Source organism: Aliihoeflea sp., from assembly GCF_052435475.1.
Classification (GTDB): domain Bacteria; phylum Pseudomonadota; class Alphaproteobacteria; order Rhizobiales; family Rhizobiaceae; genus Aliihoeflea.
In genome coordinates this window covers 441,005-496,423 of record NZ_JBQVMV010000002.1, presented here as the reverse complement: position 1 = coordinate 496,423, position 55,419 = coordinate 441,005, and the positions used below count along the sequence as shown (strand labels likewise).

The 55,419-nt window shown below is 64.2% G+C and carries 54 protein-coding genes and 1 tRNA gene (2 of these 55 only partly in view); 32 read left to right on the top strand and 23 right to left on the bottom strand.

Going from position 1 to position 55,419, the window contains the following annotated elements; translation table 11 throughout:
* From ACT6QU_RS05480 to ACT6QU_RS05430, 11 genes are all read left to right on the top strand, one after another.
* Positions 1-227 carry the 3' portion of a peptidylprolyl isomerase gene (locus ACT6QU_RS05480; protein ID WP_024585558.1) on the top strand. 283 nt of this gene lie to the left of the window's left edge, so only the last 227 of its 510 coding nucleotides appear in the window; the start codon falls outside the window, past its left edge; the stop codon is at positions 225-227.
* 23 nt (positions 228-250) lie between these two features.
* Entirely contained in the window at positions 251-613 is a 363-nt protein-coding gene (locus tag ACT6QU_RS05475) for a hypothetical protein (protein ID WP_444562998.1), read from the top strand.
* 5 nt (positions 614-618) lie between these two features.
* Positions 619-1,692: a tRNA preQ1(34) S-adenosylmethionine ribosyltransferase-isomerase QueA gene (queA, locus tag ACT6QU_RS05470; protein WP_444562997.1), complete on the top strand. Its 1,074-nt coding sequence runs from the start codon at positions 619-621 to the stop codon at positions 1,690-1,692.
* Positions 1,692-2,822, top strand: coding sequence for a tRNA guanosine(34) transglycosylase Tgt (gene tgt, locus ACT6QU_RS05465; protein ID WP_444562996.1), 1,131 nt, complete (start codon positions 1,692-1,694; stop codon positions 2,820-2,822). Before queA ends, tgt begins: the two co-directional genes overlap by 1 nt.
* 39 nt (positions 2,823-2,861) lie before the next feature.
* Positions 2,862-3,272, top strand: a complete 411-nt coding sequence (locus tag ACT6QU_RS05460; protein ID WP_444562995.1) for a DUF2177 family protein — start codon at positions 2,862-2,864, stop codon at positions 3,270-3,272.
* A gap of 129 nt (positions 3,273-3,401) precedes the next feature.
* Positions 3,402-4,514, top strand: coding sequence for a D-alanyl-D-alanine carboxypeptidase family protein (locus ACT6QU_RS05455; protein WP_444563020.1), 1,113 nt, complete (start codon positions 3,402-3,404; stop codon positions 4,512-4,514).
* An 80-nt stretch (positions 4,515-4,594) separates the two neighbouring features.
* On the top strand, positions 4,595-5,263 hold the full coding sequence (tmk, locus tag ACT6QU_RS05450; protein ID WP_444562994.1) for a dTMP kinase: 669 nt from the start codon (positions 4,595-4,597) through the stop codon (positions 5,261-5,263).
* Complete coding sequence (locus ACT6QU_RS05445; protein ID WP_444562993.1) at positions 5,253-6,293, top strand: DNA polymerase III subunit delta'; 1,041 nt, start codon at positions 5,253-5,255, stop codon at positions 6,291-6,293. Before tmk ends, ACT6QU_RS05445 begins: the two co-directional genes overlap by 11 nt.
* Before the next feature lie 91 nt (positions 6,294-6,384).
* Complete coding sequence (gene metG, locus ACT6QU_RS05440; RefSeq protein WP_444562992.1) at positions 6,385-7,935, top strand: methionine--tRNA ligase; 1,551 nt, start codon at positions 6,385-6,387, stop codon at positions 7,933-7,935.
* 2 nt (positions 7,936-7,937) lie between these two features.
* Complete coding sequence (locus ACT6QU_RS05435; RefSeq protein WP_444562991.1) at positions 7,938-8,717, top strand: TatD family hydrolase; 780 nt, start codon at positions 7,938-7,940, stop codon at positions 8,715-8,717.
* Positions 8,717-9,523, top strand: coding sequence for an MBL fold metallo-hydrolase (locus ACT6QU_RS05430; RefSeq protein ID WP_444562990.1), 807 nt, complete (start codon positions 8,717-8,719; stop codon positions 9,521-9,523). Before ACT6QU_RS05435 ends, ACT6QU_RS05430 begins: the two co-directional genes overlap by 1 nt.
* Positions 9,524-9,615: 92 nt before the next feature.
* Here ACT6QU_RS05430 and fosX read toward each other — a convergent pair whose 3' ends face one another.
* Entirely contained in the window at positions 9,616-10,035 is a 420-nt protein-coding gene (gene fosX, locus ACT6QU_RS05425; RefSeq protein ID WP_444562989.1) for a FosX/FosE/FosI family fosfomycin resistance hydrolase, read from the bottom strand.
* 82 nt (positions 10,036-10,117) lie between these two features.
* A tRNA-Leu gene (locus ACT6QU_RS05420) sits at positions 10,118-10,202 on the bottom strand.
* A gap of 162 nt (positions 10,203-10,364) precedes the next feature.
* Here ACT6QU_RS05420 and lipB point away from each other — a divergent pair.
* The 3 genes from lipB (at position 10,365) to ACT6QU_RS05405 (ending at position 13,638) form a co-directional block, all read left to right on the top strand.
* Complete coding sequence (gene lipB, locus ACT6QU_RS05415; RefSeq protein ID WP_444563019.1) at positions 10,365-11,075, top strand: lipoyl(octanoyl) transferase LipB; 711 nt, start codon at positions 10,365-10,367, stop codon at positions 11,073-11,075.
* A 22-nt stretch (positions 11,076-11,097) separates the two neighbouring features.
* Positions 11,098-12,861: a gamma-glutamyltransferase gene (ggt, locus tag ACT6QU_RS05410; protein ID WP_444562988.1), complete on the top strand. Its 1,764-nt coding sequence runs from the start codon at positions 11,098-11,100 to the stop codon at positions 12,859-12,861.
* Between the two features lie 372 nt (positions 12,862-13,233).
* Entirely contained in the window at positions 13,234-13,638 is a 405-nt protein-coding gene (locus ACT6QU_RS05405) for a hypothetical protein (RefSeq protein WP_444562987.1), read from the top strand.
* A gap of 7 nt (positions 13,639-13,645) precedes the next feature.
* Here ACT6QU_RS05405 and ACT6QU_RS05400 read toward each other — a convergent pair whose 3' ends face one another.
* Positions 13,646-14,086: a MucR family transcriptional regulator gene (locus tag ACT6QU_RS05400; protein WP_444562986.1), complete on the bottom strand. Its 441-nt coding sequence runs from the start codon at positions 14,084-14,086 to the stop codon at positions 13,646-13,648.
* A 179-nt stretch (positions 14,087-14,265) separates the two neighbouring features.
* The gene (gene tpiA / locus ACT6QU_RS05395; protein ID WP_444562985.1) at positions 14,266-15,015 is read right to left on the bottom strand and encodes a triose-phosphate isomerase; all 750 of its coding nucleotides are present in this window, start codon (positions 15,013-15,015) and stop codon (positions 14,266-14,268) included.
* Positions 15,016-15,151: 136 nt separating this feature from the next.
* Between tpiA and ACT6QU_RS05390 the strand changes: the two genes are divergently transcribed.
* From ACT6QU_RS05390 to ACT6QU_RS05365, 6 genes are all read left to right on the top strand, one after another.
* Positions 15,152-17,041 (top strand): SurA N-terminal domain-containing protein, encoded by a 1,890-nt coding sequence (locus tag ACT6QU_RS05390; protein ID WP_444562984.1) that lies wholly within the window; start codon positions 15,152-15,154, stop codon positions 17,039-17,041.
* A gap of 3 nt (positions 17,042-17,044) precedes the next feature.
* Entirely contained in the window at positions 17,045-18,067 is a 1,023-nt protein-coding gene (gene trpD, locus ACT6QU_RS05385) for an anthranilate phosphoribosyltransferase (RefSeq protein ID WP_444562983.1), read from the top strand.
* On the top strand, positions 18,067-18,861 hold the full coding sequence (gene trpC / locus ACT6QU_RS05380) for an indole-3-glycerol phosphate synthase TrpC (protein WP_444562982.1): 795 nt from the start codon (positions 18,067-18,069) through the stop codon (positions 18,859-18,861). Before trpD ends, trpC begins: the two co-directional genes overlap by 1 nt.
* A complete protein-coding gene (gene moaC / locus ACT6QU_RS05375; RefSeq protein WP_444562981.1) occupies positions 18,858-19,346 on the top strand; it encodes a cyclic pyranopterin monophosphate synthase MoaC in 489 nt (162 codons plus the stop codon). The genes trpC and moaC overlap by 4 nt, the downstream gene beginning before the upstream one ends.
* Positions 19,343-20,551: a molybdopterin molybdotransferase MoeA gene (locus ACT6QU_RS05370; RefSeq protein ID WP_444562980.1), complete on the top strand. Its 1,209-nt coding sequence runs from the start codon at positions 19,343-19,345 to the stop codon at positions 20,549-20,551. The genes moaC and ACT6QU_RS05370 overlap by 4 nt, the downstream gene beginning before the upstream one ends.
* Positions 20,552-20,664: 113 nt before the next feature.
* Positions 20,665-21,222 (top strand): BA14K family protein, encoded by a 558-nt coding sequence (locus tag ACT6QU_RS05365; protein ID WP_444562979.1) that lies wholly within the window; start codon positions 20,665-20,667, stop codon positions 21,220-21,222.
* 51 nt (positions 21,223-21,273) lie between these two features.
* Here ACT6QU_RS05365 and ACT6QU_RS05360 read toward each other — a convergent pair whose 3' ends face one another.
* The 6 genes from ACT6QU_RS05360 to ACT6QU_RS05335 all read right to left on the bottom strand — a co-directional run bounded on the left by ACT6QU_RS05360 (position 21,274) and on the right by ACT6QU_RS05335 (position 27,184).
* Positions 21,274-22,002 carry a peptidase gene (locus tag ACT6QU_RS05360; RefSeq protein WP_444562978.1) on the bottom strand — a complete coding sequence of 243 codons (729 nt, stop codon included), beginning with the start codon at positions 22,000-22,002 and terminating at the stop codon, positions 21,274-21,276.
* 33 nt (positions 22,003-22,035) lie between these two features.
* Positions 22,036-22,830, bottom strand: coding sequence for a transglutaminase family protein (locus ACT6QU_RS05355; RefSeq protein WP_444562977.1), 795 nt, complete (start codon positions 22,828-22,830; stop codon positions 22,036-22,038).
* A 1-nt stretch (position 22,831) separates the two neighbouring features.
* Positions 22,832-23,773, bottom strand: coding sequence for an alpha-E domain-containing protein (locus tag ACT6QU_RS05350; RefSeq protein WP_444562976.1), 942 nt, complete (start codon positions 23,771-23,773; stop codon positions 22,832-22,834).
* 12 nt (positions 23,774-23,785) lie between these two features.
* On the bottom strand, positions 23,786-25,198 hold the full coding sequence (locus tag ACT6QU_RS05345; RefSeq protein WP_024585584.1) for a circularly permuted type 2 ATP-grasp protein: 1,413 nt from the start codon (positions 25,196-25,198) through the stop codon (positions 23,786-23,788).
* A gap of 193 nt (positions 25,199-25,391) precedes the next feature.
* Positions 25,392-26,597: a septal ring lytic transglycosylase RlpA family protein gene (locus tag ACT6QU_RS05340; RefSeq protein ID WP_444562975.1), complete on the bottom strand. Its 1,206-nt coding sequence runs from the start codon at positions 26,595-26,597 to the stop codon at positions 25,392-25,394.
* Positions 26,598-26,803: 206 nt separating this feature from the next.
* Positions 26,804-27,184, bottom strand: a complete 381-nt coding sequence (locus ACT6QU_RS05335) for a hypothetical protein (protein ID WP_444562974.1) — start codon at positions 27,182-27,184, stop codon at positions 26,804-26,806.
* Between the two features lie 131 nt (positions 27,185-27,315).
* Here ACT6QU_RS05335 and ACT6QU_RS05330 point away from each other — a divergent pair, with 131 nt between their 5' ends.
* Positions 27,316-27,804 (top strand): hypothetical protein, encoded by a 489-nt coding sequence (locus ACT6QU_RS05330; protein ID WP_444562973.1) that lies wholly within the window; start codon positions 27,316-27,318, stop codon positions 27,802-27,804.
* A gap of 84 nt (positions 27,805-27,888) precedes the next feature.
* Entirely contained in the window at positions 27,889-29,202 is a 1,314-nt protein-coding gene (gene rimO, locus ACT6QU_RS05325) for a 30S ribosomal protein S12 methylthiotransferase RimO (RefSeq protein WP_444562972.1), read from the top strand.
* On the opposite strand, the gene ACT6QU_RS05320 is transcribed toward rimO, so the two are convergent.
* The 6 genes from ACT6QU_RS05320 to pcsA form a co-directional block, all read right to left on the bottom strand.
* A complete protein-coding gene (locus tag ACT6QU_RS05320; RefSeq protein ID WP_444562971.1) occupies positions 29,203-29,847 on the bottom strand; it encodes a glutathione S-transferase family protein in 645 nt (214 codons plus the stop codon).
* A 130-nt stretch (positions 29,848-29,977) separates the two neighbouring features.
* Positions 29,978-31,051 carry a BMP family ABC transporter substrate-binding protein gene (locus ACT6QU_RS05315; protein WP_024585590.1) on the bottom strand — a complete coding sequence of 358 codons (1,074 nt, stop codon included), beginning with the start codon at positions 31,049-31,051 and terminating at the stop codon, positions 29,978-29,980.
* Between the two features lie 52 nt (positions 31,052-31,103).
* Positions 31,104-32,018, bottom strand: coding sequence for an ABC transporter permease (locus ACT6QU_RS05310; RefSeq protein ID WP_444562970.1), 915 nt, complete (start codon positions 32,016-32,018; stop codon positions 31,104-31,106).
* A complete protein-coding gene (locus tag ACT6QU_RS05305) occupies positions 32,011-33,102 on the bottom strand; it encodes an ABC transporter permease (protein WP_444562969.1) in 1,092 nt (363 codons plus the stop codon). The genes ACT6QU_RS05310 and ACT6QU_RS05305 overlap by 8 nt, the downstream gene beginning before the upstream one ends.
* The gene (locus tag ACT6QU_RS05300; RefSeq protein ID WP_444562968.1) at positions 33,102-34,679 is read right to left on the bottom strand and encodes an ABC transporter ATP-binding protein; all 1,578 of its coding nucleotides are present in this window, start codon (positions 34,677-34,679) and stop codon (positions 33,102-33,104) included. The genes ACT6QU_RS05305 and ACT6QU_RS05300 overlap by 1 nt, the downstream gene beginning before the upstream one ends.
* Before the next feature lie 138 nt (positions 34,680-34,817).
* A complete protein-coding gene (gene pcsA / locus ACT6QU_RS05295) occupies positions 34,818-35,585 on the bottom strand; it encodes a phosphatidylcholine synthase (protein WP_024585593.1) in 768 nt (255 codons plus the stop codon).
* Between the two features lie 143 nt (positions 35,586-35,728).
* On the opposite strand from pcsA, the gene ACT6QU_RS05290 reads away from it, so the two are divergent.
* Positions 35,729-36,949: a UbiH/UbiF family hydroxylase gene (locus ACT6QU_RS05290; protein ID WP_444562967.1), complete on the top strand. Its 1,221-nt coding sequence runs from the start codon at positions 35,729-35,731 to the stop codon at positions 36,947-36,949.
* Here the strand turns inward: ACT6QU_RS05290 and ACT6QU_RS05285 are convergent.
* A complete protein-coding gene (locus ACT6QU_RS05285; RefSeq protein WP_444562966.1) occupies positions 36,912-37,871 on the bottom strand; it encodes an AEC family transporter in 960 nt (319 codons plus the stop codon). The genes ACT6QU_RS05290 and ACT6QU_RS05285 overlap by 38 nt on opposite strands.
* A 115-nt stretch (positions 37,872-37,986) precedes the next feature.
* Between ACT6QU_RS05285 and hspQ the strand changes: the two genes are divergently transcribed.
* Complete coding sequence (gene hspQ / locus ACT6QU_RS05280; protein ID WP_024585596.1) at positions 37,987-38,319, top strand: heat shock protein HspQ; 333 nt, start codon at positions 37,987-37,989, stop codon at positions 38,317-38,319.
* 59 nt (positions 38,320-38,378) lie between these two features.
* Here hspQ and ACT6QU_RS05275 read toward each other — a convergent pair whose 3' ends face one another.
* Entirely contained in the window at positions 38,379-39,041 is a 663-nt protein-coding gene (locus ACT6QU_RS05275) for an invasion associated locus B family protein (RefSeq protein WP_444562965.1), read from the bottom strand.
* Positions 39,042-39,296: 255 nt separating this feature from the next.
* Here ACT6QU_RS05275 and ACT6QU_RS05270 point away from each other — a divergent pair, with 255 nt between their 5' ends.
* Positions 39,297-41,093: an extracellular solute-binding protein gene (locus ACT6QU_RS05270; RefSeq protein ID WP_444562964.1), complete on the top strand. Its 1,797-nt coding sequence runs from the start codon at positions 39,297-39,299 to the stop codon at positions 41,091-41,093.
* Positions 41,094-41,103: 10 nt separating this feature from the next.
* Positions 41,104-41,784, top strand: coding sequence for a DsbA family oxidoreductase (locus ACT6QU_RS05265; protein WP_444562963.1), 681 nt, complete (start codon positions 41,104-41,106; stop codon positions 41,782-41,784).
* Here ACT6QU_RS05265 and mfd read toward each other — a convergent pair.
* Positions 41,781-45,275 carry a transcription-repair coupling factor gene (gene mfd, locus ACT6QU_RS05260; protein WP_444562962.1) on the bottom strand — a complete coding sequence of 1,165 codons (3,495 nt, stop codon included), beginning with the start codon at positions 45,273-45,275 and terminating at the stop codon, positions 41,781-41,783. The two genes, ACT6QU_RS05265 and mfd, sit on opposite strands and share 4 nt — an antisense overlap.
* Position 45,276: 1 nt before the next feature.
* On the bottom strand, positions 45,277-45,558 hold the full coding sequence (locus ACT6QU_RS05255; RefSeq protein ID WP_444562961.1) for a succinate dehydrogenase assembly factor 2: 282 nt from the start codon (positions 45,556-45,558) through the stop codon (positions 45,277-45,279).
* A gap of 93 nt (positions 45,559-45,651) precedes the next feature.
* Here ACT6QU_RS05255 and recG point away from each other — a divergent pair, with 93 nt between their 5' ends.
* Positions 45,652-47,760: an ATP-dependent DNA helicase RecG gene (gene recG / locus ACT6QU_RS05250; protein ID WP_444562960.1), complete on the top strand. Its 2,109-nt coding sequence runs from the start codon at positions 45,652-45,654 to the stop codon at positions 47,758-47,760.
* Here recG and ACT6QU_RS05245 read toward each other — a convergent pair.
* Complete coding sequence (locus tag ACT6QU_RS05245; protein WP_444562959.1) at positions 47,738-48,094, bottom strand: DUF423 domain-containing protein; 357 nt, start codon at positions 48,092-48,094, stop codon at positions 47,738-47,740. The two genes, recG and ACT6QU_RS05245, sit on opposite strands and share 23 nt — an antisense overlap.
* Positions 48,095-48,201: 107 nt before the next feature.
* On the opposite strand from ACT6QU_RS05245, the gene lexA reads away from it, so the two are divergent.
* Positions 48,202-48,906 carry a transcriptional repressor LexA gene (lexA, locus tag ACT6QU_RS05240; RefSeq protein WP_444562958.1) on the top strand — a complete coding sequence of 235 codons (705 nt, stop codon included), beginning with the start codon at positions 48,202-48,204 and terminating at the stop codon, positions 48,904-48,906.
* 12 nt (positions 48,907-48,918) lie between these two features.
* Here lexA and ACT6QU_RS05235 read toward each other — a convergent pair whose 3' ends face one another.
* Entirely contained in the window at positions 48,919-51,252 is a 2,334-nt protein-coding gene (locus tag ACT6QU_RS05235; protein ID WP_444562957.1) for a ComEC/Rec2 family competence protein, read from the bottom strand.
* A 118-nt stretch (positions 51,253-51,370) separates the two neighbouring features.
* Between ACT6QU_RS05235 and gltX the strand changes: the two genes are divergently transcribed.
* On the top strand, positions 51,371-52,795 hold the full coding sequence (gltX, locus tag ACT6QU_RS05230) for a glutamate--tRNA ligase (RefSeq protein WP_444562956.1): 1,425 nt from the start codon (positions 51,371-51,373) through the stop codon (positions 52,793-52,795).
* Positions 52,796-52,946: 151 nt separating this feature from the next.
* On the top strand, positions 52,947-54,236 hold the full coding sequence (gene gltA, locus ACT6QU_RS05225) for a citrate synthase (protein ID WP_024585605.1): 1,290 nt from the start codon (positions 52,947-52,949) through the stop codon (positions 54,234-54,236).
* Between the two features lie 45 nt (positions 54,237-54,281).
* On the opposite strand, the gene ACT6QU_RS05220 is transcribed toward gltA, so the two are convergent.
* Positions 54,282-54,932, bottom strand: coding sequence for a hypothetical protein (locus ACT6QU_RS05220; protein WP_444562955.1), 651 nt, complete (start codon positions 54,930-54,932; stop codon positions 54,282-54,284).
* 156 nt (positions 54,933-55,088) lie between these two features.
* Between ACT6QU_RS05220 and ACT6QU_RS05215 the strand changes: the two genes are divergently transcribed.
* Both ACT6QU_RS05215 and ACT6QU_RS05210 read left to right on the top strand, forming a co-directional pair.
* Positions 55,089-55,361, top strand: coding sequence for a DUF4212 domain-containing protein (locus tag ACT6QU_RS05215; protein WP_024585607.1), 273 nt, complete (start codon positions 55,089-55,091; stop codon positions 55,359-55,361).
* Between the two features lie 15 nt (positions 55,362-55,376).
* On the top strand, positions 55,377-55,419 hold the start of the coding sequence (locus ACT6QU_RS05210; RefSeq protein WP_024585608.1) for a sodium:solute symporter family protein. Its footprint extends 1,757 nt past the window's final position; only the first 43 of its 1,800 coding nucleotides appear in the window; its start codon is at positions 55,377-55,379; its stop codon lies beyond the right edge, outside the window.

The window sequence follows — 55,419 nt, the reverse complement described above, 5'->3', positions numbered from 1 at the left end:
ACGCCAATCACGGCCGCGGCGCCTGCTCGATGGCGCGTTCGCAAAATCCGAACTCGGCCAACTCGCAGTTTTTCATCTGCTTCGGCGATGCCGGCTTTCTCAACCGCCAGTATACGGTCTGGGGTCAGGTCATCGAAGGCATGGACAATGTCGACAAGATCAAGCGTGGCGAGCCGGTGCAGGACCCCGATACCATCGTGTCGATGAAGGTCGTCGCCGACGCGTGATGCGACGCGCGGCCATAACATTGATGATGGCCCTTAGTGCCGGGAGCGCCTACGCTTCCGGCACGATTTCTTGCGCCTCCGATGATGGTGCTTCGGTCGAACTGACGCTCGGCAGCCTGCCGGTGCTTTCCGTCGTGGGGGTCGAGATCGCGGCCGGAGAACAACGCTGGACGACGATCGACGGCCGGGACGCCCTGCCCGTCGTCGTCGGGCAGGCGGCGCGATATGGCGATCTCGTCGTCGTCGACGTCACCGATCCGAACATCGAGCGGATCGTCGCCGAGTTGCGGCTGCTGTCGGCGACCGAAGAACGCGATCACGTGATGGCCGGGACACTGCGGATCGTCGGGCAGGGAGCCTATGCGCTGACCTGCGTGGGGCCCTGATTTCGATGCGTGTCGACCTCTTCGACTTTGACCTGCCGGAAGACCGGATCGCGCTGCGGCCGGCCGAGCCCCGTGACGCGGCGAAAATGCTGGTGGTAGCGTCGGACGGTCTTGCCGACCGCTCGGTGCGCGACCTGCCGTCGTTCCTGCGGCCGGGGGACATGCTGGTCTTCAACGACACCAAGGTCATTCCGGCACAACTGACGGGCTTGCGCGGGCGTGGCGAGGCGGTCAGTGAGATCGGCCTTACGCTGCACATGCGCGTTGCGCCCGATAGCTGGAAGGCGTTCGCGCGGCCGGCCAAGCGGCTCAAGGTCGGCGACCGGATCGAATTCGGCCATGGCGGGTCGATGTGCCTTGCCGGGCGCCTGACTGCCGAGGTCTGCGAGAAAGGCGACGCCGGCGAGGTGACACTGGCCTTCGATCTGTCGGGCGCGTTTCTCGACGAGGCGCTGCACGCCGTCGGCCACATTCCGTTGCCGCCCTACATTGCGTCGAAGCGCCCGGAAGACGCGCGCGACCGCGCGGACTACCAGACCGTCTATGCGCGCGAGGAGGGGGCCGTCGCCGCGCCGACGGCGGGGCTGCACTTCACGCCGGGCCTGCTGGCCGCGGTGAGTGCGGCCGGCGCGCAGACTGCCTTCGTCACGCTCCATGTCGGCGCGGGCACGTTCCTGCCGGTCAAGGCCGACGACACTGACGACCACAAGATGCACGCCGAGATCGGGACGATCGACGTCGCGACAGCCGACAGATTGAACGCCGTTCGTGCCGCGGGCGGGCGCATCGTCGCGGTCGGCACGACGTCGCTGCGGCTCCTCGAAAGCGCGGCACGCGAGGACGGTACGATCGCGCCGTGGTCCGGTCCGACCGATATCTTCATCACGCCCGGCTACCGCTTCAAAGCGGTCGATGTGCTGATGACGAATTTCCACCTGCCGCGCTCGACCCTTTTCATGCTCGTCTCGGCATTTGCCGGGACGGAGCGGATGCGTTTGGCCTATGCCCACGCGATCGAGAATCGCTACCGGTTCTACTCCTACGGCGATTCGAGCCTGCTCTTCAGATCGGACGATTGATGACCGAGAATTTCGAATTCCGCGTCCTCGCGACGGACGGCGCGGCGCGGCGCGGCGAGATCACCATGCCGCGCGGCACGATCCGCACGCCGGCCTTCATGCCGGTGGGCACCGGCGGGACAGTCAAGGCGATGTATCTCGACCAGGTGCGCGATCTCGGCTCGGATATCATCCTGGGCAACACATACCACCTGATGCTGCGACCGGGCGCTGAGCGTGTCGCGCGGTTGGGGGGGCTGCATGAATTCGCGCGTTGGCCGCACCCGATCCTGACGGATTCGGGCGGGTTCCAGGTCATGTCGCTGGCGCAGTTGCGCAAGATCACGGAACAGGGCGTCAAATTCCGCTCGCATATCGACGGCACGGTCTACGAGATGTCGCCGGAGCGCTCGATCGAGATCCAGGGCCTGCTCGACAGCGATATCCAGATGCAGCTCGACGAATGCACGGCGCTGCCGGCGGAGCACAAGGCGATCGAGAAGGCGATGGAGCTTTCGCTGCGCTGGGCCGAGCGCTGCAAGACGGCGTTCGGCACGCAGCCCGGCAGGGCGATGTTCGGCATCGTGCAGGGCGGCGACGTGCCGGCGCTTCGTGAGCGCTCGGCGCTGGCGCTGCGCGACCTCGATCTGAAGGGCTATGCGGTCGGCGGCCTTGCGGTCGGCGAACCCCAGCAGGTGATGCTCGACATGCTGGAGGTGACCAATCCGCTTCTGCCCGAGATGAAGCCGCGCTACCTAATGGGCGTCGGGACGCCGGACGACATCGTGAAATCGGTCGCCCGCGGCATCTACATGTTCGACTGCGTGATGCCGACGCGCGCCGGCCGGCATGGGCTTGCCTATACGCGGCGCGGCAAGATCAACCTCAAGAACGCGCGGCACGCCGAGGACCATCGTCCGCTCGATGAGGAAAGCGATTGCCCGGCCGCGCGCGAGTATAGCCGCGCCTATCTGCATCATCTCGTCAAGTCCGGCGAGTCGTTGGCGGGAATGCTGCTGACATGGAACAATCTCGCTTATTATCAGTCGCTTATGGCCGATATCCGAAGCGCGATCGAGGCGGGGCGGTTTGCGGACAGGGCAGGCGAGATCACGGAAAACTGGGCGCGCGGCGATCTGCCGGCGCTCTGACGGCGTAGACGGTTCAGTCGCAGCAATCGGGATCGTCAGATGACCAAGTATCTTTCCGCCTACGGGATCGCCCTCGTCCTCTTCCTGATCCTCGATGCGCTCTGGCTCGGCGTCATCGCCCGCAATTTCTATGCAACCCGGATGGGTGACCTTCTGCTCGACCAGCCGCGCTGGGGCGTCGCAGCGGTGTTCTATGCGGTCTACATCGTCGGGCTCGTCTATTTCGGCGTAGCCGCAGGCATGGCGGCGGGGGCATGGCAGGCGGCCGCGCTCAACGGCGCGCTGTTCGGCTTCTTCGCCTATCTCACCTACAATTTCACCAATCTCTCGGTCCTGCGCGGCTATGACGGCATCGTCGCGATGGTCGACACCGGCTGGGGCACGTTCATGGGCGCGGTCGTTGCGGGCGGCACCGTTGCAATCCTGCAATGGCTCGGTCAGATCGACTGATCGCGCGAGGTTGAGTTGCGAGATTGCCGACCCCGGTGCTAGCCTTCGTCGAAGGGCACATATGGGGTAGGTAGGGCAATGTATGATCGGCGAATTCCGGGCGTGGCGATAGCCGCGTTCCTGTGCGTCATGGGACTTGTGACGAGCGCGTCCGCCCAGCTCTTCGAGACGCGCGCGCAGCAGGCCTTCATGATCGATGCCGACACCGGCACGGTCCTCTTCTCCAAGGACCCCGATGCACTGATCCAGCCGGCCTCGCTCGCCAAGCTGATGACGATGGAGGTCGTCTTCAACGCATTGAAGACCGGCCGGCTGACGCTGCAGGACGAGTTCTTCGTCAGCGAGAACGCCTGGCGTACCGGCGGCGCGATGTCGGGCGGATCGACCATGTTTGCCGAAGTGCGCTCGTCGATCAGTCTCGAAAATCTGATCCAGGGCGTGATCGTGCAGTCTGCGAATGACGGGTGCATCATCATCGCCGAGGGTATGGCGGGCTCGGAAGAAAATTTCGCGCAATTGATGACCGAGCGTGCCCGTGAGATCGGCATGACGCGATCGGTGTTCAAGAATTCCACCGGACTGCCCGCCGAAGGGCAGGTGGTGACCGTGCGCGAACTCGCCATGCTCGCGCATCACATCTGGACCGAATATCCGGACCAGTATGACTATTACGCGCAGCCAGAATTCACCTGGAACAACATCACCCAGCGCAATCGCAACCCGCTCTTGCGCATGAATATCGGCGCCGACGGGATGAAGACGGGCTTCACACAGGAATCGGGCTACGGCATCGTCGGGTCAGTCGCGCGCGACGACCGGCGCCTCTTCGTCGCGCTGAGCGGCATGGAGAGCGACGCGGTGCGCGCCGAGGAAGCGCGCAAGATCCTCGACTGGGGCATGCGCGCCTTCGACAAGTATCAGATATTCGCGGAGAACGAGGTCGTCGGCGAGGCCAAAGTCTATGGCGGAGAGAAGGGCGGCGTCGGTCTGCGGTCCAACGGGCCGATCTCGCTCTTCGTGCCGTTGACCAACCGCGACCGCCTCGTCGCGCGCATCGTCTATGACGGGCCGGTCATCGCGCCGGTGGAGGAGGGCGCGCGGGTCGGCACGCTCAGGGTCTGGATCGGCGATGCGATGAGCCAGGAAACGCCCCTCTATGCTGCCGAATCGGTCGATACCGGCAAGCTCCACCAGCGCGCGCTCGACGCGATCGAGGAACTCGCCGTCGGCTGGATGCGCTGATCCACCGGTCGCATTTGGCGCGCGCCCGCATTATCTGCTAGGCGCTGGGGCGAGTTCAGCGGCCGGCGAAAGGATGCGCATTGCCACGAGGACATTTCATCACCTTCGAAGGCGGCGAGGGGGCCGGAAAGTCGACCCAGATCCGGCTTCTTGCCGACCGTCTGGAGGCCGAGGGCCATGAGGTCGTCGTCTCGCGCGAGCCCGGCGGTTCGGCGGGCGGGGAGGCGGTGCGGCACGTGCTGCTTTCGGGCGCGGCCGAGCCTTTCGGGCCGGCGATGGAGGCTATGCTGTTCGCGGCCGCCCGATCCGACCATGTCGAGCAGATCATTCGGCCGGCAATCGAGGCCGGCAAGATCGTGCTGTGCGATCGCTTTCTCGATTCCTCACGCGTCTATCAGGGCATTTCAGGGCGGCTCGACAAGGCGTTCATGACGGCACTGGAGAGCGTCGCGATCAACGGCATGATGCCCGATCTGACGATCATCCTCGACCTTGACCCGGTGGAAGGCATGCGGCGCGCGGCAAGCCGGCGCGGCACCGACGATGCAGACCGCTACGAGAAGGAAGACCTGTCGCTGCACGAGGAGCGCCGCGAGGCCTATATAGACATCGCCCGCGCCGAGCCCGCGCGCTGCGTCATCATCGACGCGTCGAAGGAGCGGGATGCGGTCGCAGATGCCGTGTGGAGCCGGGTCGAGAAGGTAATCGCGCCTGCGGGGAGCTTGCTGCAGGTCGCTGATGAGCTTTGAACGCATCGCGCCCGAGCAGTATGACAGCATTCCCGAAGTGCCCGAACCGGTGGAACATGCCGAGTTGTTCGGGCATGTCGGGGAAGCAGACGAACTGGCGCGCGCCTACCGGACGGGCAAGTTCCACCACGCGCTGATCCTTTCGGGAACGCGCGGGATCGGAAAGGCGACGCTCGCCTTTCGGCTGGCCCATCATCTGCTCGCCAATCCGCGCCCGGCCGAAGCGCCGTCGACGCTCGCGCGGCCGGACACGGCGTCTACGCTGTTCAGGCTGATGGCGCAGGGGGCGCATCCGTCGCTTCTGCACCTGACGCGGCCTGCCGCCGATCGCGGAGCCGGTTTCAAGTCGGCCGTGACCGTCGACGAAATCCGCCGCGTCGGACGGTTCCTATCGATGACCTCGCATGATGGCGGCTACCGGGTCGTGATCGTCGACGCCGCCGACGACATGAACCGAAACGCCGCCAATGCGCTTTTGAAGAGCCTGGAAGAACCGCCGCCGCGTACGCTCTTCCTGCTCGTCGTTCATTCCATCGGCCGAATGCTGCCGACGATCCGCTCGCGCTGCCAACTCCTGAAGCTGAAGCCGCTGGCCAGCGATGATCTCCTCGCCGCATTGCGGGCGGTTTCGCCGGGGTCGGAAGAGGTGCCGGACGATCTCGCGGCAAAGGCCTCGGGCAGCGTGCGCGAGGCGCTTTTGATGACGCAGTTCGGCGGGCTCGATATCGCCAATGCGGTCGACGTCGTGGTCTCCGGCGGCAGGTTCGATGTCGCCGCGGCCTACCGGATTGCCGACGCCGTCGGCGGACGCGATTCCACGGTCCAGTTCCGACTGTTCAACGAGCATGTCGCTGGCATCGCCGAGGCGCGGGCGCAGGCGGCCGGTCGGGCCGGCGACGCGGAGTTGGCGGCGCGGCTCGCCGATCAATGGTTTGGCGTGCGCCAGCGCATCGTCGATACCGACACCTACAATCTTGACAAGCGCCAGCACGTTGTCGGGCTGCTCGGCCAGCTTTGCGCCGCGCGCTGATTGCGCGACTGGCCAAATGGCGGTGCGTGGTCTATGTGACCGCGACCAGATCCGAGAGCATCGGCCGATGCTCCAATGACCGAGCGAGCGCATGGCAGCCGAGAAGTTCTACATTACCACCGCGATTTCCTATCCGAACGGCAAGCCACATATCGGCCATGCCTACGAGCTGATCGCGACGGACGCGCTGGCGCGCTTCCAGCGCCTCGACGGCAAGGACGTGCACTTCCTGACAGGCACCGACGAGCACGGCATCAAGATGCTGCAGACCGCGCGCAAGGAAGGCATATCGCCGAAGGAGCTTGCCGACCGGAATTCTTCTGAATTCAAAAAGATGGCGACGCTTCTCAATGCGTCGAACGATGATTTCATCCGCACCAGCGAAGAGCGCCACAAACGCGCCTCGCAGGCGATCTGGAAGGCGATGGAAGCCAGCGGCGACATCTACAAGGGTGGATATGCCGGGTGGTATTCGGTGCGCGACGAAGCCTACTTCGGTGAGGACGAAACGGAAGTCCGCGACGATGGTGTCCGGTATGGTCCACAAGGGGCGCCCGTCGAATGGGTCGAGGAGGAGAGCTATTTCTTCCGTCTGTCGGCCTATCAGGACCGGCTGCTCGATCTCTACGAGCGTCAGCCGGACTTCGTCGGGCCTGTCGAACGCCGCAACGAGGTTGCGAGCTTCGTGCGCTCCGGCCTCAAGGATCTCTCGATCTCGCGGACGACATTCGACTGGGGCATTCCGGTGCCCGGCGACGAAAAGCATGTCATGTATGTCTGGGTCGACGCACTGACGAACTACATCACTGCCGCCGGCTATCCCGATGAAAACGCGGATCTTTGGCGCTATTGGCCGGCCGACCTGCACGTCATCGGCAAGGACATTACGCGCTTCCACGCCGTCTACTGGCCGGCCTTCCTGATGTCGGCCGGCATCCCGTTGCCTAAGCGCGTCTTCAGCCATGGCTTCGTCTTCAACCGCGGGGAGAAGATGTCGAAGTCGGTCGGCAACGTCATCGACCCGGCCGCGCTCGTCGAACATTACGGGCTCGACCAGTTGCGCTATTTCCTGCTGCGCGAAGTGCCTTTCGGCCAGGACGGAAACTACAGCCACGAGGCGATCGTGAACCGCACCAATGCGGACCTTGCCAACGATCTCGGCAATCTGGCGCAGCGCTCGCTGTCGATGATCGCCAAGAACTGCGCGGGCAGGGTGCCTGAGCGCGGCGAGCTTGCAGACGTCGACCGGGCGATCCTCGACCAGGCGCTGGAAGCACTTGCAACCGCGCGCACGGCCATGGGGCACCAGGCGCTGCATACCGCGCTCGCCGCGATCTTCGGCGTCGTTGCCGAGGCCAATCGCTATTTCGCCGGGCAGGAGCCATGGGCGCTGCGCAAGTCCGATCCGGCGCGCATGGACACCGTGCTCTACACGACGGCGGAAGTGCTGCGCCGCGTCGGCATCCTCTGCCTCGCTTTCATTCCGCAGGCCGCCGACAAGCTGCTCGATCTGCTGGACGTTCCGTCTGGCGACCGCACCTTCGCCAATCTCGCTGAGGGCTGGCTTCAGCCGGGCGCCGAACTGCCGGCGCCGCAGGGCATCTTCCCGCGCTATGTGGAACAGGAAGTGCAGGGCGCCTGACGATGCTGGTCGACAGCCATTGCCATCTCGACTTTCCAGACTTCGCGGAGGAGCGGGACGCCGTCGTCGCGCGGGCGGTCGCGGCGGGCGTACAGCGCATGGTCACGATCTCGACGCGCGTTCGCCGGTTCGACCAGATCCGCGCGATCGCCGAGGCCTATGACGAGGTCTACTGCTCGGTCGGCACGCATCCGCACAATGCCGGCGAGGAGCGCGACGTCACCGCGGCCGAACTCATCGAATTGAGCAGTCATCCGAAGGTGGTGGCGATCGGCGAGGCGGGGCTGGACTACCACTATGACAAGGCGCCGCGCGACGCGCAGGCGCATGGCTTGAAGGTGCATATCGAGGTGGCGCGGATAACGGGATTGCCGCTGGTGATCCACGCGCGCGCGGCCGACGAGGACATGATTGCGATCCTGCAAGACGAATCGAGGATCGGTTCGTTTCCCTTTGTTCTGCATTGTTTTTCGTCCGGTGCGCGGCTTGCCGAAGTCGGTGTCGAGCTCGATGGATATGTCTCGTTTTCGGGTATCCTGACGTTCCGCAATTCGCAGGACATTCGCGACATCGCGCGCAACGTTCCGCACGACCGGCTGCTGGTCGAGACCGATGCGCCGTTCCTTGCGCCGGTGCCGCATCGCGGAAGGCGTAACGAGCCGGCCTATGTCGCCGATACCGCCAAAGTGCTGGCGGACACGATAGGCGTCGACGAAACCGAAATCCGGCGGCTGACGACCGACAATTTCTTCCGCCTGTTTTCGAAGATGCCGCGGCCCTGATGAGCGCCTTATATCGCTTCACGATCCTTGGATGCGGCTCGTCGCCAGGCGTGCCACGGATCACCGGCGACTGGGGCAACTGCGATCCTGCCAATCCGCGCAACCGGCGCCGGCGCGCGGCCGCTATGGTCGAGCGCATCGGGCCGGGGGGCGTCACGCGCGTCGTGATCGACACCGGGCCGGACTTTCGCGACCAGATGATCTCGGCGGGCGTGGCAGCGGTCGACGCCGCCGTCTACACGCATCCACATGCCGACCATATCCACGGCATCGACGATCTGCGCGGATTCGCTCTGGTGCAACGCAGACGCATCGACATCCATGCCGACCGGCCGACGCTGGACCGGTTGCGCAATTCCTTCGGTTATTGCTTCGAGACGCCGCCCGGCAGTTCCTATCCGCCGATCCTGAACCCGCACGTCATCACGCATGACGACGCGTTCGCGATCGACGGTCCCGGCGGCGTCATCGAATTCCTGCCACTGCCGCAAATCCACGGCGACATCATATCGCTCGGCTTCCGTATCGGCGATCTGGCCTATTGCTCGGACATCAGCGCATTTCCGACTGAGACGCTGGCGCGATTGCAGAACCTTGACGTGCTGATCGTCGACGCGCTTCAATACAAGCGCCATCCCAGCCATTTCTCGCTCGAGGAAGCGCTGGGGGTGATCGAGCGGCTGAAGCCGAGGCGGGCGGTGCTGACGCATATGCACATTCCGCTCGACTACGACACGGTCGCCGCCGAGACGCCGGATCATGTCGAGCCGGCTTATGACGGAATGGTCATCGAGTTTGGCGGCTGAGGCGTTTCCCTGCGATCGGCAGGCATGCAGCAGTTCCATAATCCATCTTATGCGACTGGCGGATGTCTTATCGGACAGCGGATCGCATGTCCCTACCGACCGTCGGCGTAACGTTCGAGGCGCTCGGCAAGCGTGCCGGTATGCAACTCGAACAGATGGTTGTCGTGATCGTGGAAATATATCGAGCGGCCCTCGCCGTGCACACGACTGCGTCCCTCGCGAAGGTCGATGTTCAAGGCGCGAACGCGGGCAAGATAGTCATCGTACTTCGTGTCGGGGATTTTGAAGGCGACGTGGTTGTAGGTTCGTCCCGGTAACGGCTCGCCCTCCATGATCGCGATCCAGACGGCATTGGTGCGTTGACCCACAAGGAAAAATCGCTCACGCGACAGGGAGAATGTGTCAGCTCCGCTGTCGTAGACCTTCCGAGCGTCGAGCACCGTGGTGAGGATCGTTTCCATACGATCGAGATCGCGCACGATGAACGTGATGTGGCTGAGGCCTTCTACCATACTCATTCGGTGAGATAGTTGGGACCGGCTGTCAATCGCGAAGGACGAAGCGCGTCGCATCCAAATAGGAGCGAGATGGCATTGGTGCGGTCGAGAAGACTCGAACTTCCACGGGTTGCCCCACAGCGACCTCAACGCTGCGCGTCTACCAATTCCGCCACGACCGCACGCCATGACCAGCCGGTCTTGACCGGCCCGGCGCAATTAGCAAATCGCCCCACCCCGCACAAGTGCGCGGGCGTGGAATTGCCGATTATTTTGCCGATTGCCGCAAGACGCTGCGTCAACGAGTGGACGCGCGCCGCGCGATCCCATACATCCGCCTGATCATGACCACGCGCGACGCCCTGCCCGCCCAGTTTCTGGCGATCCCCGGATCACCGGCCGTCGAATGGCGGATCGAGCCTGGCCTGATGGAATATCCGGCGGCGCTTGCCTTCATGGAAGAGCGCGCGGGCGCGATACGCGACGGCGCGGCCGGAGAACTCGTCTGGCTGGTCGAGCACCCGCCGCTCTATACGGCCGGGACGAGCGCAAATCCTGCCGACCTCCTCGCTGCCGAGCGGTTTCCCGTCTTCGCCGCGGGGCGCGGTGGGGAATACACCTATCACGGCCCCGGCCAGCGGGTCGCCTATGTCATGCTCGACCTGAAGCGCCGGCGCGAGGATGTACGCGCCTTCGTGGCAGCGCTGGAGGAATGGATCATCCGCACGCTTGATCGTTTCAACGTGAAGGGTGAGCGGCGCGATGATCGTGTCGGCGTCTGGGTCGTACGGCCCGAGCGGCCGGCCTTGCCAAACGGGATGGCGGCCGAAGACAAGATCGCTGCGATCGGCATAAGGCTGCGGCGCTGGGTGTCGTTTCACGGCATCGCGCTCAATGTCGAGCCCGATCTCGCCCATTTCGATGGCATCGTCCCTTGCGGAATTCGTGGGCATGGCGTCACGAGCCTCGTCGATCTCGGCCTTCCGGTGACCATGACGGATGTCGACATGGCGATGAAGGCTGCTTTCGAAGAGGTGTTCGGCGACGTAGAGTGATCCCCTCAAAATGAGATCGGCCATGTCGAAATCTGTCCATGTCGCCCTGCCCGTCCTTGCCGCCCTGTTGTCATTATCGGTGACGACGTTCGCTCCGGCACAACAGGCGAGCGATCTCGTCTCTCCCGAGGCGGCGACCGGTCTTCAGTCCGCTCCTCTCGTGCGCGCGCGGGAATCGATGGTGGTCACGGCCAACCCGCTCGCGACGGAAGCCGGTATGGCAGTCCTGCGCCGGGGTGGCTCCGCAGCCGACGCCGCAATCGCGGTCCAGGCCGTGCTCGGGCTGGTCGAGCCGCAATCGTCCGGTCTTGGCGGCGGCGCCTTCGCACTGTGGTACGATGGCGCCACGGGCGACCTGACCTCATACGATGCGCGCGAAACGGCTCCGGCGAGTGCGGCGCCCGATCTTTTCCTCGACGACAATGGCGAACCCTTGCCCTTTTTCGAGGCGGTCGTCGGCGGACGGTCCGTAGGCGTGCCCGGCGTGCCGCTCCTGCTGGAGCTTCTGGCGGAACGGCACGGCAAGCTCGACCTCTCCGATAGTGTTGCCGACGCAATCGACCTTGCGGAAAGCGGTTTCACAGTTTCGCCGAGGCTTGCCGGCCTGCTCGAAGCCGAGGCCGGACGGCTCGATTCCGATCCGGCCGCCTCCTCATATTTTTTCCCTGACGGAGCGGCGCTGGCAGTGGGGGACGAGTTACGCAATGGGAACTATGCAAATGTGCTGCGACTTCTCGCCGACGAGGGAGCGGCGCCCTTCTATCGTGGCGATCCAGCCGCCGCGATCGTCGATGCGGTTGCGAACCATCCAACCAATCCGGGCGCGCTGACGCTGGACGATTTCGCCGGCTATGAGGTCGTCGAACGCGAACCGGTCTGTGTTCCCTACCGTGACTTCGAGGTTTGCGGAATGGGCCCGCCCTCTTCCGGCGGAATGGCCGTCGGCCAGATCCTTGGTCTCGTCGAGCCTCATGACCTTCGTGCGCTGGGAGCGGACGACGCCGATGCCTGGCGGCTGATCGGCGACGCGACCCGCCTCGCCTTCGCCGACCGCAACCGCTACCTGGCCGATCCCGACTTCGTCGACGTTCCCTCCGGACTTGTCGACGCGACCTATCTCACCGAACGTTCCAAGCTTTTGCAGATCGACGAAGCACTGCCCCAGGAAAAGGTTGTGGCCGGCGAGCCGCTCACCAGGCGAACGGACATTTTCCAGGACGGCTTGTCCTACGAGGCGCCGGCAACATCCCATTTCGTCATCGCCGATGCGGAGGGCAATGTCATTTCTGTAACGTCGTCGATCGAGAACGCATTCGGGGCGCGGCTGATGGCGAACGGCTATCTGCTCAACAACCAGCTCACCGATTTCTCCTTTCTGCCGAACGGGGATTCAGGACCCGTAGCAAACCGGGTCGAGGCATCCAAACGTCCGCGGTCCTCGATGTCGCCGACGATCGTGCTGCAGGATGGCAAGCCGATCTACGCGATCGGGTCGCCCGGCGGCGCGACCATCATCCCCTATGTCGCAAAGACGTTGGTCGCCCTGATCGACTGGCAGATGCCGATGAACGAAGCGGTCGCATTGCCGCATCTGGCCAACATTGCCGGCCCCTACTGGCTGGAGGCCGGATCGAGCGCGGAGGACTTTGCCCCTGCCCTCCAGGCTCTGGGCTACGAGACCGAGATGCGCGAGCTCAATTCGGGCCTGCACGGCATCGAATTCACACAATCGGGGCTCGAAGGTGCCGCCGATCCACGGCGGGAGGGCATGGCGCTCGGCGACTGATCAGACGGCCACCAACCAAAGGGCGAGCGTCGTGATGAAGGCGCCTATCGAAATGAACGAGACGAGATCGTGGACCAGATCGGACATGTTGCTTTCCTCAGTTGATGATTGATCATGTTCTTGTTTTGTTCTGAAATCAACCCCTGCGCTGTGGTTTTTCGGTCGGCGGATCGTTCATTCATTCGGAAGCATGGCAGTCTTGGAGAGAAAACAAATTGCTTTCAGTCAGTTACTCAAATTTTGAATGTGTGCGGTGACGCCTGAAGTTGCGCATGAACGGTCGATGAACGGCGCGGAAGCCCGGCATTCAGCTTCGCACTTGCATAGTCCGCTATCGTCGCAATCGTGCGACATGGTCGAGGGGTTCTGGAAATGAAGAAGTTCGCTGTCCTGGGTCTGGTCGCCGCCAGCCTTTTGGCTGCCCTGCCCGCCGTGGCGCAGGATCGTGGATATTACGGTCTGGGTGGCGGGCAGCGCCCGGGTGCGGAGTTCTTCGCGCCCGACCGCGGAGCCGGACGCTGGGACCGCGGAGCCGGACGCTGGGACCGCGGACCGGGACGCTGGGACCGCGGCGGTTACCGCGATCGCGACGAGTGGCGCGGCCGGGGTGGTGGGTGCTCGCCGCGCGACGCGTTGCGCAAGGCTGACCGGATGGGCATCCGGCGGGCCGAAATCGTCGGCGTCGGCCGACGCTCGATCGAGATCATCGGGCGATCGCGCGGCGAACGCGTCTGGGTCGTGTTCGGCCGGGCGCCGAACTGTCCGCTGATCGGCTGATCGACGCCTATTCGTCCGGGCCGCCGGATTCGGGTCGGCCAAGTCCCATCGATTTGGCGATCTTCGAGCGCTCGACCGCGTAGTTGGGGGCGACCATCGGGTAATCGTCCGGCAGGCCCCATTTGCGTCGATACTGCTCAGGCGTCATGCCGTACCGGGCCATCAGATGGCGCGACAGGGTGCGGAACTTGCGTCCGTCCTCGAGCGAAATAATGTAGTCGGGCGTAACCGATTTGCGGATCGGCACCGCCGGCTCCAGTTGCTGTTCCGGAGCAATTGCCTTGCCCTGGGCGGAAATCGACCGGTGAACCGAGCCAATCAACCCCGATACTTCCGACGCCGGAACGGGGTTGTGACTGACATAGGCGCAGACGATCTGCGTCGTCAGTTCCAACAACCGCTCTGGTTCGACCGCACCGCCGGCGCTGATCATGTCTTCGTCGCTCATACGCATACTCCCGCCGCATCAATACAAATGGCAACACGCCGCCAAGTGTCATGCCTTGAGCGATTCGCCATATGACTATGCTAGTGCGCGACCATGTCTGCGTCAGGTCACCAGATGTATCGGCTTGTCAGGTGGTGAAGCGATGGCGAACGACGCCAATGCACATTAAAGCAAATTGTCTAGAATGCACCAGCGATAGCGAGGTAATCCGCGGCCTTGAGGCTGGCGCCGCCGACGAGGGCGCCGTCCACATTTTCCACCGCCATCAGTTCGGCAGCGTTCGAGGATTTGACCGATCCGCCATAAAGAAGCGGCACGGATCGCGCCGCCGCGCCGATATTCGCCTCCAGCCGGGCGCGGATGTGCGCATGGGCGACGCCCACGTCTTCCGCCGTCGGGGTCAATCCGGTGCCGATCGCCCAGACCGGTTCATAGGCGACGATCGTGTTCTCGGCCGTGGCGCCTTCCGGCACCGAACCATCGATCTGTGCCGACAGCACGTCGAGCGCAGTGCCCGCCTCGCGTTCGGCGCGGGTTTCGCCGATGCAGATGATGGGTGTAAGCCGGGCGGCCCAGGCGGCCTTGGCCTTGGCCGCAACGGCGTCGCTCGTCTCGCCATGATCGGACCGGCGTTCGGAATGACCCACGATCACGAAGTCCGCGCCGGCGTCCTTGAGCATGTCGGCAGACACGTCGCCGGTGTGGGCGCCGGATGCGTTGGCGTGACAATCCTGCCCGCCGAGCCGGACCGAAGAGCCCGCAACGATCGGCTGCGCCCGCGCGATCAGCGTCGCCGGCAGGCAGACGACGAGGTCGAGGCCGGTAAAGCCATGAGAACCGGTGACGATGGCCTGGAGCTCGGGAAGCGATGCCGCCACTCCGTTCATCTTCCAATTGCCGGCCAATACGGGTCGTATGCGCGCGCTCATCGAATTTCCTTCGTTTGTTCCGGGTATCGATCGCTGCTTGGTAGCAAAATGCGTCGACAAAGCAATCGACAGGGCCCGCCAGTGACGGTATTCCGTCAACCAGATTTCATGATGGACCAATACGGGAAGGTCGAAAATGCTGACTTGGCTGCGCGGCAAATCCGGTTCCTTGATGGTGAAGCTGCTGCTTGGCTTGCTCGTCGTCAGTTTTGCCGTGTGGGGCATTTCCGGCCAGATCCTGACGGGTGTCGGCAATCATGTCCTTGCCGTCGGGGACACCCGCGTACAGGTGAACGAGTACCGGCTGGCCTATGATCGCCAACTCCAGCTTCTGTCGCAACAGTTCGGCACGCGCATATCGCGTGAGCAGGCACGCGCCTTCGGGCTCGAGCAACAGGTGCTGGCGCAACTCGTCGCCGGCGCCGTGCTCGACGAGCAGGCGCGCGAGATGGATCTCGGCCTGTCGCGCGATCGTCTCGCTGCCCTGACTGCCGAGGACCCTGCATTCCGCAATGCGAGCGGCCAGTTCGACCGCAACCAGTTCAATTTCGTGCTGCAGCAGGTCGGCATGCGGCCCGACGACTATCTGCGCAATCGCGAGCAACTGGCGATCCGCCAGCAGATCGTCGATGCAGTCGCCGATGGCATGGGCGTGCCGGACGCCTTCCTTGATGCAGTGGCACTCTATCAGGGGGAAGACCGGACGGCGGAGTATCTCATCCTCGACCGTTCGCTCGTTGAGCCGATCGAAGACCCGGCCGACGACGTTCTGCAGGCCTGGTTCGACGAGAATTCGGCGAGCTTTGCCGCGCCGGAATATCGCGCGCTCGACTATGCGAAGCTCGAACCGGAGGACATTGCCGATCCGGCAGCGATCAGCGACGAACAGGTGGCCGAGTTTTACGAAACACACCGTAGTTCCTTCTCCGAAGCCGAGCAGCGCACCATCAGCCAGATCGTGTTCCCCAATGCGGAAGCCGCAGAGGCAGCATCGGAACGCATCTCGTCCGGCGAAGCGACGTTCGACGAAATCGCTGCCGAGCTTGGCCGTTCGGCCGGCGATCTGACGCTCGGCACCTTCACGCGTGAAGACGTGCCCGATCCCGCCATCGCCGAGGCCGCATTTGCCCTTGAGGAAGGCGGCGTGAGCGACGTGGTGGCCGGGTCCTTCGGATCGCTCATCGTCCGCGTCGACGAGATTCTGGCGGAAGCCGTTCGCCCCCTGGAGGACGTCTCGGCTGAAATTCGCGAAGAAATGGCTCTTGATGAGGCCAACCGAATCCTGCTCGATGTCTATGACGCCTACGAGGATGCGCGTGCCGGGGGCGCGACGCTGCGGGAGGCTGCAAGCCAGCAGAACCTCGAAATCGTCAGTGTTCCGGCCATCGATGCCAACGGTCTCGATCCGGACGGCGATCCGGTCGACGGCATCCCCGGTGCCGAAGAGGTGTTGCAGGCGGCATTCGATGCCGAGCCGAATACCGAAAACGCGCCGATCGCCCTTGGTGCCAATGGCTACGTCTTCTACGAGGTCACGGAGGTGACCCCTGCCCGCGACCGCGAACTGGACCAGGTTCGCGATGATGTTGTGGCTGAATGGCGCGAACAGGAAGGCCGGCGTCTTCTTGCCGAACGTGCCAACGAGATCGCTGCCCAGATCGAAGACGGGGCGGCGCTTGGCGAGGTCGCGGGCGAACTCGAACTGGAAGTGCAGACTAAGCGTGGCCTGCGCCGCGGCGCCGACGATGTCGATCTTGGCCGCGAGGGCGTTGCAGCCGCTTTCTCGGTGCCCGCCCGGGGGGTCGAGACGATCGGGTCGAACGAGGGCGACCGGCAGATCGTGCTGCAGGTGAGCGAGGTGTTCGCGCCCGCCAATGCGTCCGGAGGTTCGCTCCCCGAAAATGTCGCGCAGAACTACGCAGGAGGGTTCGGCGACGACCTCCTCGACCAGCTCGTTACCCGCCTTCAAGCGCAGTATTCGGTCACGGTGAACCAGGGCGCGGTGCAACAGGCATTGAGCTTCTGATCGATGGCGGACCTGAAGGAACATATCGCGCGGGTGGCTTCGGGGGACACGCTTTCCTTCGAGGAGGCGCAAAAGGCGTTCGACATCATGATGTCGGGCGAAGCGACGCCGAGCCAGATCGGCGGTTTCCTGATGGCGCTGCGCGTGCGCGGCGAGACCGTGCCTGAAATCTCCGGCGCGGTGGCGACCATGCGTGCCAAGATGCTCCGTGTCGACGCGCCTTCGGACGCCGTCGACATCGTCGGCACCGGCGGCGATGCGTCTGGTTCCTACAATGTCTCGACCTGCGCGGCCTTCATCGTCGCGGGCGCGGGCGTGCCCGTGGCCAAGCACGGCAACCGCGCACTGTCGTCACGCTCGGGCGCCGCAGATGCGCTGGCGGCGCTCGGCGTCAACATCGAGCTTGGCGCACACGAGATCGCAATTTGCATCCGCGAAGCCGGGCTCGGCTTCATGTTCGCGCCCGCCCATCATGCCGCGATGCGCCATGTCGGGCCGAGCCGGGTCGAACTCGGAACGCGTACGATCTTCAACATCCTTGGCCCTCTTTCCAATCCCGCAGGCGTCTCCAACCAACTCGTCGGCGTGTTCTCGCCCGTCTGGCTCGAGCCGATCGCCGAGGTGCTGAAGAGACTGGGCTCGTCGCGTGTCTGGGTCGTTCATGGCGACGGGCTCGACGAGATGACGACGGCCGGTGTCACGCAGGTCGCCGCGCTCGAAGATGGCGAAATCCATACGTTCGAGATCGAACCCGAGCAGTTCGGCCTTCGCCGTGCCCGCCCCGAAGAACTCAAGGGCGGGGATGCACAGACGAATGCCATGGCCCTTCGTGGTGTTCTCGAGGGTGCGGAAGGCGCCTATCGGGATATCGCGATGCTGAATGCTGCCGGCGCGCTCGTCGTCGCCGGTCGCGCGCGCACGTTGGAAGCCGGCCTCGAACTCGCCGCCAAATCGATCGACAGTGGCAAGGCGCGCCAGTGCCTGACGGAACTGATCGAAATTTCCAACCGCGCAAGGAGCGCGTGATGGCCGACATCCTGCGAAAGATCGAAGCCTACAAGCGCGACGAGATCGCAGCGGCCAAATCGGCGATCCCTCTTGGCGATATTCGCAAAGCCGCCGCGGACATGCCGACGCCACGCGATTTCACCGCGGCGTTGCGTGCCAAGCACGTCGAAAGCAGGCCGGCACTGATCGCTGAAATCAAGAAGGCGAGCCCTTCAAAGGGCCTGATCCGACCGGATTTCGATCCGCCGTCGCTGGCGCGCGCCTATGAAGCCGGCGGTGCGGCCTGTCTTTCGGTGCTGACGGATTCGCCGTCGTTTCAGGGCTCGCCCGACTTTCTGACCGCCGCGCGCGAGGCCTGCGACCTGCCCGCCCTGCGCAAGGATTTCCTTTTCGATACGTACCAGGTGCACGAAGCCCGCGCATGGGGCGCGGATGCGATCCTGATCATCATGGCGAGCGTCGACGACGGTCTTGCAAACGACCTCGAAGACGCCGCCGAAGAACTCGGGATGGCGGCGCTGGTGGAGGTTCACGACGAGGCGGAGACCGAGCGTGCGTTGAAGCTTCGGTCGCCGCTGATCGGCATCAACAACCGCAATCTGCGCACGTTCGAAGTCGACCTGGCCACATCCGAGCGTCTCGCGAAGCTGATCCCGGACGACCGCATCATCATCGGCGAGAGCGGCATCTTCACGCGGGCCGATTGCGACCGGCTGCGCGTGGCTGGCATCGACACGTTCCTCGTCGGCGAAAGCCTGATGCGCCGGGACGATGTTACCGGTGCCACGCGGGAACTCCTGGGAGCACAATGAGCGGCCTCACGCATATCGGCGCAACCGGCGAAGCCCACATGGTCGATGTCGGAACCAAGGACGAGACGCAGCGCGTCGCGCTTGCGAAGGGGCACGTGCGCATGGAGCCGGCGACGCTCGAGGCGATTCTGGCCGGCAATGCCAAGAAGGGCGATGTGCTCGGTACGGCGCGCATCGCAGGCATCATGGCTGCCAAGAAGACATCCGAGCTCATTCCGCTGTGCCATCCGCTGCTCCTGACCAGGATCACCGTCGAGATCGAGCCAGATCATGCGCTACCCGGCCTTCGGGTTGCCGCAGAGGTGCGGCTGAAAGGCCAGACGGGCGTCGAGATGGAGGCGTTGACGGCCGTGTCGGTCGCCTGCCTGACGATCTACGACATGGCGAAGGCGCTCGACAAGGCTATGATCATCGGCGACGTGCGGCTGGTGGAAAAGAGCGGCGGCAAGTCGGGCGATTTTCGCCGCGACGAGCAGAAGCCATGATACCGGTCGCCGAGGCGCTCGAACGGCTGCTCGGCGGCGTCGAGCCGCTCGAAAGCGAAGCAGTGGAGCTGCATTCGGCAGGTAACCGCGTCCTTTCGGCCCCGATCCTCGCCAGCCGGACGCATCCGCCCTTCGACGCATCCGCCATGGACGGCTACGCGGTTCGCGCGGTCGATATCGACAGGGTCCCTGCCCGGCTGACCGTGATCGGCGAATCCGCTGCCGGCCGTCGGTTCGCCGGCAGTCTGGGCGATGGCGAGGCCGTGCGTATCTTCACCGGGGCGCCCGTCCCGCAAGGCGCTGACACGATCCTGATCCAGGAGAACGCGAAGCGTGAAGGCGACGTCGTCACGGCCGTCGAGACCGTGGCCGCCGGTCGGCATATTCGCAAGGCGGGGCTGGATTTCCATTCGGGCGACGTTCTGCTGGAGGCCGGTCGGCGGATCGATCCGCAGGCATTGGCGCTGATCGCGGCGGCCGATGCGGACCGCGTTCGCGTGGTGCGCCGGCCGAGAGTCGCGATCATCGCCACGGGCGATGAACTCGTGCAGCCGGGAGCTTCGCGAACGGATGACCAGATCATCGCGTCGAACAGTTTCGGCGTCGCGCAGATCGTCCGCGATTCCGGCGGCGAAGCGATCGATCTCGGTATCGTGGGCGATGATCTGGAGAGCATCGGCTTTGCGCTGGATCGGGCCGTCGCCCAGACCAGCGATGTGATCGTCACGCTCGGTGGCGCGTCGGTCGGCGATCACGACCTGACGGCAAAGGCGTTCGCCGCGAAAGGTGTGGACCTCGCCTTCTGGAAGATCGCGATGCGGCCCGGCAAGCCGCTGATGGCGGGTCGGCTGGGGCGGGCATCGGTGCTTGGCCTGCCGGGAAATCCAGTTTCGGCAATGGTTTGCGCCGATCTCTTCCTGCGTCCTTTGCTCGCCGCGTTGCAGGGTCTGCCGACGGATCAGCACTTGCCGAAGGCGGTTCTCGACGGCGTACTCGCCGAAAACGATCGCCGGCAGGACTATGTCCGCGCGATCGCACGTCTGGATGAAGAAGGCGACTTGATCGTCTCGCCACTTGCAATGCAGGATTCGTCGATGTTGCGGATCCTGGCGCGTGCGAACTGCCTGATCGTGCGCGCGCCCTACGCCCCTGCACAGCGCTCCGGCGACCCGTGCCGCATCCTGATGTTGCGGCCGATGGGGTGATCACCCGTTTTTGATCGCTTCTTGTGCGTTAGCGCGATCGGCTTGGGAACTTACGTGGCGTCATTTCATTCTGTCACAAAGGGACATTGGTTCCACAAGATTCGGAGGTCGTTATGCAAAAGATCCTATCCGGCTTCATTGCGCTTGCCATGGCGCTGCCGCTCGGCATGACGGGAACGGCGTCGGCGCTGCCGCGCGTCGAGACTTCAGCCCCGTCTGCGATCCAGCAGGTCCAGACCAATCAAGGGCAGTTCCCCGGCTCGTTCAGAGCGGTCAACCCGGATCGCCAGTTCAGCCCCTGGGCCGGCAATGTCGAGCGTCGCATCGAGCGCAGGGCCGACCGTCGCTGGGATCGCGACCGGCGCGCTGATCGTCGCTGGGACCGCGACCGTGACCGCCGGGGCGGCTACTATCGTGGGCATCGCGGCTACCGCGATTATCGGCCTGGATATCGCCGCTATGACGATGGGTTCTGGTATCCGGCCGCTGCCTTCATCACGGGCGCCATCGTCGGTGGTGCAATCGCTTCCCCGCCGCGCCGCGTCGTCCGTGACTATGGCAGCGCGCATGTCGAGTGGTGCTATGACCGCTATCGGTCCTACCGCGCCTCGGACAACACGTTCCAGCCCTATAACGGGCCACGTCGCGAGTGCCGTTCGCCCTACTATTGATCGGCAACAATATTCGGACTTCGAAAGGCGGCTTCGGCCGCCTTTCTGCATTCAGCCCGGGAAATCGGGAAGGCTCTTGAACGCGTTTCTGAGTGCGTCGGACCAACCTTCCGAAATCTGTCGGTAATACGGATCGTCACCGCCGATGCGCTTCTGGAGTTCGATCCTGAATGTGTCGCGGGCGAGAAACAGCATGTCGAGCGGCAGGCCTACCGAGAGGTTCGATTTCAGTGTGGAATCGAACGAAACCATCAGAAGCTTCGCTGTCTCGGCGAACGTCATCTGTGGGTCGTAGGCGCGGACTAGGATCGGCTTGCCGTATTTGGTCTCGCCGATCTGGAAGAATGGCGTGTCGTCGGACGCTTCGATGAAGTTGCCTTCGGGATAGATCATGAAGAGGCGCGGTTCCGAGCCCTTCATCTGCCCGCCCAGAATAAAGGAAGCCCCGAACGCGTCGGCGCGCTGGCCGACGGGCGCCGAGTTCGAGATAACCTCCTTGACCGTGTCGCCGACGAGACGCGCCGTCTGGAACATGGAGGGCGTTTCGAGGATGGACGGCGCGCGGTCCGCGTGCGCCTTGGAGCGTTCGTCGAGAAGGCTGACGACGGATTGCGTGGTCGCCAGATTTCCGGCCGAGAGAAGGACGATGACGCGCTCGCCTTCCTTTTTCCAGACCGTCATCTTGCGAAATGTCGAAATGCTGTCAATGCCCGCATTCGTCCGCGTATCGGACATGAAGACGAGCCCTCGATCGATCTTGAGGCCAACGCAATAGGTCATCGAATCGCTGCCAGAGAAAGTGCGTATCGACGATTACTGCTCGACAGTCACACGCACTTCAAGCTGTTCGTGGGCTTGTCCCTGACGGATTCCGGCGACGGGCATCGCGTCGCGGTAGTCGCGGCCGAAAGCGACGCGGACATAGCGCTCGTCCGGGCAGATGCCGTTGGAAACGTCGAAACCGACCCAGCCGAGCCCGGGGACATGCGCTTCCGCCCAGGCGTGGGTGGCAACCTGCTGCGTCGTGTCGTCCATCATGAGATAGCCGCTGACGTAACGCGCCGGGAGGCCCTGCATGCGCACGGCGGCGATGAAGATGTGCGCGTGATCCTGGCAGACGCCCTGCCCGGCCGCCAACGCCTCATCAGCCGTGGTTTCCGACGTCGTCGACCCTGAGACATAGGCGACACGTTCCAGAACCAGATCCATCAGTTCATGTAGGCGACCAAGCGTTTCAGGGCCGCCAAGAGGCTTGGACAGCGCCGCGATGGCGGGCGAAGGTTTGGTCAGCGGCGTTTCCCGCTCGAAAAGCCAGAGCGGCGCGAAACCGGCATGCTGCCCGGCGACGCCGGTCTGGTCGCGCGTCGTCACCATGCCCTTCGCCGTGATGACGATCTGGGTCGCGCCCGGTTCGGTGCTCAAAAGCCGGCACTGGTTGCCGAAATGGTCGACGAAGCGCACTTCCTCGCGCGCGCCTTCATATGACAGTTCCCAGCGGTCGACCGTCTGCAGCGCATCGGTTCGGGGGAACAGCCGCACGCGCTGCAGCGCGTAGGGCAGGCTCTGGTCGTAACGATAGGTCGTCTGGTGGACGATGTTGAGCAGCATCTCAGAAGAACCTGTAGTCGCGCGCGACCTGGTCGCCCAGATTGTTGGTGCGGACGAGGAAATCCGTCAGGTATTCGTGAAGCCCCTCGTCCAGCACGTCCTTGATCGTCATCCGCTTCATGCGCGCCAGCGTGTTCTCGCACATCTCGTGCGAGGCGTGGCGGTTGCCGTAGTCGTTGGCGAGACCTTCGAGGCTCTCGTCGATCATGCGGTAGCAAAAGGCGAGCGAACGCGGCATGCGGCGCGACAGGATCAGGAATTCGGCGATGTTGGTCGGTTTGTAAGCGGCATCATAGACCCAGCGGTACGACCGGTGCGCCGAGACCGAGCGCAGGATCGACTCCCACTGGTAGTTGTCCATCGACGAGCCGACCCAGGAGATCGACGGCAGGAGCACGTAGTATTTGACGTCGAGAATGCGCGCGGTGTTGTCGGCGCGCTCGACATAGAGGCCGAGCTGGCAGAAGTCGTAGATCTCGTTGCGCAGCATCGTGCCCTGGAACGCGCCGCGGATCTGTGCCGTCTCGCGCTTGATCGCGTCGAGGACCTTCGGCACCTCGCGCTCGTCGATCGGGGCGGCCAGCATGCGCCGGAACGACATCCAGGCGTCGTTGATGCTCTCCCAGGTCTCGCGGGTCAGCGCCGTTCGCACCATGCGCGCATTGGTGCGCGCGGTCTCGATCGAAGAAAGGACGCTCGAGCCGTTCTCGGTGTCGCGCAGGAGAAAGTCGCAGACATTGGCGGCGTTGAACTCGGAGTGCTTCTGCCGGTAGCCGGCCTCGACGCCGCTCGAGACGATGACCGAGGTCCATTCCTCGACGTCGCCTTCGTTGCGCGTCAGCGCCATTCGCAGGCCCGCATCGACGAGGCGCGCCATATTCTCGGCCCGCTCGATGTAGCGGGCCATCCAGTAGAGGCCATTGGCCGTGCGTCCCAGCAGCATCCGTCGCCCCCTCTAATCGTCCAGAACCCAGGTGTCCTTCGTGCCGCCCCCTTGCGAGGAGTTGACGACGAGGGAACCGGGCTTGAGGGCAACACGCGTCAGCCCACCGGGAACGATGCGGATGCGGTCCGACACCAGAACGAACGGGCGCAGATCGACATGGCGCGGCGCGAGACCGGCGTCCGTCAGGATCGGGCAGGTCGACAGCGCGAGCGTTGGCTGGGCGATATAGTTGCTTGGCCGGGCGCGCAGCTTTTCGGCGAAAGCCTCGCGCTCCTTCTTCGAGGCGGCAGGGCCGACCAGCATGCCGTAGCCGCCCGAGCCGTGCACTTCCTTGACGACGAGGTCACCAAGGTGCTCCAGCACGTAGGCGAGGCTGTCCGCCTCCGAGCAGCGCCAGGTCGGGATGTTGCCGAGAATCGCCTTTCGGCCGGTATAGAACTCGACGATTTCGGGCATGTAGGAATAGATCGCCTTGTCGTCGGCGATGCCGGTGCCCGGCGCATTGGCGATGGTGATGTTGCCGGCGCGGTAGACGTCCATGATCCCTGGCACGCCGAGGACCGAATCCGGATTGAAGGTCAGCGGATCGAGGAAATCGTCGTCGACGCGCCTGTAGAGTACGTCGATGCGCTTGTAGCCTTCGGTCGTGCGCATGGCGACATGGCCATCCACGACGCGCAGATCCTGCCCCTCGACGAGCTCGACACCCATGTGGTCGGCGAGGAAGGCGTGCTCGAAATAGGCCGAGTTGAAGCTGCCGGGCGTCAGTACCGCGATCGTCGGCTGCTCGTCGGCCGAGCGCGGGGCGACCGCCGCCAGCGACTGGCGCAGCAATTGCGGATAGTTCTCGACGGGACGAACCTTGATGCGTTTGAAGAGCTCGGGAAAGAGCTGCATCATCGTCTCGCGGTTCTCGATCATGTACGAGACGCCGGAGGGCGTGCGTGCATTGTCCTCCAGAACGAAGAACTCGTTTTCGGCGGTCCGCACGATGTCCGTGCCGATGATGTGCGTATAGACGCCGGCCGGCGGACGCACGCCGATCATCTCCGGCAGGAAGGCGACGTTGCCGGCGATGAGTTCGCGCGGGATGCGCCCTGCCCGCAGGATTTCCTGGCGGTGGTAGATGTCTTCGAGGAACGCGTTCAAGGCTTGCACGCGCTGCTCGATGCCCTGCGTCAACCGCCGCCATTCGGCACCGGCAAGAATTCGCGGGACGATATCGAAGGGGATGAGACGCTCGGCAGCGTTCTGCTCGCCATAGACGGCGAAGGTGATGCCGGTCCGACGAAAGACGTTTTCGGCATCCTTCATCTTCTGTCCGAGGCGAGCCGTATCCTGCTCGCTCAGCCAGTTGTCATACTCGGAATATGGATTGCGGAGCCCGGCGCTCTCCGGGCGCATTTCGTCAAAAGCTACCACGCGACAACTCCCCTGTGGTCGCATTCGAAAGCTTCGCTCAGGAAAAAGCAAGTGCTTGAAATGATGGAGATCCCCCTTTTGCAGTCGCGCTGGGTAACCTGCCCAATCCTTGTGCGGATTGGTTCGGATTCGGCCAGCAACTAGACAGTAACGCGCCCGATCACGACGCGTTCCAGGCTGCAACGAGGTGAGATCAGTCGCGGACGATCATCGCGTCCGGGGCGCCGTGCGTCCAGGCATGGCGAAGGATCTGGTCGAGCGAAGCGCCGCCATTCTCTTCGACGCTGACCGCGAACCACTTATCAGAGGGGTCGGCTTCGATCGCGGCATCGGCGAGCGAGGCGAACTGGGCGGCGACGGCCAGTGCTTCGGCCTTCGACGCAAAAGTGCCGGCGGCGACGAAGGCGGGAGCGCCGGTGCCACCGGCGGTCGACTTCGCATAAGAGGCGACGATGGCTTCGGCATTCAGGCGATGCGCCGCGAAACTTTGAAGCGCGGCTGCGCCGCCTGCTCGTTCTTCGGCATAGGCCAGAAGACCATCGAACCCACCACCGACCGATGCGAGTGTCGGCGACGGACGCGCAGGCGCGATCGGGACGATGTCGGGAAGGACGATGTGGCCATCGGCTGCCGGCGTCGCCGTCAACTGGCCCGGAAAGGGTGCTGCCTGCGGCATCGGCGCGGCGCTTGTCACGGGGGACGTCGGCGTCGAGCCGTTCATGGCGATCATGACGCCTGTTGGCAGACCATCAGACGGGCTCGGCGCTGCGCCGCCCGGGCGATAGGACGCCATCAGGTACTGGTCGTCGAGGCCGTGTAGCGGGGCGCGGCCGACATATTCCACGGCGACCTCGGCAACACCGCTGTTCTTGTAGTCCAGCATCTCCGCCGCGCGCTGCGACAGGTCGATCACGCGGCCCTTGGCGAACGGTCCGCGATCGTTGACACGCACGATGACCGAGCTGCCGTTCTTCTTGTTGGTCACGCGCGCATAGCTTGGCAGCGGCATGGTCGGATGGGCCGCGGTCAGATGCGTCTTGTCGTAGACTTCGCCATTGGCCGTCAGGCGGCCGTGGAAGGCATCGCCATACCAGCTTGCCAGACCGGCGCTGCGGTAGTTTGGGTCTTCCTTCGGCGTGTACCACTTGCCACGCACCTGATAGGGGCGGCCGACCTGATCGCGACCGCCGCCGCGCGGCAGGTTCGTCGCAAGGTGCGAGACGCGCGGGCTGGCTTTCACGCCATATTCGGATTCGGCGAAATATTCCTTTGAGCGATTCGGCTTGCCGCTGGCGACCTGCGAGGGACCGGATGAGCAGGCGGCGAGAAGTGCCGCACCACAGGTCAGAGCCAGGATCGAGCCAAGCGTCTTTGCCTTGCGGCGCCCCAGTTCGGCCATGAGTATGTCCCCGATCCTCAACGCGTCGAATATGCGCAGCCAAAATCTATTTGGACGTGTTGCCTGCGTCCACCATCGAGCAATCCTGTGGATCGCACGAATTGTTTAGCTGCGTATTAATCGATTGTGTTTGGAACCGGGCATGATTGTGGCCAGTGCGGTGTCGTTACCGGCATGGTTAAAGTTTGACTAAAACTGTCGATCGCTCAGCCTTCGATCCTCGCCGTTCCGGAAAGACCGTCGTTCCTAGTCCAAGATATGGAGCTTTCGCCCGTCCGTTCGATCGCGAAGCAGAAAGTCTGGCCGTCATACCATGTCGGGAATTGCTGGCAGAGCTGGTCGCTCTCGACCCACCACCGCCCGGTTTCGCTGGGCGTGAACATGGACGCCATCGTGAAGCCGGAAATATCACCCGAAACCTCGCCGCCGGCGCCATAGCGGAGGGGCAGCTCGAGGCCGTAAGGCGTGGAGAGCAGGACACGCTTGTCACCGATCAGGCTTTCGATTTCAGGACCGCCCAATGTCTGGGCGACTGCGGGCGTGACGATCAACGCGGCAAGCGCAATGGCCAAGGCTTTGCTATTCATCTGGCAGTTCCCGCTTTTGTGGCTATGACATCCCCATACGCATGCGCTTGCCATTTGGTTTCCCTTCAACTGGCGCAAATCGACGTGATGTCGTATCGGTCTGCATGCGGGTGAAGGGAGCGACAGACGCGTTGGCGGCCTCTCTGAGAATTGTTCTGGCGATCGCAAGCGTGCTGATGCCGGCCGAACTTCTGGCCGCAGGCACCCGGCTTCTCGAGCCGTCGCAACCGGTCGCGTTTCCCAAGCGTTTCGGGGCCGCGATGACCCGCGCCCGCCTCCACTGGTTCGTCCACGGCGCCAAGCCCGTGTCGATTGCGCTCGACACCATCGAGACCGGACCGAGTACGATTCCCTTCTTCTGGGAGGCGCAGGACGGTTCGACCATCAGGCGTATGCCGGGCGGTTCGTTCCGGATGGAAGTTTGGTCGGCCACGACGAACTGGACAAGCTTCGTCGCCTGCGAACCCGCAGGGTGGCCGGCCTATCTATGTTCCGACGGGGCAATGCACGAGATGTCGGCACCCGACCTTTCGACGGTGATTTTCGGTGGGCGGACCTTTGCGCGCACGCTTCCTGCGCCCCGGGATATCGGCTCGGAGCGCGACCTGCCCTTGCAGTAAAAGCGGGGGTGCCAGACGGCGACTTCTGTGCTATTCGCCGCCCACTTCTCCAAAATCGCCAGATATCCGGAAGGTCCGCAGATCATGTCAGCGCCGCGCGTCTCGTTCGTCAGCCTTGGGTGCCCCAAGGCGCTGGTGGATTCCGAGCGGATCATCACGCGGCTGCGCGCCGAGGGTTACGAGATCTCCCGCAAGCATGACGGCGCGGACGTGGTGGTGGTCAACACCTGCGGCTTCCTCGATTCGGCGCGCGACGAATCGCTCGAGGCGATCGGCCAGGCGATGAAGGAGAACGGCAAGGTCATCGTCACCGGCTGCATGGGCGCGACGCCGGAACTGATCCGCCAGAAGCACCCGAACGTCCTCGCGATCACCGGCCCGCAGGCCTATGAGAGCGTTATGGGCGCCGTCCACGAGGCGGTGCCGCCAGCGCACGAGCCGTTCCTCGACCTGATCCCGGCGCAGGGCGTCAAGCTGACACCGCGCCACTATGCCTATCTCAAGATTTCCGAGGGTTGCAACAATCGCTGCACCTTCTGCATCATCCCGTCGCTGCGCGGCGACCTCGCCTCGCGCCCTGCCGGCGACGTGCTGCGCGAGGCCGAAAAGCTGGTCGCGGCGGGTGTGAAGGAAATTCTGGTCATCTCGCAGGACACGAGCGCCTATGGCGTCGACCTGAAATATCAGGAGAGCCAGTGGAAGGACCGCGCGGTCCGCACGCGCTTCCTCGACCTTTGCCGCGAACTGGGTGACATGGGTGCCTGGGTGCGCCTGCACTATGTCTACCCCTACCCGCATGTCGACGAGGTCATCCCGCTCATGGCGGATGGCAAGGTGCTGCCCTATCTCGACATTCCGTTCCAGCACGCTTCGCCAGCGGTGCTGAAAAACATGCGCCGCCCGGCCCATCAGGAAAAGACGCTCGACCGCATCCACAAATGGCGGGAGATCTGCCCGGACCTCGCCTTGCGCTCCACCTTCATCGTCGGCTTTCCCGGCGAGACGGAGGAGGATTTCGAGATGCTGCTGGATTGGATCGACGAAGCGAAGATCGATCGTGCCGGCTGCTTCAAATACGAGCCGGTCGGCGGTGCGCGGTCCGAGGCGATGAACCTTCCCGAAGTGCCGGCCGAAGTGAAACAGATCCGCTGGAATCGCTTCATGGAGCGCCAGCAGAAGGTTTCCGCCAAGCTCTTGGCCAAGAAAGTTGGCAAGCGTTTGTCCGTCATCATCGACGAGACGACCGGCCTGACCGCGAAGGGCCGCACCCGCTACGACGCGCCGGAGATCGACGGATCGGTTTCGGTCACCTCGCGTCGGCCGCTGCGGGTCGGCGATGTCGTGACTGTCAAGATCGACCAAGCATCCGCCTACGATCTGATCGGCACGGCCGTCTGATCAGCGGTTCGACGCCATCTGCTTCTGAAAGAACGGCGTCGCCATCGCGAGTTCGTAGTCCTTCGCCGCGGCGCGCTTGTTCGCCGGGCGGTCTGCCACGCGCGCCATGTAGTCGAGGAAGGCCGGCTTTTCGGGCAGCACCTTCATGTGGCTCATCGTGTAGCCGATGGCCGATGCCAGTTGCGTATCGGCGGCCGTGAAGCTGTTGCCGACGGCATAGTCGTGTTCCGTCAGTTGCCGCTCGACATAGCGCACCATGTCGTCGAACGCGCCGAACGAATAGTCGTTGCTTTCATAGCTGAGCCCATGGGCGCGGGCGCCCAGCGCGGGGTCGAAGACGGAATCGCAGTAGACGAGCATGGTGAGATACGGCCCGCGGCGTGGATCGTCGATCGCCGGCGCGAGGCCTGCTTCCGGAAAGCGATCCGCCAGATAGGCCGTGATCGCCGCGCGCTCGGTGATGGTGACGCCGTCATGGACGATCGCGGGCACTTTCTTGTTCGGCTGGATCTGCCGATAGGCCTCGTCAACACCGCCTTCCTTGCGGATGTCGACGAGTTCCATTTCGTAAGGCACGCCGAGCTCCTCCATGAGCCAGAGCATGCCGGAACTGCGGGACCAGGGCGCGTGATAGAAGGTCAGCATCGAATGTCTCCTCGCTGGATCGATGGCGCACCCTACCCGAGTGCTCCTGACAGCGGATTGTCAGGAGGATGTACCGGAAACGAAAACGGGCGCCCGAAGGCGCCCGTTCCATTCGTCGCGAAGGTTTCGCTTACTGCGGAAGCTGGTCGTCGACGCCCTGGACGTAGAAGTTCAGGCCGAGAAGCACGCCTTCCTCGGCAACTTCGCCTTCGGCGAGCCAGTCGGAGCCGTCCTGCTTCTTGATCGGGCCGGTGAAGGGGTCGAACTCGCCGGACTTGATCTTGGCTTCGGTCTCTTCGGCCAGCGCCTTCACGTCATCCGGCATGTTGGTGTAGGGCGCCATCACGACGTGGCCCTCGGCCATGCCTTCCCAGACGTCGTGTTGCTCCCAGGTGCCGTCGATGACTGCCTGGATGCGCTCGATGTAATACGGACCCCAGTCGTCGATGATCGAGGTGAGCTGGGTTTCCTTGCCGAACTCGATCATGTCCGAGGCCTGGCCGAATGCCTTGATGCCGCGGTCGGCGGCGACCTGCATCGGGCCGGTCGAGTCGGTGTGCTGGGTGATGATGTCGACGCCCTGGTCGATCAGCGCGGTTGCGGCATCGGCTTCCTTGGCCGGGTCGAACCAGGTGTTGGCCCAGACGACCTTGACCTGGAAGTCGGGATTGACCGACTGCGCGCCGAGCAGGAAGGCGTTGATGCCCATCACCACTTCGGGAATCGGGAACGAGGCGATGTAGCCGGCGACGCCCGCTTCCGACATCTTGGCGGCGATCACGCCCTGCACGTAACGGCCTTCGTGGAATTTGGAATTGTAGGTCGCGACGTTTTCGCTCTCGCGCTTGTAGCCGGTCGCGTGCTCGAACTTCACGTCCGGGAAGCGGGCCGCGATCTTGTTGGTCGGGTCCATGTAGCCGAACGACGTCGTGAAGATGATGTCACAGCCCGAACGGGCGAAGCGCTCGATGGCGCGCTCGGCATCGGCGCCTTCCGGCACGCTTTCGAGGTAGGCGGTCTCGAGCTTGTCGCCGAAATGCTCCTCGGCTTCGAGAAGGCCCTGATGGTGCTGGTAGGACCAGCCGAAATCGCCGATCGGGCCGACATAGATGAAGCAGGCCTTGGTCGGATCGTCCTGCGCGGAGGCGACCGCCGGAATGAGCACGGCAGCGGAAGCTGCCAGAGCAAGAAGTGTGTTTTTCATCAAAGTTCGTCCTCTGTTGGTCACCAAGGGGGCATATCCCGTGTTTTGATTTCTAGCGATCTGGAACAAACGGCCGCCCCAAAGATGCCGGTGTGTTCACCATAGTCAGTCGCCGGTTTCGAGAGATCAGTACAAGTACGACAATCGTCGCGATATAGGGAAGTGCGGAAAGAAGCTGCGAGGGAATTCCGATGCCCAATGCCTGGGCATGGAGCTGCCCGATCGACACCGCGCCGAAGAGATAGGCGCCGGCCAGAACGCGCAGCGGACGCCATGACGCGAAGACGACCAGCGCCAGCGCGATCCAGCCACGGCCGGCGGTCATGTTTTCCACCCATTGCGGGACGTAGACGAGCGAAAGGTGCGCACCGGCCAGCCCTGCGCAGGCGCCGCCGAACAGAACCGCCAGATAACGGATGCGCACAACCTTGATGCCGAGGGCGTGGGCGGAGGTGTGGTTGTCGCCGACCGAACGCAGCGTCAGTCCCGCCTTGGTGTAGAACAGGAACCAGGCAACGCCGACGGTCAGGAAGACGGACACGTAGAAGATCAGGTCCTGGCTGAAGACCAGCCGGCCGACGATGGGCAGTTCGGACAGGAACGGCACGTCGAGCCGTGGCAGGCGCACGCCTGGCTGGCCGACGAAGCTTTCGCCGATCATGCCGGAGAGACCCAGGCCGAGAAGTGTCAGGGCAAGGCCCGTCGCGACCTGGTTGGTCACGAGCGTCAGCGTCAGGAAGGCGAAGAGCAGCGAGAAGAGCGCGCCGACGATGATCGCCGCGAGCGCGCCGAGGAACGGGTTGCCGGTCATCAGCGCGACGCCGAAACCGGTCACCGCGCCCATGATCATCATGCCTTCGACGCCGAGGTTGAGGACGCCCGAGCGCTCGACGACGAGTTCACCGATCGCCGCCAGAAGAAGCGGCGTCGCGGCCATCGAGACGGTGAGCAGGATGGCTTCAAACATGGGCGGCCTCCGCCTTTTGAGCGGGGCGCACGAGGCGTACGCGGTAGTGGATCAGCGTGTCGCAGGCGAGCACGAAGAACAGGATCGAGCCCTGGAAGGCACGAACCACCTTGTCGGACAGGCCGACGGAAATCTGAGCCGCCTCGCCGCCGAGATAGGTCAAGGCGAGGATCAGGCCGGCGGCGACGATGCCGAGCGGGTTCAGGCGGCCGAGGAAGGCGACGATGATTGCGGTGAAGCCGTAACCGGGCGAAATGGTCGGGCGAAGCTGCCCGATCGCGCCGGAGACTTCCGAAATGCCGGCAAGGCCGGCCATCGCGCCGGAGACGAGGAAGGCGAAGACGACCATGCGGCCGGCCGAAAAGCCGGCGAAGCGCCCTGCCCGCGGGCTTTGTCCGAGAACCTTGACCTCGAAACCCTTGAGGGTCTTCGACAGCATGAACCAGAGAATGAGCGCCGCGACGATCGCGAAGACAAAGCCCCAATGCGCGCGGCCCGACGCCGACCAGATTTCCGGCAGGATCGCGTATTCGTGGAAATTGCGCGTTTCGGGGAAGTTGAAGCCCTGCGGGTTGCGCCATGGGCCGCGTACCAACCAGTCGAGGAAGAGCTGGGCGACATAGACCAGCATCAGGCTCGACAGGATTTCGTTGGTGTTGAACCGCACCTTGAGGAGCGCCGGGATGAAAGCATAAGCCGCGCCGCCCGCCATGCCCATGATCAGCATCAGTGGCAGGACGAACCAGAACTGGAAGTCGGGAAACAACACCGGCAGGACCGAGCCGGCAATCGCGCCCATGATGAACTGGCCCTCGGCGCCGATGTTCCAGTTGCTCGACAGGAAGCAGACGGACAGGCCGACCGCGATCAGGATCAAGGGCGCGGCCTTGATCGCCAGTTCGTGCAGCGACCATGTCTCAGTCAGCGGATCGATGAAATAGTAGTAGAGCGTTTCGACCGGGTCCTTGCCGAGCGCGGCGAAGAGGATCGCGCCGGCGACGATTGTCAGGCCGAAGGCGATGAAGGGTGACAACGCGCTGAACAGCGTCGACTGCTGCGGTCGCTTGACGAGTTCGAGCCGCATCAGACCGCTTCCTCTTCGAACGGGCGCGGCGGATGCGCCGCATCGGCACCGCCCATCAGGAGCCCGACCTTCTCGAAGGTCGCCTCGGCTATCGGGATCGGCGCGGACAATTGCCCGTCATGCATGACGGCGATGGCGTCCGACATTTCGAACAGTTCGTCGAGGTCCTGGCTGATGACGAGGACGGCGGAGCCGGAGCGAGCAAGGTCGATCAGCGCCTGGCGGATGCGCGCGGCGGCGCCCGCATCGACGCCCCAGGTCGGCTGGTTGACGACCATCACCTTCGGCTCGCGATCGAGTTCGCGCCCGATGATGAACTTTTGAAGGTTGCCGCCTGAAAGCGCGGAAGCTTCAGGGTCTTCCGCGCTCTTCCTGACGTCCATCGCCTCGACGATGCGTTTCGCGGCAGCCGCGATGCGGCTCGTGCGTATCGTACCGGCCGCGCCCATATAGTCGCGCGCGTCGGTCCTATAACGCGAGAGGAACAGGTTTTCGGAAAGCTTCATGGCCGGCGCCGCTCCGTGGCCGAGGCGTTCCTCGGGTACGAAGGCCGCGCCCTTCAGCCTACGCTGCGTGATGCCGAGGCGTCCGACCGTATGGCCTGCGACGCGAACCGTGTCCGCGCGGTCCTGCAGCGCCTCGCCGGAAACGGCCTCGAAGAACTCACCCTGGCCGTTGCCGGCGACGCCCGCAATGCCGAGAACTTCGCCCGCATGGACGGTGACGGAGATGTCGCGCAGCGCAACTGAAAAGGGCGTCGCGGGCTTGCGGCTCAGCTTGTCGATCTCGAGCAGCGGCCGGTGATCATTCGCCTGTGCCGGCACGTCGCGGGTGACGTTCTGGACCTCGAGGCCGACCATCATGCGCGCCAGCGAAGCGGCGGTCTCCTGCTTCGGGTCGCAGTGGCCGACCACTTTGCCGTGCCGCAGGACGGTCGCGCGGTCGCAGATGCGCTTCACCTCTTCCAGGCGGTGCGAAATGTAGAGGATCGACTTCCCCTCGCCCTTCAGCCGCTCCAGCGTCTCGAACAGCTTGTCGGCTTCCTGCGGGGTCAGCACCGAGGTTGGCTCGTCGAGGATGATGAGTTCGGGTTCCTGCAAGAGGCAGCGAATGATCTCGATGCGCTGGCGCTCGCCGACCGACAAATCGCCGACATGGCTGAACGGGTCGAGCGGCAGGCCGTAGGCCTTGGAGAGGTTTCGAGCCCGCTCGGCGATCTTCATGATCGGCGTGTCGTCGTCGATGGACAGCGCGATGTTCTCCGCCGCCGTCAGCGCCTCGAACAGCGAGAAGTGCTGGAACACCATGCCGATGCCGAGCGCGCGCGCCTGGGCGGGGCTGGATATGCGGACTGGCTCGCCCTTCCAATGGATGGTGCCGGAGGCCGGCTCCAGCGAGCCGAACAGCATCTTGACCAGCGTCGACTTGCCGGCGCCGTTCTCGCCGAGAAGCGCATGGATTTCGCCCCGACCGATGGTCAAGTCAACATTGTCGCAGGCCTTGAGCGATCCGAAAATTTTGGTCAGCCCGCGAACCGCGAGCAAGGCTTCGGTCTGGCTCGGATCGGACTGATCCACTCAACCCCCATTTCGGCGACCTTTTCGGCCTGCCTCTTGTGTTCCCTGACGTGACCTTATGCCCGGCGGTCCAAACCCGCAAAGCTTGCCTGAATTTGAAAGTGCTTCAAGTTTCAACCGTGTGATCGGCGGTCGCCTTCAACCCTTCTTGAGGCCCAACGTGGGAAAGATCTGCATGACGATGCCGACGCAGAACAGGTAGATGCTGAGGATCGCGATGGCGATCTGCACGAATTCGGACGGGTTCATGTCCATCAGAAGCGCATAGGCCGACAGCGCGCACCAGCCCAGGAATACCCCCAGATTGAGCGGGCGCAGGCGCTGGACGCGCACCGGATGGAGAAAGTTGAGCGGCAGGAAGGTCAACAGCGCCGCGATCAGGACGACAGCGAACGAAATCCACTCGCCCGGCTCGATGACGAAGAGCGTGAAGACCACCATGTTCCAGACGACAGGGAACCCCTTGAAGAAGTTCTCCTTCGTCTTCATGCCGGTGTCGGCGTAGTAGATCGCGCTCGACACGACGATGATTGCGGCAGACAGGAAGGACAGCCCCTCGCCCATGAATCCGCTCTGATAGAGCGCAAAGGCGGGGATCAGGACGTAGGTGACGTAGTCGATGATGTTGTCGAGGAGCTCGCCCGACCAGGTAGGCAGCACTTCCTTGACGTCGAGCTTGCGGGCGATCGGTCCGTCGATGCCGTCGACGAACAGCGCGAGGCCGAGCCACAGGAACATGGCGGTCCATTGCTTTTCCGCCGCCGCGACCAGCGACAGGAAGGCAAGGAACGATCCCGATGCCGTCAGGAGGTGGACCGAGAAGGCGCGGGCCTGGGGCCACGTCACCTTCTTCTTCGGCTTCGGGATGCGCTGCGACAGCGGCTTTCGGTTGGTGTCCTTGCTCACGTCGAGGCCAGTCCAGCTTGCGAGGGATGGCCGGGCGGCCGTCCAATCAAAGTCGAGGCTCCGCAATGGGCCAAATCGCCCCGTTGATCAATCCCGCGCGTGAGAACATATAGCTCATATCAAACGGAAAGCAGGCTGAGACCATGGAACGTGTCGAGTATGATGTCCTGATCGCGGGAACCGGCCCCGTCGGCCTGATCGCGGCGCTGGCCGTTGCCGATGCGGGATTCCGGACGGCGCTCGTCGGGCCGAAGGCGTCGACGAGCGACGGGCGCACGACCGCGATCATGGACCCTGCCCTGCGTTATCTCGACGCGCTGCTTTTGGGGCCGGTGCTTGCGCAGCATGGCGAACCCCTGAAGACCATGCGCATCGTCGATGCGACGTCGCGGCTCGTGCGCAGCCCGACGGTGACGTTCCGCGCGCCCGAAATCGACCTTCCCGCCTTCGGTCTCAACATCGCCAATCGCGAACTCAACACCGCGCTGGAAAGTGCCGCCGTCGCGCGCCCCGGTGTCGTCCGATACGAGGGGCTGGTGGAACGGTGGGAGACCGGCGAGCACCTTGTGGGCGCAGTGCTGTCCGATGGCTCCGAACTTTCCGCGCGGTTGGTCGTCGCTGCGGACGGGCGAAGTTCCCCTGCCCGCCTTGCCGCCGGCATCGAGGTCGATGCGCGCCCGACGGGGCAAACGGCGATCGTTCTCGCCTTCTCGCACACGCGCCCGCATTCGGGCATGTCGACGGAGTTCCACACCGAATCAGGGCCGTTCACGCAGGTTCCGCTTGCCGGCGACCGGTCGAGCCTCGTCTGGGTGGTGAAATCGCAGGATGCCGCCGAGCTTCTCGCGCTGGACCGGGCCGAACTCGCCGACCGCGTCGAACGCCAGATGCGCTCGATGCTCGGGCGTGTCACGGTCGACGTCGATCCCCAAGCCTATCCGCTGTCTACCTCGCAGCCGCGCCGCTACGCCGACAGGCGCATCGCTCTCATCGGGGAAGCGGCCCATGTCTTCCCGCCTATCGGTGCGCAGGGCCTCAATCTGGGCATCCGCGACGTGGAAAGCCTCGTCTCGGTCGCCACCCGCCACCGGGCGGACCCGGGCGCGTCGGTAGCGCTGGCCGAGTACGAAGTGCACCGCCGTCCCGATGTCGCCATGCGCGCCAATGCGGTCAATCTGCTCAACCGTTCGCTGCTCTCCGACCTGCTTCCTGCCCAGCTCGCGCGCAGCACGGTATTCGAGGCGCTTCGCGCCTTCTCGCCCCTTCGGACGTTCTTCATGCATGAAGGCATGCGCCCGGGTAGCGGCCTGCGCTCGATGCTGTCTTTCAGGACCAGGGATCGACGGGCAGCAGACCGGACTTGATGGCGTAGAGGATCAGGGTCAGCGTGGCGATGGACACGATCGTCGTGACCAGAACGCTTGCCGAAGCCCGCTCGATCCACACCCCATATTGCTGTGCGATGACGAAGACGTTGGTGGCCGTCGGCAGCGCGGCGAGCAACACCGCAGTATAGATCCACATCGGCGGAAAGCCGCCGATCGCAGTCAGGATCGCGTAGCAGATCGCCGGATGGATGACGAGCTTCAGTAGCGCGATCGGCAACAGCTCGACCGGCGCGCGCTTCAGCGGCCGAAGCGCGATCGTCACGCCCATCGCGAAAAGCGCGCAGGGTGCGGCGGCGCGGGCGAAGAAGTCGATCAGCGTTTCGAGCGGAAGCGGCGGGCTGTATTGCAGCCAGGCGAGCGCAACGCCGATTGCCGAGGCGATGATGAAGGGATGCAGCGCGATCTTGCGCAGGACATCCACGGCCACGGTGCCGAAAGACTGCCGGTTGCGGTCCGCCACCGCCATCAGGAACGGCGTCATCGCAAAGTGGACGGCATTTTCGAAACAGAAGATGAGCGCCACAGGGACCGCGGCTTCCGGCCCGAACGCTAGAAGCGCGATGCCGGGACCCATGTAGCCGATGTTGCCATAGGAGGCCGCGAGCGACTGGATCGTGGTCGCGCGAAGATCGCGTGTCCTGACCCAGGCGATCGCGAACATCAGGAAGAAGACGCAATAGGTCGCCGCTACGGCGCCGAGGATGAAGCGCCAGTTGGCCAGATCCTCGAGCGGGGTGCGCGACAGAAGCTGGATGAACAGGGCGGGCAGCGCGAGGTAGATGATGAAGAAATTCATCCATCCCAGCGCCTCGACAGGCTGCCTGGTCAGCCGGGCGACGAAGGCGCCGATGAAGATCATGCCGAAGAAGGGCAGAACGAGTGCGACGATTTCCGACATGGGGCCTGCAATCGGTGCGGATGGCCGCGCTTACGCAGCGATCGGCCGGGCGTCAACCCGGGCGGGATTGAATTTGCCCGTGGCCTGCGCCAAATAGACATGTGAGGTCAGACACATGCCCGAGACAAGAAACGCAAAGTTCGCCATTGGCCAGGTCGTTCGCCACCGCATCTTCCCGTTCCGCGGTGTGATATTCGACGTCGATCCCGAATTCGCCAACACCGAGGAATGGTATCGCGCCATTCCCGCCGACATGCGTCCGCGAAAGGATCAGCCCTTTTATCACCTGCTCGCCGAAAACGCGCAGACGGAATACGTCGCCTATGTTTCGGAGCAGAACCTCCTGCCTGACGAAACCGGCGAGCCGGTACGCCACCCGCAGCTTCGCGAGTATTTCGGAGCGCTGAGCGAGGGGCGATACGAGCCGAAGCCCCGCGCAAGCCACTGAAACGAAAAACGGGCGGCCCGATGGCCGCCCGTTTCGATTCGTTCGCCTGAACCCGACGCCTAGTCGGTTTCGGCTGCCGCACCGGCGGCCGGAGCGGCGGTGCCGCCCTGCTTGGCGCGCTCCTGCTCTTCGCGCAGGCGACGGTTGAAGTCTTCCGTGTTGCGGCTGACGAAGTCCTGAAGCTGGCGCTGGCGGTCCTCGATGTCGGACTGCTGCAGCGGCGCTCCGTCGAAGGCCTGGGTGAAGCCGGACAGCGAAACCTGGATCGGATTCGGCTGGTTTTGGAAGTTCACCGACGTCAGGCGCAGGTTCGAGCCGCGCTTGAAGGAAGCGACCAGATTGTCGGTCAACTGGCCTTCCGCGATGCAGCGGTCGGGCAGACAGATCACGTAGTCGAGCTTCTGGGTTTCGCCACCGTCGATCTGCATACCGATGCCGGGGGGCAGAAGACGGCCGGGCGGAACGGTGACCTGGAAGACGCGGCGGGCCTGGCCGCCTTCGATCTGGATCAGGCTGACGCCCGTGAGCAACTGGCCGGATTCGGAGACCATGATGTTCTGCACGTTGCAGATGTTGGTCTCTTCCTGCTGGCTGCAGGCCTTGAACCAGCCCTGCGGCAATTCAGGCTGCTGCTGGGCGCTGGCGCCCGATGTCGAAAGTGCCAGCCCCACCAGGCCAGCGGCAATCGTGGAAATCGTAGATGCGGTGGTAAGGGTCGTCATCCGAAGCGATCCTTTCGCGTAAGATCTGAGTGTCGGCACCGGCCGTGGCCCATCGATTGGCGTCGTGTTGACCAAATGCGGCGAGAGCATGACTGCCGGGGGCGTCTACACCTTATGCCGGCCGAAATCCAGAGCCACCGCCTTTTTGCCAAGAAGCTAGCGCAGATCGTCGCGTGAGGCGCTGGGTCGGTTCAAACGAGGCCGCGTATCGAATAGGCTTTCGCGAATCATCGCGCGATTTTCGGAGAGGCTAAGATGCGAGGACTTCTGGGCTTGGCAGCCGCGGCCGCGGTCATGGCGCTGCCGCTCGCGCACGCAATGGCCGAGCCGCAACACGCCATCGCCATGCATGGCGAACCGGCGCTCGCCGAAGCCTATGCCCACCTGCCCTATGCCGATCCCGACGCGCGAAAAGGCGGGCGGATCGACTACGCCGTGCAAGGATCTTTCGACAGCCTCAACCCATTCATCGTGCAAGGCTCGGGTGCGCGCGGCATCCTCGACCTCGAACTGGGCAACAACGTCTTCGAAACGCTCATGCAGCGCTCCTATGACGAGGCGTTCTCGCTCTATCCGCTGATCGCGCAGTCGGTCGAGACGGACGATGCGCGCTCCTTCGTCGAATTCACGATCGACCCAGATGCCAGATTTTCAGACGGCGAGCCGGTCACGGCGCAGGACGTCGCCTTCACCGTCGAGCTTCTCGCCGAAAAGGGCTATCCGCGCTACGCGACGACGGCGCGCAAGATTGCGGATACGATCGTCGAGGGCGACAAGGTGCGCTTCGAGTTCGTCGAGCCCGACCGCGAACTGCCGCTGATCCTCGGCCTGATGCCGGTGCTGCCCGAACATGCCATCGACCGCGAGACATTCGACCGCTCGACACTGACGCCGATGATCGGCAGCGGACCCTATGAGATCGCCGAAGTTCGTCCGGGCGAGCGCATCGTCTTGAAGCGCGACGAGGATTATTGGGCGAAGGATCATCCCTCGAAGCGCGGCATCGACAATTACGACGAAATCCGCATCACCTACTACCGCGACACGAACACCATGTTCGAGGCGTTCAAGAAGGGTCTCGTCGACATCCAGCTCGAGACCAACGCGCAGCGCTGGGCGACAGGCTACGACTTCCCCGCGGTCGCGTCGGGCGGCGTCGTACAGGACGAATTCGAGACCGGGCTGCCATCCGGCATGCAGGGCTTCGTCATGAACACGCGCCGGCCGGTCTTCCAGGATGTCGCCGTGCGGCGTGCGCTGGCGGGGCTCTTCGATTTCGAATGGGTCAACCGCACGCTCCTGTCGAATGCCTATGAGCGGACGGGATCGTTCTATGCGCGTTCCGAGCTCTCCTCCATCGACCGTCAGGCGAGCGAGGCCGAACTCGCACTGCTCGGCGAATTTGCCGAGACTATCGAGCCGCAGATTCTTGCCGGGGAGCATCAGCCGGCGAAGACCAATGGAAGCGGACGCGACCGTGATTTCCTTCGAAGAGGGTTCGAGGCGCTCAAGGCGGCCGGCCACACGATGCAGGACGGCCGCATGGTCGGTCCGAACGGCCGCCCCCTCGCCTTCGAAATCATGCTGCGCGGGCGCAATGGCGAGGAGATCGCGTCCGCCTGGCAGCGCACGCTTCGCGCCATCGGCATCGAACTGACCATGCGCTCGGTCGATGATGCGCAGTATCAGCAGCGCCTCCTGACCTACGACTATGACGTCATCCTCCACACCTACACATCGTCGCTCTCTCCCGGCGTGGAGCAGGTCGGGCGTTGGGGAAGCCGGGCGAAGGAGCCGCAGGGCACGATGAACTATGCCGGCGTCGCCGAGCCTGCCGTCGATGCGATGATCGGCAATCTCTTGAATGCCAAGACGCGAGAGAGTTTCGTCGACGCGGTGCGTGCCTATGACCGCGTCCTTCTCAACGGCGCCTATGTCGTGCCGCTCTATCACCAGCCCGAGCTGTGGGTCGCGCGCTGGTCGCGGATCGAGCGCCCTGATAAGGTCCCGCTTTACGGCATCCACCTGCCTGCATGGTGGCGCGCGCAATAGGAACTAGCTCATGCAGCACACGGTCCCGATCTCGATCGACGTCGTTTCCGACGTCGTCTGCCCCTGGTGCTATATCGGCCTGAAGCGGCTCGATGCGGCGATGGCTCAGGCCCAAGAGGTGCCGGTCGACGTGCGCTGGCGGCCCTATCAGCTCGACTCGACCATTCCGCCGGAAGGGCGCGACCGCAGGCAATACATGCTGGCGAAATTCGGTAGCGAGGAGAAGCTTCGCGAAATTCATGCGCGCGTCGCCGAGTCTGGCCGGTCGGCAGGCATCGACTTCGCCTTCGATGCAATCAAGGTTTCGCCGAACACGCTCGACGCGCACCGGCTCATCCGCTGGGCGGCCTCCGCCGACGGCAACCGGCAGACCGAGGTCAAGAAGCGGCTGATGCGGGCCTATTTCGAGGAAGGTCGCAATGTCGGCGACCGCGCGGTCCTCATCGAGATCGCGCGCGAGGCGGGTATGGATGCGGCGCTGGTCGAGGCGCTGCTTGCGAGCGACGCCGACATCTCTGAGACCCGCGCCGAGATCGAGACGGCCCAGCAGATGGGTGTCACGGGCGTTCCCTGCTACCTCCTCGAAGGCCGCTACGCGGTGATGGGCGCGCAGGACCCGGCCGTCCTCGCTGATGCGATCCGGCAGATCTCGGCCGCCAAGGCCCGCGGTGAACTTGGACCTGCCGCCTAAGCGGCCTTGTCCGCGATTTTCGCCAGTTGCGTCATAATCACGGCCGAGCCCTGCAGGCGCTTGGCGGGCGTCGCCCAGTCGCGCACCAGCACGATCGAATGGTCCGGACGGATCTTCGCCGCTGCCCCCTGCTCGCCGATATAGCGAACGAGTCCAGCCGGTTCCGGGAAGCTTTTGTTGCGGAACTGGATGACGACGCCCTTCGGCCCGGCGTCCAGCTTCTCGACATTGGCGCGCTTGCAAAGGCCTTTGATGAAGACAATCTTCATCAGATGCTCGACTTCCTGCGGCAGCGGGCCGAAGCGGTCGATCAGTTCGGCGCCGAAGCCGTCGATCTCCTGCGGCGTGTCGAGGTCCGCCAGGCGGCGATAGAGCGCCATGCGCAGTTGCAGGTCCGGCACGTAGCTTTCCGGGATCATGACGGCCGTGCCGACCGCGATCTGCGGCGACCACTCGCCCGACCCCGCATCGACATCGCCCTTCGTTTCGGCCACGGCCTCCTCCAGCATTTGCTGGTAAAGCTCGAAACCGACTTCCTTGATGTGGCCGGACTGTTCTTCGCCGAGAAGGTTGCCGGCGCCGCGAATATCGAGATCGTGGCTGGCGAGCTGGAAGCCGGCGCCGAGCGTATCGAGCGATTGCAGCACCTTCAGCCGGCGGTCGGCCTGCTGTGTCAGCATCTTGTTGGCCGGCAGCGTCAGGAGCGCATAGGCGCGCGACTTCGAGCGACCGACGCGGCCGCGGATCTGGTAGAGCTGCGCGAGGCCGAACATGTCGGCGCGGTGGACGACCAGCGTGTTGGCGGTCGGGATGTCGAGGCCGGATTCGACGATGGTCGTCGACAGGAGAACGTCGTACTGGCCGTCGTAGAAGGCGTTCATGATGTCGTCGAGTTCGCCCGCCGCCATCTGGCCATGAGCGGTCGCGACCTTCAGTTCCGGCACCTGCTCGTCGAGAAACTGCTTGATCTCGCCGAGGTCGGAGATGCGCGGCACGACGTAGAAGCTCTGGCCGCCGCGATAGCGCTCGCGCAAAAGCGTCTCGCGGATGACCAGCGGGTCGAAAGGCGCGATGAACGTGCGCACCGCCATGCGGTCGACCGGCGGCGTGGTGATGAGCGAGAGTTCGCGCACGCCCGTCAGCGCCAGTTGCAGCGTGCGCGGGATCGGCGTGGCAGACAATGTCAGCACGTGGACGTCGCTTTTCAGCTCCTTCAGCCGCTCCTTGTGCTTGACGCCGAAATGCTGCTCCTCGTCGACGATCAGCAGGCCGAGATTGTTGAAGCTGACGCCGGAGCCCAGAAGCGCATGGGTGCCGACGACGATGTCGATCGTGCCGTCCGAAATGCCCTTCTTGGTCTCTGCGAGTTCCTTCGAGCCGACCAGCCGCGATGCCTGCCGGACCTTGACCGGAAGCCCGGCGAACCGCTGCGAAAACGTCTTGAAATGCTGGCGGGCGAGAAGTGTCGTCGGCACCACCACGGCGACCTGGAAGCCTTCGAGCGCGGCAATGAAGGCCGCGCGCAGCGCCACTTCCGTCTTGCCGAAGCCGACATCGCCGCAGATCAGGCGATCCATCGGGCGGCCGCGCGCCAGATCATCCAGCACCGCGTCGATGGCGTTCTGCTGATCGTCCGTCTCGTCATAGGGAAAACGCGCGGCGAACTCGCCGTAGACGCCGTCCGGCGGCGCCATCACCGGCGCGGGCCGCAAGGTGCGCTCCGCCGCGATGCGGATCAGGTGCCCCGCCATTTCGAGTAGGCGCTTCTTCAGCTTCGCCTTGCGCGCCTGCCATGCCCCGCCGCCGAGCTTGTCGAGCGTGGCCTCGGAGCCCTCGGTGCCATAGCGCGACAGAAGCTCGATGTTCTCGACCGGCAGGAAGAGCCGATCGTCGCCGGCATAGCGCAGTTCCAGGCAATCATGCGGCGCGCCGGCGGCAGTAATCGTCTGCAACCCTACGAAGCGGCCGATGCCGTGGTCGGCATGGACGACGATGTCGCCGGCATTGAGCGCGGCGACTTCGGCAATGAAATCAGATGCCTTCTTGCGCTTCTTCGAACGGCGAACGAGACGGTCGCCGAGGATATCCTGCTCGGCGACGACGACCAGCTTTTCGGTCTGGAAGCCGGTTTCGAGCGGCAAGATCGCAAGGCCGATCTTGTCGGTTCCGAGCTTTTCGAGATCGGCCAGCGAGGCGACGCGGGCAACGCCTTCCAGTTCATGTTCACCAAGTATCTGCGCCAGACGATCGGACGAACCTTCCGACCAGCCTGCTACGACGACCTTGCGCTTCTTGGCACGCAAGTCCGCGATGTAGCGCGCGGCGCGGTCGAAGACGTTGATCGACGGGTCCGCGCGTTCCTCGGCAAAGGAGCGGCCGGCCTCGGCACCTGCATGGATGATGCGGCGGCGGTCGACTTCCGGTGCGGCGAAGGGCGTGAATTCGAGGACGTCGCGGCCCTCGCCCGCCGTCTTGACCGCATCGGCTGAAAGGTAAAGCGCGTCCGGCGGCAGCGGCTTGTACGGAACCGCTTCGCCGACGCTGCCCGACGATTGACGCTTGCGGGCATCGTAATAGTCGCGGATCAGCGTGTGCCGCTCGCCGATCGCCTCGCGCGAGAGATGATCGAAGACGACCGGCGCGTCCGGCAGATAGTCGAAGATTGTCTCGACCGTCTCGAAGAAGAGCGGCAACCAGTGCTCCATGCCGGCAAAGCGCTTGCCCTCGCTGATCGAGGCATAGAGCGCGTCGTCGCGCGATGGCGCGCCGAAAAGTTCGATGTAGCTGCGGCGAAAGCGGCTGATCGTGTCGGGTGTCAGCGCGATCTCACTCATCGGCTGCAGCCGCAATTCGCGCCGCTGGCCGGTCGTGCGCTGCGAGGCGGGGTCGAAGGCGCGGATCGATTCGAGCGTGTCGCCGAAGAAATCGAGCCGCAATGCCTCCTCCGCGCCGGGCGCGAGCAGGTCGAGGATGCCGCCGCGTACCGCATATTGGCCGACGTCGCGCACCGTCGCCACGCGTTCGAACCCGCTCGTCTCCAGCCTTGCGACGAGGTCGTTCATGTCGATCTGGTTGCCGGGCTTCGCGCTCAGCGTCTGGCCGGCGACGAAATCGAGCGGCGGCATTTTTTGCAGCACCGCATTGGCGCTGACGAGGACAATGGCGCGGTGCGGTTTTTTGCGGAGCGCCGCGATCGACGCCATCGCGTCCAGACGACGCGCAACCGCGTCGCTGCCGGGCGAAACGCGGTCATAGGGGAGGCAATCCCAGGCCGGCAGTTCGAGCACCGGCAGGCCGGGCGCGACGAACTGCAGGATGTCGGCGAGCGCCGGGATCTTCTGCCCGTCGCGCGCGACGAAGACGACCGGGCCATCCTGCGCAGCCGCAATCGCCGCCAGCGCGAAGGCCTCGTAGCCATCGGCAACGCCGTCGACGACCGTCGGTTCACCGGTGTGCTTGGCGGAGATGTGAATGGGATTGAGAAGCGTCATGTCAAGTGGCGAGGCTGCGGGCGTCGGTAATCATGCGGCGGACGATTTCGTTGTCCTGATGCGGCGGCACCGGCATTTCGCCGGTGATCCACTTGACGATGTCGCCATCGGATTCGCCGAGCAGGGATTCGAAGAGTTCGAGCTGCGCTTCGTCGAATTTGCCGAGTTCACGATCGGCAAAGCCACCGATGACGAGGTCGGCCTCGCGCATCCCGCGATGCCAGGCGCGAAAACGCGCCTTGCGCTTGCGGATATCGAGAAGATCAGCGGGATTTTCGGACATAAAGGGCCTACCGGGTTGGACCGCGCATATAGCGTCTGGGAAACGCGATGTCAGCCTTTCGGCAACGAAGTTGCCTCGATAGTATCCCGCGCCATGCGTCCCACCGAACTCGATCCCCTCTTCGCGCCCGTCACCTCGCTCGCCGGCATTGGCGAGAAGACGGCCGAACTGATGCGCCGCATCGTCTCGGCCGACACGACGGGCCGCGACGTGCGCGCGGCCGATCTTCTCTTCGTGCCGCCCCATTCGGTGATCGACCGCACGCGCCGCCCAGGCGTCGCGCTTTCGGGCGAAGGGTCGATCGTGACGCTCGACCTGACCGTCGATCGCCACCAGGCGCCACCACGTGGCCGTGGCGCGATGCCCTACCGCGTCTTCGCCTTTGACGAGACCGGCGAGATCGCACTCACCTTCTTCCATGCCAAGGGCCAATGGCTGGAAAAGCTGATGCCGGTTGGCGGGGAGATCGTCGTCTCCGGCAAGGTCGAGTGGTTCAACGGCCGCCCGTCCATGGTGCATCCCGACCACATCGTCGCCAAGGCCGACGCTGGCGCCCTGCCCGCGATCGAGCCGGTCTATCCAATGACGGCCGGGCTTTCGGCCAAACTGGTGCGCAAGGCGGTCGCATCCGCGCTGGAGCGGATGCCGATCCTTCCCGAGTGGCAGGACGAGACCGTGCTTGGCCGGCACGACTTTCCGGAATTTCGCGAAGCCCTTCTTCATCTTCACCAGCCCGAAGCGCCCGCCGATTGCGACATTGCAAGCCCCGCATGGCGGCGGCTCGCCTATGACGAGCTTCTGGCCGGGCAGATCGCGCTCGCGCTGGTGCGGCTGCGCATGAAGCGCGTCGCGGGCCAAGCGCGGCTCGGCGATGGCGCCAAGGGCGCGGCGATCCGCGACGCCCTGCCCTATGCGCTGACCGGCGCGCAGCAGCGCTCGATCACCGAAATCGAGGCCGACCTCGCCAAGCCGGACCGCATGTTGCGGCTCCTGCAGGGCGATGTCGGCTCGGGCAAGACCGTGGTCGCGCTTCTCTCCATGGCGCGGATCGCCGAGGCCGGCGGCCAGTCCGCGCTGATGGCGCCGACCGAAATCCTTGCGCGCCAGCATTTTGCTACGATCGCGCCGCTGGTGGAACAGGCCGGGCTTCGCGCCGCGATCCTTACTGGTCGCGAAAAAGGCCGTGAGCGCTCGGAGACACTTGCCTCCATCGCCGACGGGACGATCGACATCGTCATCGGCACCCACGCCATCTTCCAGGAGAGCGTCACTTTTCACGACCTCGCCTTCGCCGTCATCGACGAGCAGCACCGGTTCGGCGTCCATCAGCGGCTCGCCATCGGTGCCAAGGGTGTGGCGCCCGACATTCTCGTCATGACCGCGACGCCGATCCCGCGCACGCTGGTACTCACGGCCTTCGGCGACATGGACGTCTCGCGCCTCGACGAGAAGCCGGCCGGCCGCCAGCCGATCCAGACGGTAACCCTGCCGCTCGAGCGCCTGTCGGACCTGATCGCACGGATGCGCCGCGCCGTGGACGAGGGGCAGAAGATCTACTGGATATGCCCGCTGGTCGAGGAAGCCGAAGGCATGGACGTCATGTCGGCCGCCGACCGCCACAAGGCGCTTGCAGACATTTTCGGCCCAGACGTCGGGCTCGTCCACGGTCGAATGTCGGGCGTAGCAAAGGACGAGGCGATGGCCGATTTCAAGGCCGGGCGCACGCGCATCCTTGTCGGTACGACCGTCATCGAAGTCGGCGTCGACGTGCCCGACGCCACGATCATCGTCATCGAGCATGCCGAGCGTTTCGGCCTCGCCCAGCTTCACCAGTTGCGCGGCCGGGTCGGGCGCGGACAGGCGGCGTCGAGCTGCGTCCTCCTCTACCAGTCGCCACTCGGCGAGGTCGCTAAGCAGCGGCTGACCGTGATGCGCGACACGGAAGACGGCTTCCGCATCGCTGAGGAAGATCTGAAACTGCGCGGCGAAGGCGAACTCCTCGGCACGCGCCAGTCGGGCACACCCGGCTTTCAGCTTGCCCGCCTGGAACACCACGCCGACCTGTTGTCGGTCGCGCGCGACGATGCGCGGCTCTTCCTCCAGCGCGACCCCGACCTCGCCACGCCGCGCGGGCGGGCGATCCGCACGCTTCTCTATCTCTTCGGACGCGACGACGCGATCAGGCTGATCCGCGCCGGCTGAACAGCGCAGAAGCCGCGACGACGGCCCAGCCGGCGATCAACAGCATGCCGCCGGCAGGTGCGGCCATCGGGAACAGCCGGTCGCCGAGAAATGCGCGGGCAGCAATGTCCCCGCAGAAGAGCGCGAGCCCGACCGCGAGAATCCAGGTGCCGGCAAGCTGGAGCCGGCCGAATTGAAGACCTGCCAGCACCATCAGCGCCGGTGCATGGAACAACAGCATGTTGGCCGCGGTGCCGAGCGTGCCCTCTCGGTGCGCGGCGACCGCCGAAAGTGCGACACCGCAGGCGCCGCAAAGCGCGCCGAGGCAGAAAAGAATTCGGTTGGTATGGGCCATGTTTCGTCCAGATTGCTCGACTTTCACGCGCCTGTTGCAGAACACATGAAGAACGGTTAAGTTTGTTCTGGTTTTGTTTTTCGGCGATTCTCCTTGTAAGGACTGCCATGCTCACGCGCAAGCAACACGAACTCCTGCTCTTCATCCATCAGCGGCTGAAGGAGAGCGGCGTGCCGCCGTCCTTCGACGAAATGAAGGAGGCGCTCGGTCTGGCTTCCAAGTCCGGCATCCATCGTCTCATCACGGCACTCGAGGAGCGCGGCTTCCTGCGTCGCCTGCCGAACCGGGCACGCGCGCTCGAGGTGATCAAGCTGCCCGAATCGATCTCCCAACAGCCGCGGCGGTTCCAGCCGAGCGTCATCCAGGGCAGCCTGTCGGAAAAGCCGGCGGCCAGAGCCGAGAAGGCGCAGCCGATTCCGGTGACACGGGCGCCGGTCGAGATTCCCGTCATGGGCCGGATCGCCGCCGGCGTCCCGATCGACGCGATCCAGCATGCGACCCGCGCGGTCGCCGTGCCGCCGGAGATGCTGGCGGGCGGTGAACACTACGCGCTCGACGTCCATGGCGATTCGATGATCGAGGCCGGCATCCTCGATGGCGACACGGTGATCATCCGGGCGGGTCAGTCCGCGACGCCGGGCGAAATCGTCGTTGCGCTGGTGGACGATCAGGAGGCGACCTTGAAGCGCTTCCGCCGCAAGGGCGCGTCGATCGCCCTCGAAGCCGCCAATCCGGCCTACGAGACGAAGATCTACGGGTCCGAGCGCGTCAAGGTTCAGGGCAAGCTGGTCGGGCTGCTCCGCAAGTACTGAGCGGCGGCGGGATCAATCGCGGCGATAGGGCGGCATTCCGCGCGCCTCGCGGGAGAATTGGCGGTGGCTGTGCCACGGCCGGTAAGGCTCGCGAATGGCGTGGATGATGTTTGGCAGGGCACCTGCGTTGCCCAGTTGGATTTCCGCACTGCCCCGCCGTGCCAGGTCCTGCTTCGTCACGATCGCCGCCTCTCCCGTCCGACAGACATTGCCCGCAGTCGCATCATCGATCACGATCAGCGCGGCGCTGGTACAGAATGCGAAAGCGGCGATCGCGTCCGGTACATGAGCCACTAGGCGCCCTTGCTCGTCCTGCGCGACGCATGTCTTGGCCGCGCAGGAAAAGCCCGGCACGGTCGAGGCCTGGTCAATCGCTTCGGCCGGCGTCGCCGCATCGGCAGGCGGTTGGACGCGGTCCGCATCCATTCCATGCAGCCAGTTCTGGATCGTGAAGCCGTTCGGCCGGGATCGATTGACGTGAAGCGTCCGCCCCTGGCCGGCGATGGCGACGAGCCGTCCATCCTCCGAGACAAGGACATCCGGCAGGTCGCGATTTGCGATGAGGCCGGTCCCCAGGATCAGGAATGGCAGCGCGATCAGGCGCAACTTGCCCGACAGCGCGGTCATGGCGACGAGACCGACCGTGAGCACCGCGACGGCAGCGACGGGCAGCGAACCGACGGCATCGATCGGCGAGCGCGCCGCAAACCACGCGGCGATATCGGTAACCACCCCGATTGCTGCGCCCATGACGCGCAGGGGCAGCGCCTCGAGGCCGAACGGCATCATGAGGGCCGAGAGCACCGCGAAAGGCATGATGATCGCCGAGACGATCGGCATGGCGCTGAGATTGACCCAGAGCGCGTGAGGCGAGACGCGGTGAAAGTGGTAGGCCCCATAAAGCGTCGTCGCGAGCCCGGCGATCACCGAAGTCGCGGCAAGACCAAGCATGAACTTGAACGCGCCTGCGGCAAGGCGACCGATCGCGCCGCGTTCGGCTCGCGGCGCGTCGGGCACGCGGCGCGGTTCGCTCCACCAGCCATAGGCGCCGATGAGTGCCGCCGTCGCGGCAAACGACATCTGGAAGCTCGGTCCGACGACTTCGTGCGGCGATATCGCGATGACGATAATCGCGGAAATCGCCAGATTGCGCATCGTGATGGCCGCCCGGTCGAAGAGAATCGCGACGAGCATCACCGCCAGCATGATGTAGCTGCGTTGCGCGGCAACGGCGCCTCCGGAAATTCCCAGATAGAGCGTGGCGGCAATCAGCGCGACGATGGCGGCGTATTTTTTGACCGGGCGACGTGACGCAAACACCGGAAAGAGCGCCAGACCGCCCCTTATGGCCACGAGCACCGTGCCGGCGACGAGCGCCATGTGCAATCCGGAGATAGACAGGATGTGGGCAAGCCCTGTCTTGCGCAGGTCCTCGTTGACCGTTTCGGGTATTCCCGCACGCACGCCGGCAGTAAGCGTGGCTGCAATTTCGCCTTCCGCTCCCGAGAGAACGGCACGCACCCGAGCGGCGATGGCGAGGCGTACGGCTTCGAGCCGCAGGACCAGCGTCTCGCGCAGGTCGGGCGGCGGCGAAGAGGCGGCGAGCTCGGGATCGCGCAGGAAGAATCCGATTGCGCCGATGCCGTCGAAATAGCTGTTATAGGCGAAATCATAGCCGCCTGGCCGCACCGGGCCGGAAGGTGGCATCAGGCGGGCGATGCCGACGATCGTCATGCCGAGTTGCAGCTCGGCCGGCACGTTCCGTGCGGAGAGACGAACCCGGTCGGGCGCGTAGCGCAGTTCGGGCCGCGCCGTCGATGCGACATCCAGTGTCAGGCGCGTGCGACCGGTCGCCTGATGCTCGATGCGTACCACGCGCCCCGTCACCTCGGTTCCGATCTCCGATCCCATCATCGCCGTGCCGGTCCGCCATGTCTCCAGTCCAGCGAGCCCGACGCCTGCCATGGTGGCGAAAAGGGCGAGAACGATGAACGATATCGCGGGCCAGGCACGGCAAAGAGACGCCAGCAGCAAGAGCGCTGCCAGCGCCGACACTACGAGCCAAAGCGAGGGCTCGAACGGCAGCGCGCCGTAAACCACAACGCCAACCGCCATAGCGACCGGCAAAAGGATGAAGCCCGTACCGCGATCGCGCTCGTCGGAGACCGCGCGGGCCGCTGCCGCGCCAATCGGGAGGGTTCGCGCTGAAACTTCTCGTCGTGTGACCGGGGCCGCATCGAGCGGCGTGGCGGTTTCGGTGTGAACAAGGATCATGCCGTCCACGTCCGCCTCGCCGGGCGGAACGAAGGCGCGCCATTCTTCGTCCTGACGCGTGTCCCCGGCCATATCCCCTGCCCGCCCGCTTGCGCCTCAAGCCGCCTATGCTACATGAGCCACCACGAATGGCCACAGCGCCCGCGACGCGGCCGAGCCGTGCGCCTCCCCAAGTTCTCCAGGAGCAATCATGTCCTCCAAGGTCGTCACCCGCTTTGCCCCCTCGCCGACCGGCTATCTGCACATCGGCGGCGCGCGCACCGCGCTTTTCAACTGGCTCTATGCCAAGCACACGGGCGGCGAGATGTTGCTGCGGATCGAGGATACCGACCGTGAGCGTTCCACCGACGCCGCGACCGCCGCGATCCTCGACGGGCTGAAATGGCTCGGGCTGGACTGGGACGGCGAGCCTGTCTCGCAGTTCGAGCGCGCCGACCGCCATCGCGAGATCGGCGAGGAGTTGGTGAAGAGCGGCAAGGCGTATTACTGCTATGCCTCTCCCGAGGAACTGACCGAGATGCGGGAGAAGGCGCGTGCCGAGGGCAAGCCGCCGCGCTATGACGGGCGCTGGCGCGACCGCGATCCGTCCGAGGCGCCCGCCGGCGTCAAGCCTGTCGTTCGCATCAAGGCGCCGCAGGAGGGCTTCACCATCGTCGCCGACAAGGTTCAGGGCGAGGTTCGCTTTCCCAACAAGGACCTGGACGATTTCATCATCCTGCGCTCGGACGGCAACCCGACCTACATGCACGCCGTCGTGGTCGACGACCACGACATGGGCGTCACCCACATCATTCGCGGCGACGACCACCTGACCAACGCGGCGCGACAGACCATCATCTACCAGGCGATGGGCTGGGACGTTCCGGTCATGGCCCACATCCCGCTGATCCATGGTGCAGATGGCGCGAAGCTGTCCAAGCGCCATGGTGCGCTCGGCGTCGAGGCCTATCGCGAGATGGGCTACCTGCCGGCGGCACTGCGCAACTATCTCGTCCGTCTTGGCTGGAGCCATGGCGACGACGAGATCATGACGCTCGACCAGATGATCGAATGGTTCGAAATCGAGGACGTCAACAAGGGTGCGGCCCGCTTCGACTTCGCTAAGCTGGAGGCGCTCAACGGCGTCCATATGCGCCAGAGCGACGATGCCGAGCTTCTCGGCGCATTCGAGGCGACCCTGCCCTACCTTCCCGGAGGCGCCGAGATGGTCGCGGCCTTGACGCCTCAGCGTCGCGCGCAGCTTCTGGCGGCGATGTCCGGTCTCAAGGATCGCGCCAAGACGCTTGTCGAGCTGAAGGACGGCGCGGCTTTCCTGTTCGCTGAGCGGCCCCTGCCGATGGAAGAGAAGGCTGAGCAGATTCTCGCCGATGGCGGCCGCGACGTCGTTCGCGACCTCCTGCCCCGGCTGGAAGCCGTCGGCGAATGGAGCGCATCCGAGACGGAAGCCGCGGTTCGCAATTATGCGGAGGAGACCGGATTGAAGCTGGGCAAGGCGGCACAACCCCTGCGCGCAGCCTTGACCGGCCGCTCCGTTTCGCCTGGCGTTTTCGACGTTCTGGCCGTTCTGGGTCGTGAGGAAAGTCTCGGCCGGCTTCGCGATCAGGCCGAAAAGTGAAGAGCTTTTCGCAGCGCAGCATGTAACTGTCGGTGAACTTGGCACGGCAATGCAAATGCGCTAGCTAGAGCGCGCACGGCGGGTCGTCGGTTATGTTTCATGACAATGATGCACTGCCAAAGAAAGTCTTCCGCATGAATGAGGTGTTGATATGACTGAAGGGACGGCGAAACTCGAATTCGGTGGCGATTCCCACGAATTCAAGGTGCGGAAAGGCTCTGTCGGTCCGGACGTCATCGACATCGCGACGCTCTACAAGAACACCGGTGCCTTCACCTACGATCCCGGCTTCACCTCGACCGCGAGCTGCGAATCGGAAATCACCTATATCGACGGCGACGAAGGTATTCTCCTTCATCGCGGTTACCCGATCGACCAGCTCGCCGAGCATGGCGATTTCCTCGAAACCTGCTACCTGCTGCTCTACGGCGAACTGCCGACCAAGGCGCAGAAGGAGGATTTCGACTATCGCGTCACGCACCACACCATGGTGCACGAGCAGCTTTCGCGCTTCTTCACCGGCTTTCGCCGCGACGCCCACCCGATGGCCGTCATGTGCGGCGTCGTCGGCGCGCTGTCGGCCTTCTACCACGACTCGACCGACATCTCGGACCCGCATCACCGCATGGTCGCCTCGATCCGGCTGATCGCGAAGATGCCGACGATCGCCGCGATGGCGTTCAAGTACCATATCGGCCAGCCCTTCGTTTATCCGAAGAACGAGCTCTCCTTCGCCGCCAACTTCCTGCACATGTGCTTCGCCGTGCCGTGCGAGGACTACAAGGTCAACCCGGTGCTGGCGCGCGCCATGGAGCGCATCTTCATCCTGCACGCCGACCACGAGCAGAACGCGTCGACCTCGACCGTTCGACTCGCCGGGTCGTCGGGCGCCAATCCGTTCGCCTGCATCGCGGCCGGCATCGCGTGCCTGTGGGGCCCTGCACATGGCGGCGCCAATGAGGCTGCGCTCAACATGCTTTCGGAGATCGGCTCGGTCGACAAAATTCCCGAATTCATCGCCCGCGCCAAGGACAAGAACGACCCGTTCCGCCTGATGGGATTCGGCCATCGGGTCTACAAAAACTACGATCCGCGCGCCAAGATCATGCAGAAGACCACGCATGAAGTCCTCGGCGAGCTCGGCATCAAGGACGATCCGCTTCTGGACGTTGCGATGGAGCTCGAGCGCATCGCGCTCACCGACGAGTATTTCATCGAGAAGAAGCTCTACCCGAACATCGACTTCTATTCGGGCATCACGCTGAAGGCGCTCGGCTTCCCCACGACCATGTTCACCGTTCTGTTCGCGCTCGCGCGCACGGTCGGCTGGGTCGCGCAGTGGAAGGAGATGATCGAGGACCCGAACCAGAAGATCGGCCGCCCGCGCCAGCTCTACACCGGCCATGCCGAACGCGACTACGTGCCGATCGCCAAGCGCTGATCAGCGGCACATAGGACGACGAAGGGGCGCTGCGGCGCCCCTTTTTCATGTCCGGTTGCGAAAATCGGCGGCGACTGCGTCGCGGTCGATCATCCTGCGGTAGTCGCGCCGGATTTCGATCCATGCGAACTTCAGCGAATTCTCGACGATTTCGCGGTCGTAGGCCTTGAGCTGGGGGGCGATCGGCGCCCATTCGACGAGCGTTGCCGGGCTCGTGTCGAAGACGTTCGCACCGGCGGCGACATTGTCCCAATGGATGCCGTCGATCCGGGCACCGAACGCGGTGCGCCAGTCCTGCTCGGCGCCGGCGTGGGCGAGTTGTTCGGCATTGCCGCGCAGGCCCGCCTCGTGGCACTCGTGCGCAAGCATGTTCTTCTGTTCGCGCGACAGTCGACCCTGCGCCCCGACATCGGCGACGGCGAAGATCGTCATGTCGGACAGACAGGACGCGAAGATGTGTGCCTTTGCGATGTTGATCGAGGCGATGAACTGGTCGTCCTCGAACATCGAGGGATAGCGCGTTCCCATACGTGTCTTCAGGTAGCCGTAGAGCTTCTTCTGCGCGACGAAGGCCGAGCGCGCAGAAACGAAGTGCTCGAAGGTCTCGACATCGTCCAGCTTCCGTGCGCGCGCATTGAAGCCGAACATGCCCGCCAGAACGCGGCCGGCCTCCTGTGCTTTTTCCAGTATTGCCAAGTCCTCACCTCCCTGTGGGTACGACCAATGTCTCAATTCCATTCGCCGGACACTTGACCGACACTTTGCCGTCACGATTGCGATTCCATCGCCGGGAGGCGGCAATCGGGCTGTTGGCGGAGAGGTCGCTAACACAATTTGAGGGAGGAGGACACCATGTCCGCTGACAATAGGGAAATCCCCCAGGACGTGAGAGATCGCTACTGGGCAAAGACCAGGAATCTGACGGTCGTCATTTTGATTCTCTGGTTCATCTTTTCCATCGTGGTCCCGCTGATGGTGCGGCCACTCAATGAAATCACGTTTATGGGCTTTCCGCTTGGCTTCTACATGATCTGCCAAGGTTCGCTCATTGCGTTCGTCCTGCTCGTGTTCTTCCAGAACTGGCGGCAGGACCAGATCGACGACGAATTCGGCGTCGGCGATTAAGGGGGGAATGACGCAATGAACGGGAGTTTTCTCGACAATCTCGGCCGGGTCTACGGCC

Excerpts from the sequence above, each read along its gene's own strand:
- ACT6QU_RS05350 (WP_444562976.1), bottom strand. The coding sequence starts at position 23,773 with ATGCTGCTGGGACGCACGGCCAATGGCCTCTACTGGATGGCCCGCTAC.
- ACT6QU_RS05290 (WP_444562967.1), top strand. The coding sequence starts at position 35,729 with ATGGAACGTGTCGAGTATGATGTCCTGATCGCGGGAACCGGCCCCGTC.
- ACT6QU_RS05310 (WP_444562970.1), bottom strand. The coding sequence starts at position 32,018 with ATGTTTGAAGCCATCCTGCTCACCGTCTCGATGGCCGCGACGCCGCTT.
- ACT6QU_RS05360 (WP_444562978.1), bottom strand. The coding sequence starts at position 22,002 with ATGACCTATTGCGTTGGCCTCAAGATCGATCGAGGGCTCGTCTTCATG.
- ACT6QU_RS05405 (WP_444562987.1), top strand. The coding sequence starts at position 13,234 with ATGAAGAAGTTCGCTGTCCTGGGTCTGGTCGCCGCCAGCCTTTTGGCT.
- ACT6QU_RS05400 (WP_444562986.1), bottom strand. The coding sequence starts at position 14,086 with ATGAGCGACGAAGACATGATCAGCGCCGGCGGTGCGGTCGAACCAGAG.
- ACT6QU_RS05370 (WP_444562980.1), top strand. The coding sequence starts at position 19,343 with ATGATACCGGTCGCCGAGGCGCTCGAACGGCTGCTCGGCGGCGTCGAG.
- ACT6QU_RS05435 (WP_444562991.1), top strand. The coding sequence starts at position 7,938 with ATGCTGGTCGACAGCCATTGCCATCTCGACTTTCCAGACTTCGCGGAG.
- tgt (WP_444562996.1), top strand. The coding sequence starts at position 1,692 with ATGACCGAGAATTTCGAATTCCGCGTCCTCGCGACGGACGGCGCGGCG.
- lipB (WP_444563019.1), top strand. The coding sequence starts at position 10,365 with ATGACCACGCGCGACGCCCTGCCCGCCCAGTTTCTGGCGATCCCCGGA.
- mfd (WP_444562962.1), bottom strand. The coding sequence starts at position 45,275 with ATGACGCTTCTCAATCCCATTCACATCTCCGCCAAGCACACCGGTGAA.
- ACT6QU_RS05245 (WP_444562959.1), bottom strand. The coding sequence starts at position 48,094 with ATGGCCCATACCAACCGAATTCTTTTCTGCCTCGGCGCGCTTTGCGGC.
- ACT6QU_RS05365 (WP_444562979.1), top strand. The coding sequence starts at position 20,665 with ATGCAAAAGATCCTATCCGGCTTCATTGCGCTTGCCATGGCGCTGCCG.
- tpiA (WP_444562985.1), bottom strand. The coding sequence starts at position 15,015 with ATGAGCGCGCGCATACGACCCGTATTGGCCGGCAATTGGAAGATGAAC.
- queA (WP_444562997.1), top strand. The coding sequence starts at position 619 with ATGCGTGTCGACCTCTTCGACTTTGACCTGCCGGAAGACCGGATCGCG.
- trpC (WP_444562982.1), top strand. The coding sequence starts at position 18,067 with ATGGCCGACATCCTGCGAAAGATCGAAGCCTACAAGCGCGACGAGATC.
- ACT6QU_RS05460 (WP_444562995.1), top strand. The coding sequence starts at position 2,862 with ATGACCAAGTATCTTTCCGCCTACGGGATCGCCCTCGTCCTCTTCCTG.
- ACT6QU_RS05390 (WP_444562984.1), top strand. The coding sequence starts at position 15,152 with ATGCTGACTTGGCTGCGCGGCAAATCCGGTTCCTTGATGGTGAAGCTG.
- ACT6QU_RS05255 (WP_444562961.1), bottom strand. The coding sequence starts at position 45,558 with ATGTCCGAAAATCCCGCTGATCTTCTCGATATCCGCAAGCGCAAGGCG.
- trpD (WP_444562983.1), top strand. The coding sequence starts at position 17,045 with ATGGCGGACCTGAAGGAACATATCGCGCGGGTGGCTTCGGGGGACACG.
- ACT6QU_RS05265 (WP_444562963.1), top strand. The coding sequence starts at position 41,104 with ATGCAGCACACGGTCCCGATCTCGATCGACGTCGTTTCCGACGTCGTC.
- ACT6QU_RS05270 (WP_444562964.1), top strand. The coding sequence starts at position 39,297 with ATGCGAGGACTTCTGGGCTTGGCAGCCGCGGCCGCGGTCATGGCGCTG.
- ACT6QU_RS05235 (WP_444562957.1), bottom strand. The coding sequence starts at position 51,252 with ATGGCCGGGGACACGCGTCAGGACGAAGAATGGCGCGCCTTCGTTCCG.
- ACT6QU_RS05335 (WP_444562974.1), bottom strand. The coding sequence starts at position 27,184 with ATGAATAGCAAAGCCTTGGCCATTGCGCTTGCCGCGTTGATCGTCACG.
- ACT6QU_RS05455 (WP_444563020.1), top strand. The coding sequence starts at position 3,402 with ATGGGACTTGTGACGAGCGCGTCCGCCCAGCTCTTCGAGACGCGCGCG.
- gltX (WP_444562956.1), top strand. The coding sequence starts at position 51,371 with ATGTCCTCCAAGGTCGTCACCCGCTTTGCCCCCTCGCCGACCGGCTAT.
- ACT6QU_RS05305 (WP_444562969.1), bottom strand. The coding sequence starts at position 33,102 with ATGCGGCTCGAACTCGTCAAGCGACCGCAGCAGTCGACGCTGTTCAGC.
- ACT6QU_RS05215 (WP_024585607.1), top strand. The coding sequence starts at position 55,089 with ATGTCCGCTGACAATAGGGAAATCCCCCAGGACGTGAGAGATCGCTAC.
- moaC (WP_444562981.1), top strand. The coding sequence starts at position 18,858 with ATGAGCGGCCTCACGCATATCGGCGCAACCGGCGAAGCCCACATGGTC.
- rimO (WP_444562972.1), top strand. The coding sequence starts at position 27,889 with ATGTCAGCGCCGCGCGTCTCGTTCGTCAGCCTTGGGTGCCCCAAGGCG.
- ACT6QU_RS05275 (WP_444562965.1), bottom strand. The coding sequence starts at position 39,041 with ATGACGACCCTTACCACCGCATCTACGATTTCCACGATTGCCGCTGGC.
- ACT6QU_RS05285 (WP_444562966.1), bottom strand. The coding sequence starts at position 37,871 with ATGTCGGAAATCGTCGCACTCGTTCTGCCCTTCTTCGGCATGATCTTC.
- ggt (WP_444562988.1), top strand. The coding sequence starts at position 11,098 with ATGTCGAAATCTGTCCATGTCGCCCTGCCCGTCCTTGCCGCCCTGTTG.
- recG (WP_444562960.1), top strand. The coding sequence starts at position 45,652 with ATGCGTCCCACCGAACTCGATCCCCTCTTCGCGCCCGTCACCTCGCTC.
- ACT6QU_RS05355 (WP_444562977.1), bottom strand. The coding sequence starts at position 22,830 with ATGCTGCTCAACATCGTCCACCAGACGACCTATCGTTACGACCAGAGC.
- ACT6QU_RS05320 (WP_444562971.1), bottom strand. The coding sequence starts at position 29,847 with ATGCTGACCTTCTATCACGCGCCCTGGTCCCGCAGTTCCGGCATGCTC.
- gltA (WP_024585605.1), top strand. The coding sequence starts at position 52,947 with ATGACTGAAGGGACGGCGAAACTCGAATTCGGTGGCGATTCCCACGAA.
- ACT6QU_RS05340 (WP_444562975.1), bottom strand. The coding sequence starts at position 26,597 with ATGGCCGAACTGGGGCGCCGCAAGGCAAAGACGCTTGGCTCGATCCTG.
- metG (WP_444562992.1), top strand. The coding sequence starts at position 6,385 with ATGGCAGCCGAGAAGTTCTACATTACCACCGCGATTTCCTATCCGAAC.
- ACT6QU_RS05315 (WP_024585590.1), bottom strand. The coding sequence starts at position 31,051 with ATGAAAAACACACTTCTTGCTCTGGCAGCTTCCGCTGCCGTGCTCATT.
- fosX (WP_444562989.1), bottom strand. The coding sequence starts at position 10,035 with ATGGTAGAAGGCCTCAGCCACATCACGTTCATCGTGCGCGATCTCGAT.
- hspQ (WP_024585596.1), top strand. The coding sequence starts at position 37,987 with ATGCCCGAGACAAGAAACGCAAAGTTCGCCATTGGCCAGGTCGTTCGC.
- ACT6QU_RS05445 (WP_444562993.1), top strand. The coding sequence starts at position 5,253 with ATGAGCTTTGAACGCATCGCGCCCGAGCAGTATGACAGCATTCCCGAA.
- ACT6QU_RS05475 (WP_444562998.1), top strand. The coding sequence starts at position 251 with ATGATGGCCCTTAGTGCCGGGAGCGCCTACGCTTCCGGCACGATTTCT.
- ACT6QU_RS05430 (WP_444562990.1), top strand. The coding sequence starts at position 8,717 with ATGAGCGCCTTATATCGCTTCACGATCCTTGGATGCGGCTCGTCGCCA.
- lexA (WP_444562958.1), top strand. The coding sequence starts at position 48,202 with ATGCTCACGCGCAAGCAACACGAACTCCTGCTCTTCATCCATCAGCGG.